Genomic DNA, 57,671 nt, shown 5'->3' with positions numbered 1-57,671 from the left:
CAAAATAGAAATCTTGATGGGTTGATCCAACTCACGCTTCTGGCTTATTTTGGCCTGACCCATTTTATTAGCCCCGCAACCACCTTAGAGTGGCGGCAGATAACAACACACAGAGACCGGCGCATCAGCAACAGACTGCGCACGGCCAACTGGTCTGATAACTTGATGCAAGCTACCGGCCAGGACTTTCTCTTGTAATGGAGCCATGCATGAAGACTATCGCCAACTCATCACTTCCCGCTGAGGTACAACAACCACAGTACGATCGCCGCCTGTTGCGCAGCCGTATAGTGCACCTGGGCTTCGGTGCCTTTCATCGTGCCCATCAGGCGCTGCTGACCGATCGCGTGCTCAACCGTAAAGGTGGTGATTGGGGGATTTGTGAGATCAGCCTGTTCGGCGGCGATAAGCTGTTCCAAACCCTGCGCGCTCAGGATCATCTCTACACCGTGCTGGAAAAAGGGGCGGCGGGTAATCAGGCGATCGTGATCGGTGCCGTTCACGAAAGCGTGCACCGCAAGCTGGAAGATATCAATGCCGTCTTGGAGAAACTGGCCGAGCCGCAGGTGGCGATCGTTTCGATGACCATTACGGAAAAGGGTTATTGCATCGAACCCGGCAGCGGCCAGTTAGACTTGCAGCATGAGGCCATCCGCGCCGATCTGGCTGACCCGACCCAACCCACCACCGTGCCGGGGATCCTGGTTGAAGCACTGCACCGGCGGCGCCAACGTAACCTGCCCGCGTTCAGCGTGCTCTCCTGCGACAATATCCCCGAAAATGGCCATATAGTACGCAATGCAATCACCGGCCTGGCACAGGCCCGCGATGCGGAACTGGCACAATGGATTGCCAGCAACGTCACCTTCCCCAGCACCATGGTCGATCGCATCGTGCCTGCCAGCACGCCGGAAACCTTGGATGAAATCGCCGCTGCGCTGGGCGGAGTACGCGACGAATGCGCCATCGCCTGCGAACCTTTTATTCAGTGGGTAGTAGAAGATAACTTTGTCGCTGGCCGCCCAGAGTGGGAAGCCGCTGGCGTGCAACTGGTGGATGATGTGCTGCCGTTCGAACAGATGAAATTGCGCATGCTGAACGGAAGCCACTCGTTTCTGGCTTATCTCGGCTATCTGGCGGGTTATCCGCACATCAATGACTGCATGGCGGATGAATATTATCGCCGGGCCGCCTATCACTTGATGCTGCATGAACAGGCTCCAACGCTGCGGGTGAGCGGTATCGATCTGGCCGCCTATGCCGATCGGCTGATCGCACGCTACAGCAACCCGGCGCTGCAACATAAGACCTGGCAGATCGCCATGGACGGCACGCAAAAGCTGCCACAACGCATGTTGGACTCTATCCGCTGGCATTTGCAGCATGGCGGCAGCTATGCCGGGCTGGCTCTGGGCGTCGCTGGCTGGATGCGCTATGTGGGCGGTATTGACGATGCCGGGCAGCCGATTGATATCCGCGACCCTATGCTGGCAACCTTGCAGCAGGTAGTTAGCGCTTCGCAAGACGGTGAGCCCCGCGTGGCTGCGTTGCTGGCGATGAAGAGCGTTTTCGGGGAGCAATTACCGGCTGATAAGAAATTTGTTGCGGCGGTAACCCAGGCTTATCTGTCATTGCGCGATCGTGGTGCGCGTCAGACGGTGAAAGAGTGGGTAATAGATCAACTAGCCTGATTTTTGGGAGGTCATGCCGGGCATCAGCCCGGCATGACGCATGCGACTTAACGGTATACTACAGTCATTATCGCAAGCTTCTGTTGCTGGTCCACCCACCTCATTTCAGTGGTACCTAAGTTCAGTGGGAGTTCTTTGCTGCTAGCGTTAAAACTTGCCAGAGCTTGCGTGCCTGTGTAGTTTTGCCCATTACGATAACACTGGGTATTAGCTGATGAGTTGACAACATTGACCAGACAAGGGCCTTCAACAATCGAACCGACAAAGTTGATGACCCCACCAACGGTACCTGGGGTACCCGCATGACCTGCTGCCATCCATGAAAGTAACGCTCCTGCGATCAAAAATAACCGTAAGCTATTCATGGCAACCTCACTTTTTGTTAAGTCACTTTAAATCATAGAATGTTTTCTTCGGAATAATCGCAAGTCCAGGGGGGTTTTTTGGAAGCTATTCGGTGCATTAGCGGTTGAGAAAGCGATTAATACGACACAATTGATTTCTGTAATCACTCGTTTTTAATGGGAATTATCCTAAATCAAGATAACTCTATCGGGTTAAAAAACGCACAAAACCAAATGTAAAATTTGTGACTTCGCCCGGATAAAATGATCAAGCCGCATGTAACATGCATAACCCATGGTTATCAATCAATTATAAACATCATACTTGGGAATGAAAAATGACCAAAACCAATCTGATCACCGGTTTCCTTGGCAGTGGTAAAACCACCACCATTCGTCATCTGCTGGCCAATAAGCCACAAAACGAACGTTGGGCAGTTCTGGTTAACGAGTTTGGTGAAATTGGTATCGATGGGGCTCTGCTGGCAAACAGCGGTGCCGTGCTCAAGGAAATCCCTGGTGGTTGCATGTGCTGCGTCAACGGCCTACCCATGCAGGTTGGGCTGAATATGCTGTTACAGCAGGAAAAACCCGATCGGTTGCTGATTGAACCCACCGGCCTTGGCCACCCAAAACAGATCCTGGAGTTGCTGACACAGGAAACCTACGCCGGTTGGATCGAACTGCTGGCAACGATTTGCCTGCTTGACGCCCGTCAGCTCAGCCAGCCCCAGTATCGTGAAAATGAAAACTTCCGCGACCAGCTGGCGGCCGCCGATATCATCATCGCCAATAAGATCGATACCTGGCAGCCACAGGATGGCCTGGCTCTGGAGGAATGGCATGCGCAAGATGGCCAGCAGCGGCCGGTTCACCGTATCGAGCAAGGGCGCATGGACGTCGCGTTGCTTGACCTGCCGCGTACCAATCACAGCGAATTGCCGGATGCGCAACATCATCATCACGCCCAAGCCAAAACGCGCGGCTTGGCGGCATTGCGCCTGCCAGAAAATGCGCGCTGGCGCCGAGCCCTGAATCAGGGCCAAGGTTATACCAGCTGTGGCTGGATTTTTGACAGCGAAACCCTATTCGACACCGTGGGCATGATGGAATGGATCAGGCTGGCACCGGTTGAACGGGCTAAAGCGGTGGTGCGCATTCCCGAAGGGAGCTTACTGATCAACCGCCAAGGGCAGGATCTGAACATCGAAACACGCCCCGTTGCCCCACTGGACAGCCGCATTGAGCTGATCCACAGCAGCGAAGCCGATTGGAACGCCTTGCAATCCGCCTTATTTAAAATTCGCATGAATTGAGGTGTAAAAGATTCCCGCTGCTTAACCTTTTGGTAAATATGGGGCTTTTGCGAGATCTGAAAAAGTGCGTGGGTTGCAGCAGCATATTTACATGATACCCAGCAGATACGGGATATAGCTGGATAATTTGCGCATGTGTATACTCTGCGGATTCTGAATAACATACTGTACAAAAAATGGCTAAGATTGGATTTTTATCGTTAGGCTGCCCGAAAAACCTGGTTGATTCTGAACGGATCCTGACCGAACTGCGTAATGAAGGCTATGAGGTCGTACCAAGCTATGACGACGCCGAACTGGTGATCGTCAACACCTGTGGCTTTATCGACAGTGCCGTGCAGGAATCACTGGAAGCGATCGGTGAAGCACTTAACGAAAACGGTAAAGTGATTGTGACCGGCTGTTTGGGTGCCAAAGAGAACCAGATCCGCGAAGTGCACCCGAAGGTGTTGGAAATTACCGGGCCGCACAGCTATGAGCAGGTCTTGAACCACGTTCACCACTATGTACCGAAGCCGGAACATAACCCGTTTACCAGCCTGATCCCCGCGCAGGGCGTGAAACTGACGCCGAAGCACTACGCCTATCTGAAGATTTCTGAAGGCTGTAACCACCGCTGTACGTTCTGCATCATCCCATCAATGCGTGGCGATCTCGACAGCCGCCCGATCGGTTCCGTGCTGGATGAAGCCAAGCGCCTGGTGGAATCCGGGGTCAAAGAGCTGCTGGTGATTTCGCAGGATACGTCGGCCTACGGCGTTGATGTCAAACACCGTACCGGCTTCTGGAATGGCCAACCGGTGAAAACCAGCATGGTCAGCCTGTGTGAACAACTCTCAAGCCTAGGTGCCTGGGTACGCTTGCACTACGTTTATCCTTACCCGCATGTGGATGACGTGATCCCGCTGATGGCGGAAGGCAAAATCCTGCCGTATCTGGATATTCCGCTGCAACACGCCAGCCCGAAAATCCTCAAGCTGATGAAGCGCCCTGGCGCGGTAGAACGCACGCTGGAGCGCATTAAACGCTGGCGTGAAATCTGCCCGGATCTGACGCTGCGCTCCACCTTCATCGTTGGTTTCCCTGGTGAAACTGAAGAAGACTTCCAGATGCTGCTCAGCTTCCTGCAAGAAGCCAAGCTGGATCGCGTCGGCTGTTTCAAATACAGCCCGGTAGAAGGCGCTGCCGCCAACGAATTGGCGGATCAGGTGCCAGAAGAGGTGAAAGAAGAGCGCTATCACCGCTTTATGCAGTTGCAGCAACAGATCTCTGCCCAGCGCTTGCAGGAAAAGATTGGCCGCGAACTGCTGGTGCTGATCGACGAAGTGGACGAAGAAGGCGCGATTGGCCGCAGTATGGCAGATGCACCAGAGATCGACGGGGCGGTCTACCTGAACGGTGAAACCGGCGTGAAAGTGGGCGAGATCGTCAAAGTGAAGATCGAAAACGCCGACGAATATGACCTCTGGGGTTCGCTGGTCTAATCAGGCAGGTTACGGGATGGCGTGATGCCTTCCCGTAACCTTTGCACAACCGATTCAAGCCGTTGCCACGGCCCGTTGCTCCGGCGTTAATAAGCTGCCGACGATAAAAGCCAGCGCCCCCACCAGTAAACCGCTGTAGATCGGGCTGTTAGCCTGAATCCCGTGATAAAACATAAAGCCCAACACGCACAGGCTGCCCATCACCATACTGGCTATCGCGCCGGTACTGGTAGCGCGCTTCCAGAAAATCGCCCCCACCAGCGGGATCAACATCCCACCCACCAGCAGATTGTAAGCCAGCGTCAAAGCCGACAGCACATCCCGCACCAGAAAAGCCAACCCCAGCATCACCACTCCCATCACCAACGTGGTTAAACGCCCCGCGGCTAAACCACCCGATGGCCGCTGGCGAATGGCGGGCAGAACATCCTCCAAGGCAATGGTCGAAGAGGCCAACAGGCAGGCGCTGGCGGTTGACATCAGCGCAGCCAGTGCCGCTGCGGCCACCAACCCGCTGATGCCTGCGGGCAGTACCGCCTGAGCGATAGCGGCAAACGCACCATCGCTGTTATCCAGCAACGGCAGCACGATCTTCCCCGCCATTCCGATCATCGCGCCGGTAACGCCATAAAGTACGCAGTAGATACCCGCACCCAAGCCAGCGTAGCGCGCCACCGGCACGCTGCGGGCGGTGAATACCCGCTGCCAGATATCCTGCCCAATCAGGATGCCGAAGAAGTAAATCAGGAAGAACAGAATGATGGTGTCGAAACCAATGGAGGACAGTTGGTAATAGCTCGACGGTAGTTGCTGGGTAAAGATCTCCCATCCGCCCGCTTTGACAATGCTCATCGGCATCAGCACCAGCATCATCCCCACCGTCATGATGATAAACTGGATAATGTCCGTCAGCGTCAGCGACCACATGCCCCCCAGCGTTGAATAGAGCACCACCATCCCACCGCCAATCAGTATTGAGGCGGCAAACGGCAGCGCAAACATCACCTGCATTACGCTGCCGATGGCAATAATCGAAGTCACCGCCACCATCAGATCGTAAGCCAGCATAATGATACCGCTGGTGACCCTAGCCGCCGGATGATAGCGCTGCGCCAGTACCTGGCTAACGGTATAGAGCTTCAGCTTGAGCAAGGGCTTGGCCAAGACGGTACTCAGCACCACAATGCCCATACCCAGCGCGAAACAGAGCCACAGCCCGGAGATGCCGTAGGTATAACCCAACTTTACGCTGCCAATCGTCGAAGCCCCACCGAGCACCACCGCTGACAGCGTGCCTAAATACAAACCCGGCCCCAGATTGCGGCCAGCGACCAGATAATTTTCCTTGGTGGTGGCTTTACGGACGCCAAGCCAGCCCACCGCACCGATAACCAAAAAATAGAGCACCACCACAAACAGATCGAGTTGCATAAAGTATCCCCTATCATGTTGTTATTTATTGGGTTATATGGAACGTTTAGTCGGCAGCACGCACAGCATTTCAAACAGCAGATTGGCCGCCAGCAAGGCGGTATTGCCGGAACTGTCGTATGCCGGGGAAACCTCCACCAGATCCGCCCCCACCAGGTTTAGCCCCTGGCATCCCCTGACGATTTCCAGCCCTTGCCAGACGGATAATCCCCCGACTTCCGGGGTGCCGGTTCCGGGGGCAAAAGCCGGATCCAGCCCATCAATATCAAAACTGAGATAAACCGCGCCCAGCCCCATTTGCTCGCGCACTTCCGCCATTAACGGGGCAAGTGATCGATACCAGCAGGCTTCTGCTGGCACCACGCGGAACCCCTGCTGCCTTGACCAGTCAAAATCCTGCGCAGCATAACCACTGCCGCGCAGGCCAATCTGTACTACTCGCTGCGGAGCCAACAGACCCTCTTCATGCGCCCGGCGAAAGGTAGTGCCGTGCGCCAGTTTTTCGCCGAACATTTCGTCGTTGGTATCGGAATGGGCATCGATATGAATCAGCCCGACCGGGCCATGCTTGCGCGCCACCGCACGCAGAATCGGCAGCGTCAAGGTATGATCGCCACCGAGCGTGAGAGGGATGCAGCCGTGGCGCAGGATCTCGTCGTACGCCAGCTCAATGCGGCTAACGCTGTCTGCCAGGTTATAGGGATTGGTGGCAATATCACCCAAGTCGGCAACCTGTAACCGCTCAAACGGCGCAGCGCCGCTCCCCATGTTGTAAGGGCGGAGCATCACCGACTCCTGGCGGATTTGTCGCGGCCCAAAACGCGTACCGCTGCGATTGGAGGTTCCGATATCCAGAGGAATGCCAACAAAGGCGGCATCCAACCCCTGTGCATTGTCAGCAGCAGGTAAACGCATCATGGTGGGCAGGCCAGCAAAACGCGGCATGTCATTACCGCTTTGAGGTTGATTCAGCATAGGTTTTCCTTATCAGGTAATCATCGATGCGTAACATTTCAGCAACAATCACAGCCTATGCCCTAACCGACCCGCGTTACTATTCCCTGTTTTTAATGTAAGCATTGGGAAAGCCAATGTGTCATAACACCTTGACCTGTTGATTTTTATTTTATTCGCAGACATAAAGAATGGAAAAATCACCGAGCGCTAGCGCGCGCAGCAGGAATGTTGCCGTGGCGTTAAATGGCGAATATTCAAGGAGTGCGAAGATGATCACCAATCTCAGCGATATCGATTTCAAACTGCTGCGGGTATTCGTGGCGGTAGCGGAAGCTCGGGGAGTTAGCGCCGCGCAGGACGCCCTGATGATGAATCAATCCACCATCAGCACTCATCTCAGTACGTTAGAGACGCGCTTGGGATTCAGGCTGTGCCAGCGCGGGCGATCCGGCTTTCAGTTAACGCCGAAAGGAGAAAGAATGCTGAGCGCCTGCCGCACGCTGTTTAATGCAACGCGCGATTTTACGCGCGTCAGCCAATCGCTCAATGGCATGCTAAGCGGCGATCTGATGATCGGCCTGGTAGATAATCTGGTTTCGCTGCCGGGGATCCCTTTTAGCCAAGCCATCAGGCAATTTCGCCGCCGCCGTCAGGACGTGCAGTTTCAATGCCGTATCTGTTCACCCGCGGAGATTGAGCAGGGATTATTGAACCAGCAGTTGGATCTGGGGATTGGTTATTTCGGCCAGCAGTTGAACGAACTGGTTTATCACCCCTGGTGCCAGGAATCGCAGGCGATTTATTGCAGCAGCGAGCACCCGTTGTTTACCCTTGATGCCCCAAACCGCCAGCAAATCGAGAATGCCCGCTGGGTAAAACGCGGTTACCTGCTGGCACAACAGCTTTGCCCGGTAGCACCGCTGGAGTTTGGTGCCATGGCTTACCACATGGAAAGCGTGGCTCATCTGATCCTCAGCGGCGAATACCTGGGCTATCTGCCTACCCATTTTGCCAGCCGTTGGGTCGAACAGGGTTTGATGAAACAGCTAGGAGGACAACCGCTCACTTACCAGGCGCAGTTAAGCCTGGTTACACGCCCCGGTCAGCCAAAAAAATCGTTGGCGGCGCTGTTAGCGGATCTGGCCGACAGCGTGCCACATTGCAACACGCTGCGCTGAAAACTCGATTTAACTGATCGGCATACGCGCCGGATCCGGGTGTTGGTATTCGAACCCCAGTTCCTTGCAGATACGGCTGCCGTCCACCAGCCGCCCTGCCTGTTCCGGCTCTTCGGCAAACTGCGGGGGTTGCAGCTGCAACTGTGCCGCCAGCGCCGGATAAAACTCACGTTTGGTCGGATGGCTTGGCGCACAGAGATTATAAACATGCCCCCCTTTGGGCAATTTCAGTAACAGTTGAATGGCGGCGATCACATCATCCTGATGTACCAGGTTGACCCCCTGCGCCCCGCCCTTGACGTCAATCTTGCCCGCCAGGAAACGGCCCGGATGGCGATTAGCACCGACCAAACCCGCCAAGCGCAAAATATCCACCGAGGTATTCGGCAATTCATGCAGCCAGCGCTCCAGCTCTGCCAACACCCGCCCCGAAGGGGTCACCGGTTGCAGCGGTGAATCTTCACGCACCAGGCCGGTAGTTTCGCCATACACCGAGGTCGAACTGGTAAAAATAATATGCGGCACACCGAACGCCATCGCGCTGTCTACCAGCATGCGCACGGCATTAAAGTAGCCTTCGCTGCCTTCCACGGTGCGCCGGGCTGGCAGCGTGATCACCAGCGCATCAGCGTACAGCAGTTGTTCCAGGTCATGAGCTTCGCAAATCAGTTCAGGCGTCAGTTCGAGCTGATAACATTCAATACCGCTCATCCGCGCGGCTTCGACACCGTCCGGCGTGGTTTTACTGCCAACCACCTCAAACCCGCGGCTCATTAACGATAAAGCCAGCGGCATGCCCAACCAGCCCAGGCCAATAATGGCGATTTTTTTCATTAACTTAATTCTCCTGAAAATGATAACGCCCGGTGATTAAGGCTACGCCACTCGGCATAGGGATACAATCAACCCAGGTAAAGGTTCGTAAAGCCGTAGCTGGCTAATAATTCAGCCTGTTTCAATGAATTAAATTTATGTTGATAAAAAACAGTTGCGCGAGACCATGCTGATAGTTTAGGTTAATCAGCAACTCAGCATTGGCTGATTTATTTTAAAGAGAAAACACATGACTCGCGTTCAGTTCAACCACCATCATCACCATCACCCAGACTAGTCTTTCGGGCGATGTGTGCTGGAAGACGGTTTAAAATCTTCCAGTGGCGCGTAGAACCTAACAAACGCAAGAGAAAGCCCTCGGAAGATATCTTCCGAGGGCTTTTTTTTTGGCTCCGGACAGACAGAAAAATAGTTTTTACAATAAATTCATAAAATTACAGTTTAAACAGAGGTTACCATGTTGGATAAAACACGTTTACGGATAGCAATGCAGAAATCAGGCCGCCTGAGTGAAGACTCTCAGGAACTGCTGGCCCGCTGCGGTATCAAAATCAACTTACAGCAGCAACGCCTGATTGCCTTCGCCGAGAATATGCCGATTGATATCCTGCGCGTGCGTGATGACGACATCCCTGGGCTGGTGATGGATGGCGTAGTCGATCTGGGCATCATCGGTGAGAACGTGCTGGAAGAAGAGCTGCTCAACCGCCGTGCGCAAGGCGAAGATCCGCGTTACTTCACCCTGCGCCGCCTGGATTTCGGCTCCTGCCGCCTGTCGCTGGCTACCGCACTGGACAGCGAATATAGCGGCCCGCAAAGCCTGCAAGACTCCCGCATCGCCACCTCTTACCCGCACCTGCTGAAGCAATACCTCGATAAACAAGGCGTTCGTTTTAAATCCTGCCTGCTGAACGGTTCGGTGGAAGTGGCACCACGTGCTGGCCTGGCGGATGCCATCTGCGATCTGGTTTCCACCGGCGCCACGCTCGAAGCCAACGGCCTGCGCGAAGTGGAAGTGATTTATCGCTCGAAAGCCTGCCTGATCCAGCGCGACGGCGAAATGCCAGCGGCTAAACAGCAGTTAATCGATCGCCTGATGACCCGTATTCAAGGGGTGATTCAAGCACGCGAATCCAAATACATCATGCTGCACGCGCCAAGCGATCGTCTGGATGAGATCATCGCCCTGCTGCCGGGTGCCGAGCGCCCTACCATCCTGCCGTTGGCCGGTGCGCAGAACCGCGTTGCGATGCACATGGTGAGCAGCGAAACCCTGTTCTGGGAAACCATGGAAAAACTGAAAACCCTGGGTGCCAGCTCCATTCTGGTGCTGCCAATTGAGAAGATGATGGAGTAACGCCATGTCGAACTTCAATACCATCGTCAATTGGGCAGAATGCAGCGCACCACAGCGTGCAGAACTGCTGATGCGCCCGGCGATCTCCGCTTCAGGCAGCATCACCCGCACGGTGTGCGAGATCCTCGACAACGTGAAGGCCAACGGTGATAGCGCGCTGCGTGAATACAGCGCCAAGTTTGATAAAACCGAAGTGGGTGCGCTACGCGTTACCGCAGAGCAGATCGAGCAGGCCTGCGCCCGCTTGGGTGACGAGATCAAACAGGCGATGGCCGTCGCCGTCGCCAACGTGGAAACCTTTCACAATGCGCAAAAACTGCCGCCGGTGGATGTGGAAACCCAGCCCGGCGTGCGCTGCCAGCAGGTCACCCGCCCGATCGACTCGGTCGGCCTGTACATCCCTGGCGGCTCAGCACCGCTGTTTTCCACCGTATTGATGCTGGCGACTCCGGCACGCATCGCCGGTTGCCGCCGCGTGGTGCTGTGCTCACCACCGCCGATTGCCGATGAGATCCTCTATGCCGCCAAGCTGTGCGGCGTGCAGGAAGTGTTTCAGGTCGGCGGCGCGCAGGCGATTGCTGCCATGGCGTTCGGCACCGATTCTGTGCCGCAGGTGGCTAAAATCTTCGGGCCGGGCAACGCCTTTGTGACCGAAGCCAAACGCCAAATCAGCCAGCGACTGGACGGCGCGGCAATTGATATGCCTGCTGGCCCTTCCGAAGTGCTGGTGATTGCCGACAGCGGCGCAACCCCGGCGTTTGTCGCTTCCGATCTGCTGTCACAGGCCGAACATGGGCCAGATTCGCAGGTGATCCTGCTGACGCCGGATGCCGCCATGGCGCAGGCGGTGGCGCAAGCGGTTGAACAGCAGTTGGCCGCATTACCGCGCGCAGAAACCGCCCGCCAGGCGCTGGCCAGCAGCCGCTTGATCGTCACGCAGGATTTGGCCGAATGTATCGCCATCAGTAATCAATACGGCCCGGAACATTTGATTATCCAAACCCGCAACGCGCGCGATCTGGTAGATAGCATTACCAGCGCCGGTTCGGTGTTCCTCGGTGACTGGTCGCCGGAATCTGCCGGGGATTACGCTTCGGGCACCAACCACGTGCTGCCGACCTACGGCTATACCGCCACCTGCTCCAGCCTGGGGTTGGCGGACTTCCAGAAGCGCATGACGGTACAGGAACTAACGCCGCAGGGCTTTATGAACTTGGCCGCCACTATAGAAACGCTGGCGGCTGCCGAGCAACTGATCGCCCACAAAAACGCCGTGACCTTACGCGTCGCCGCCTTGAAGGAGCAAGCATGAGCATTGAACAATTAGCACGTAAAAACGTGCGCGAGCTGACCCCCTACCAGTCGGCGCGCCGCTTGGGTGGCAAGGGCGATGTGTGGCTGAATGCCAACGAATATCCGGTCGCACCAGAGTTTCAGCTAACCGCGCAAACCTTCAACCGCTACCCGGAATGCCAACCAGCGCTGGTGATCGAGCGCTATGCCGCTTACGCCGGGGTGAATCAGGAGCAGGTGCTGGTCAGCCGTGGCGCAGATGAAGGCATCGAACTGCTGATCCGCGCCTTCTGTGAGCCGGGTAAAGACGCCATTCTGTTCTGCCCGCCAACTTACGGCATGTACGCCGTCAGTGCTGAAACCTTCGGGGTTGAACGCCGCACCGTGGCGGCCAAAGCCGACTGGCAGCTCGATCTGCCCGCCATTGCCGCCAGCCTGGATAACGTCAAGCTGATCTACGCCTGTAGCCCGAACAACCCGACCGGTAATCTGCTGGATCCAAACGACCTGCGTGAACTGCTGGAAATGGCCAACGGCAAAGCGATCGTCGCGGTTGACGAAGCCTATATCGAATTCTGCCCACAGGCTTCGGTCGCGGGCTGGTTGAGCGATTATCCTAACCTGGTGATTCTGCGCACGCTGTCGAAAGCCTTTGCGCTGGCGGGCCTGCGCTGTGGTTTTACCCTGGCCAATACCGAAGTGATCGCCCTGCTGCTGAAAGTGATCGCCCCTTATCCACTCTCTACCCCGGTGGCGGATATCGCCGCCCAAGCGCTGAGCACCGAAGGGCTAAACCTGATGCGCCAGCGAGTAGCAGAAATCAGCGCTAACCGCAGTTGGCTGCAACAGGCGCTGCAAGACTGTGCCTGCGTCGAACAGGTGTTCACCAGCGACAGCAACTACCTGCTGGTGCGCTGCAACGCTGCCAGCAATGTGTTTAAAACGCTGTGGGATCAGGGCATTATCTTGCGCGATCAACATAAACAGCCCGGTCTTGCCGGCTGCGTGCGCATCACCATTGGCACGCGTGAAGAATGCCAACGCGTCGTTGACGCGCTCAAACCCCTGCTTGGCACAAAGGAGCCTATGTGAGCCAGAAATTCCTCTTTATTGACCGCGACGGCACGCTGATTGCTGAGCCACCTGAAGATTTCCAGGTTGACCGTTTGGATAAACTGGCGCTGGAGCCGGACGTGATCCCTTCCTTGCTGGCGTTGCAGCAGGCGGGTTTTACGCTGGTGATGATCACCAATCAGGACGGCCTCGGCACCGCCAGTTTCCCGCAGGAAACCTTCGATCCGCCGCACAACCTGATGATGCAGATCCTCAGTTCACAGGGCGTGAAATTCGACGATATCCTGATCTGCCCGCACAAGCCGGAAGACAACTGCGACTGCCGCAAGCCGAAAATCGCCATGGTGAAAGGCTATCTGCAACCGGGCGTGATGAACGCCGCCAACAGCTACGTGATTGGCGATCGCCAGACCGATATCCAGTTGGCCGACAATATGGGCATTCAGGGGCTGCTGTACCAGCGTGAAACACTGGGTTGGAAAGCCATTACCCAGCAGTTGACCCAGCGCGATCGCCACGCCCACGTTAACCGCGTGACCAAAGAGACGCAGATTGACGTTAACGTCTGGCTGGATCGCGAAGGCGGCAGCAAGATTAAGACCGGCGTCGGCTTCTTCGACCATATGCTGGATCAGATCGCCACCCACGGCGGCTTCCGCATGGACATTCAGGTGAATGGCGATCTGTACATCGACGATCACCACACGGTGGAAGACACCGCGCTGGCGCTGGGTGAAGCGCTGAACAAAGCGCTGGGCGACAAACGCGGCATCGCACGCTTCGGCTTTGTGCTGCCGATGGATGAATGCCTGGCACGCTGCGCGATGGATCTCTCTGGCCGTCCGCACCTGGAATACCGCGCCGAGTTCAACTATCAGCGCGTGGGCGATCTCAGCACCGAGATGGTCGAGCACTTCTTCCGTTCGCTGTCTTACACCATGGCCTGCACCCTGCACCTGAAAACCAAGGGCAAGAACGACCATCACCGCGTCGAAAGCCTGTTCAAAGTATTTGGCCGCACGCTGCGCCAGGCGATCCGCGTTGAGGGCAATACCCTCCCGAGCTCGAAAGGGGTGCTGTGATGAACGTGGTGATCCTGGACACCGGTTGCGCCAACCTTGCTTCGGTTAACTATGCGGTACAGCGGCTGGGCTATCGGCCAGAAGTCAGCCGTGACCCCGAGATCGTGCTGCGCGCCGATAAGCTATTTCTGCCCGGCGTCGGCACCGCGCAGGCGGCCATGGAGCAGTTAGTACAGCGCGATCTGATCGAGCTGATCAAAGCCTGCACTCAGCCGGTGCTAGGCATCTGCCTCGGTATGCAGTTGCTGGCAGAAAGCAGTGAAGAGAGTGGCGGCATCAAAGCGCTGGGCATTATCGATACCCCGGTGAAGCAGATGAACGACCTCGGCCTGCCACTGCCGCACATGGGCTGGAATCAGGTGACTTCGCAGGCGGGTAACCCTCTGTTTCGTGGCATCGAGGACGGTGCTTACTTCTACTTTGTTCACAGTTATGCGATGCCGATATGCTCAAGCACCATCGCTCAGGCGAACTACGGCGAGCCATTCACCGCCGCCGTACAAAAAGACAACTTCTTTGGCGTGCAGTTTCATCCCGAGCGATCTGGCATGGCCGGAGCACAACTGTTGAAAAACTTTCTGGAGATGTAGGCAGCATGATTATTCCCGCTTTGGATTTGATCGACGGCAATGTGGTGCGCCTGCATCAGGGCGATTACGGCCAGCAGCGCGACTACGGCAACGATCCGTTGCTGCGTTTGCAAGATTACCAGCGCCAGGGCGCACAGGTGTTACATCTGGTAGATTTGACCGGCGCTAAAGATCCGGCCGCGCGCCAGATCCCGCTGCTGCGCAAACTGCTGGCTGGCATCAGCGTACCGGTGCAGGTTGGCGGTGGCATTCGTAATGAGCAGGACGTTGCAGCGCTACTGGAAGCCGGTGCCACCCGCGTGGTGATTGGTTCTACCGCCGTGAAACAGCCGGAGATGGTACAGGGTTGGTTCGAGCGTTACGGGGCCGACGCCATGGTGCTGGCGCTGGACGTGCGCATTGATGCCACAGGCACCAAGCGCGTGGCCATCAGCGGCTGGCAGGAAAACTCGGACGCCACGCTGGAACAGGTAGTGGAACAATACCTGCCATTCGGCCTGAAACACGTGCTGTGCACCGATATTTCGCGCGATGGCACATTGAAAGGTTCCAACGTGGCGCTGTATCAGGAAGTGTGCGAGCGCTATCCGCAGATCGCCTTCCAGGCTTCTGGCGGTATCGGTAACTTGGATGATATCGCCCAGTTACGCGGCAGCGGTGTTGAAGGGGTGATCGTCGGGCGCGCCCTGTTGGATGGTAAATTCAGCGTCGAGGAGGCAATCGCATGCTGGCAAAACGGATAATCCCCTGCCTGGACGTTAAAGATGGGCAAGTGGTGAAAGGCGTACAGTTCCGCAATCACGAGATCATTGGCGATATCGTCCCACTGGCCCAGCGCTATGCGCAGGAAGGGGCTGACGAACTGGTGTTTTATGATATTACCGCTTCCAGCGATGGGCGCGTGGTGGATAAAAGCTGGGTATCGCGAGTGGCGGAAGTGATCGACATTCCATTCTGCGTGGCCGGTGGCATCAAAAGTGCCGAAGACGCCAGCCAGATTTTATCGTTTGGCGCGGATAAGATCTCCATCAACTCACCCGCATTGGCCGACCCAAGCCTGATCAGCCGCTTGGCAGACCGCTTTGGCGTGCAGTGCATCGTGGTCGGTATCGATACCTGGTATGAAGCCGAAACCGGCAAATATCACGTTAATCAATATACCGGCGACGAAAGCCGCACCCGGGTGACCGAGTGGCAAACCCTCGATTGGGTGCAAGAAGTGCAGAAACGCGGCGCTGGGGAGATCGTGCTTAACATGATGAACCAGGACGGCGTGCGTAACGGTTATGATTTGGAACAACTGAGGAAAGTGCGTGACGTATGCAAAGTGCCGCTGATCGCCTCCGGCGGTGCGGGCACCATGGAACACTTTCTGGCAGCCTTCCGCGATGCGGACGTCGACGGTGCATTGGCCGCTTCGGTATTCCATAAGCAAATCATTAATATCGGCGAACTGAAAAGGTTCCTGGCGGAACGTGGCGTGGAGATGCGTTTGTGTTAACAGAACAACAAAGAAATCAGTTGGATTGGGTAAAAACCGACAATCTGCTGCCGGTGATCGTCCAACACGCCGTTTCTGGCGAAGTATTGATGCTCGGCTATATGAATCAGGAAGCGCTGGCGGTGACCGAGCAAAGCGGCAAAGTAACGTTCTTCTCGCGCACCAAGCAACGGCTGTGGACCAAAGGCGAAAGCTCCGGCCACTTCCTCAACGTGGTGAGCATTACGCCAGACTGCGACAACGATACCTTGCTGATCCTGGCGAACCCGATCGGCCCGACCTGCCATTTGGGCAACAACAGTTGCTTCCATCCGGCGAACAGCGACTGGGGCTTTCTGTATCAGCTTGAGCAGTTGTTGGCCTCACGCAAAACCGCCAGCCCGGAAAGCTCGTATACCGCCAAGCTGTACGCCAGCGGCACCAAGCGTATTGCGCAGAAAGTGGGCGAAGAAGGGGTAGAAACCGCTCTGGCCGCCACGGTGAACGATCGCGAAGAACTGACCAATGAGGCGTCCGACCTGATTTATCACCTGCTGGTATTGTTGCAGGACCAGGATCTGGACTTAAGTAAAGTGATTGGCCGCCTGCGGGAGCGGCATCAGAAGTAGTACCGGCTCAGCCACCAAATCCCCCCTCACCCTAACCCTCTCCCACAGGGAGAGGGAACCGATCGAGTTTACTGGGCTATTTTTGGTGACTCACCGCGAGCACTAAAATCGGTGTATTTACATTCCCAATAAAAAAGCCGCCGGGCGTTAACCTCGGCGGCTTTTTTTATCGTTCAACTATCGGGATTACTCCATCCATTCGGTATGGAATACGCCTTCTTTGTCGGTACGTTTATATGTGTGAGCACCAAAGTAGTCACGCTGCGCCTGAATCAGGTTAGCTGGCAACACCGCTGAGCGGTAGCTATCGTAGTAGGCGATCGCCGCAGAGAAGGTTGGCGTTGGGATACCGTTCTGCACCGCATAGGAAACCACATCACGCAGCGCCTGCTGGTATTCGTCGGCAATCTGCTTGAAGTAAGGTGCCAGCAGCAGGTTAGCGATGTCGGCATTTTCCGCGTAGGCATCGGTGATCTTCTGCAGGAACTGGGCGCGGATGATGCAACCGGCACGGAAGATCTTGGCGATTTCACCGTAGTTCAGATCCCAGTTGTTTTCCTTAGAAGCGGCTTTCAACTGAGAGAAGCCCTGCGCATAGGAAACGATTTTGCCCAGATACAGAGCGCGACGCACTTTCTCTACAAACTCGGCTTTATCGCCGCTGAAAGCAGCCACTTTCGGGCCGGTGAGCACTTTAGATGCCGCAACGCGCTGGTCTTTCAGTGAAGACAGGTAACGTGCAAACACCGACTCGGTGATCAACGACAGCGGTTCACCCAGATCCAGCGAGCTCTGGCTGGTCCATTTGCCAGTGCCTTTGTTGGCCGCTTCGTCCAGGATCACATCAACCAGGTATTTACCCTCTTCATCTTTCTTGGTGAAGATGTCTTTGGTGATGTCGATCAGGTAGCTGTTCAGTTCACCTTTGTTCCAATCAGCAAAGGTTTCAGCCAGCTGTTCGTTGCTCAGGTTCAACGCCTGCTTCAGCAAAGAGTAGGCTTCTGCGATCAGCTGCATGTCGCCGTATTCGATACCGTTGTGCACCATTTTCACGTAGTGACCGGCACCATCGGCACCAATGTAAGCCACACAAGGCTCGCCTTCGGCTACGGCAGCGATTTTCTTCAGGATAGGTGCTACCAGTTCGTAAGCTTCTTTCTGGCCCCCCGGCATGATAGAAGGCCCTTTCAGCGCCCCCTCTTCACCGCCGGAAACGCCGGTACCAATGAAGTTGAAGCCCTGAGCAGACAGTTCACGGTTGCGACGGATAGTGTCCTGATAGTAGGTGTTACCGCCATCGATCAGGATGTCGCCTTTTTCCAGGTGTGGAGTCAGAGAGGCAATGGTTTTGTCCGTCGCTTCGCCCGCTTTCACCATCAGCAAAATGCGGCGCGGCTTTTCCAGCGATGCGACAAACTCTTCGACGGTGTAATAAGGGGCCAGGTTTTTACCCGGATTCTCAGCAATAACTTCGTCAGTTTTGTCGCCTGAACGGTTAAAGATAGAAACGGTGTAACCACGGCTTTCGATGTTCAATGCCAGATTGCGGCCCATCACCGCCATGCCGACAACGCCGATTTGTTGTTTGGACATTAAGAACTCCTGTCTGAAGATAGCACCTGTATCACGGCTCGTGGCCAACAGGTTTTTTGATGTGGCGCACATGTTAACTCAGGATTGAGGCCGGGGGGTAGTGATTGGTGCGATAGGTCAATATCTTATCGATTGGAGTAAAAGAGGTCTGGATATGCTCCTTGGCAGACAGACTCCCCAGCCGTGACGCAGGTTTAGTGTCAGTGTATGCCTTGCATTTTGGATGTATTAATGGAGAAGGTTGATGTCGTCGGTCTCCATTAGAAACCAGTAGCGTTATCCTGAACGACCACTCGACACAAGTTCTCTGACATCTAAAAAACGTTGCCGCTACAACGTCGACTCCGAAACGGCAGTTGTTATCTACTGTGAAATAGCTATTTAGACTGGAATTTACAGCACTGAAATAACAAAATTTTACGTGCGCAAAGAACGATAAAGCTCATCAAACTGACTCGTCATTTTCTCTGCCGTGAAAATCGTGTAAAAACGCTGTTGTGCAGCCTGTCCGTACCTCATTGCCAAGTCTGGGTTATCCCATAACTCACGCATTGCAGTACGCAATGCATAGGGATCAGAGGGCGGAATAACTAATCCTGTTTTCTGGTGCTGATTAATATAGGTAGTACCGGTACCAATTTCGCAGGTTATTAATGGTTTTGCAGATAATGCTCCCTCAAGCAAGGTTATACCAAAAGCTTCAGTACGCAAGTTCGAAGGAAAAACGATCCCATAGCATAGCTTTAGCAAAGCATATTTATCTTCATTCGCCAATGAACCAAGAAAATGGATATGTTTGATGCCAGATTGTTCTGCCTTTTGTTTTAAATGGATTCCATTTGGCCCAGAGCCCATGATGACAACTGACATGTCATCTGAACGCATAGCATCCAGAAGTACATCTAAACCTTTATAATAACGTAATGCGCCGATAAAAAGATAAAAGCGCACAGGAAGTTTTTTTTGCCAATATGCTATTCGTTGCTCATCAATAGAGAGATAAGGTTCAGGATCGATGCCTATTGGAATAACGGATACCTTTTCCTTAAATGCCTGTAATACTGAGCTACTTGCAAAGTAATTGGGTGATGTCGCTATAATACGAGTCACAGATGAAAGAAATCTTTTCATTAACGGCTGATAAAGCTTCAACCAATACCTTTGCTTTAGGATATCAGAATGATAGCTGACGACAGTTGGCTTATCGATATTTGCTAGAAAATGAACCATATCCATGAAAGGGTAAGGGAAATGGTAATGAATGACATCTGCCTCGGCAGCCATAGAACGGAATGTTGAGATAGCATCCAGAGAAAATGGCGTAGAAGCAATGTTGATTAACTCTTTAACCTTAACCGACTTAGAATACTCGAGGGTAACAGTGCTTTTTTCTGGAGCACGACTCAGCGAAAGCACAGACGTCTGAATATCTGCTGCTTTATTGCCTTCAGTAAGCTGATAAATAACTTGTTCAACTCCACCGTATGAATCGGGATAATAAGTCTTATAAAAATGAAGAATACGCATAAAAAACAATCACCCTTTACTTAATTGTTTTGCTGGTATCCCTACATAAACACCTGGTTGTAAAACATCTTTTATAAAACACCCGCCAGCACCGAGCGCAATATTATCACCGACTTTAACACCATTTATAGCTGTAGCACCTGCACCGATAAAGCAAAAATCACCTATATCACATCCACCTGCTATCGTGCTATTAACAGAAACATGAGTATAGTTGCCGATAATGCAATCGTGTTCAATAACAGCGCCCGTATTCACGATACATGCACTGCCTATTTTTACGTTTGGGCCAATATGTGCGTGATGTCCAACAAAACATCCGTTTTCAATTTGGGAGAGTATACCGATTGTCGCGGTGGACGAAATAATATTTCCTGTCGCCCATCCTCGCCGTTTAATCTCTTCTAGTTGTGCCAACCGTTTTGCTCCCTGCCCCGAGGCTGGAAACGCGATCCAGCCCTGGGGCAAATGCTGCGGAAACTCACTCACAACAGGAAACTCGGCGAAGGTTTCACCTTGACGGGCATTATCATCAACAAAAAGAAGCGCTTCAATACCATTGGCTAAAGCAACGTCAGCAATACTACGAGCGTGCCCACCGAAACCGTAAAACAGCACTCCCTTAATGTTTTTGTTCAATTAAGTTGCTCCTATTCGCATAAAACTTTTCTGCAATTTCATCCATCGCTGTTATATGCTCACTAACAACATCTTCCCATGTTCGTTTCATCAACAGCTCATAGGTTTTGAGCTGAACTGCACGTAGCGAGTCTAGATTATCCAAGGCCCATTCAATCTTATCGGCCATATTCTGCCAATCGTAAGGATCAAAGAAAGTCATTTCCTGTAGTTGAGGATCAGTCAAAACCTCTTCTGTTACACCTATGCGCCCCATAACCACTGGAGTGCCCACGGAAAGCGCCTCTGTAAAGGTGAAAGGACAGCCACCTTCACTGAGGGTGGGGTTAACAGCGAGATTCGCGAGCTTGTAACAGGCTGCGAGCTCTTGGACTGAAAGATTATGCATAAATAGTACATCACGTTCTAAATTATTCTCTTTAACATAATTTTTTAAATGCCCCGGAGCACAGGTTAATATTAATTTATGCTGAATAAATTTCTTATCGAGTAGATATTTATACGCTTTCACAAGGCTAGTTATATTTTTATTCGGCCTAAACTGGCTTGCATAAAAAATGAATTTAAAACCAGCATTCATCCCTTTAATATAAGGATTGGCATTTTTTAATAGTGCTGTTGCAAACAGTCTCTCGGCATAACACCTTGAACTAGCTTGAATATCCTGAAAGCCGCTAATATTTAACCAATTATCGAGCCGATTTGGAGCATGCTTAACTACATATATATTGTCGGCATCAACATTAAAATGCTCAACCAATGTATGCTCTTTAACATCCTGACTGTATGTAACAAAATGCTCACTTTGACTAATCGTTCGCTGAATGGTTTTAAATGTCTGGAGAACACGATCTCCACCTATTTGTGAAAAACCACTAGGAAAGCGTGTCAATACAACATCAGGAACGCAAAGCAAACGCGGAGCATCAATATGCGAAAATGTTTCCCAAAAAGCGGTAGGGCAATACCATGCAGAAACTGAGTCGATGCTATTAATTATTTTTAGCATCCTATTCGCTTCTTCAGAAACCATTGACTGATATAAATTTAAAACAAAGCCATCGTCTTTAGGGTTATTGAAAAGCTTAACCATTTTCCTCTTGGCAAATGCCACATAATGACTTAACTTGCTCGTCTTGATTTTTTTTATAAGATAATAAACAGCACCGACAACCGTAATGAAAGGTAATGCAAATAAAAAAATCAAAAGAACCATTAGAATATCAATTATCGCTGGGAATAGAGCCCAAAAACTATATGAGCTCACAGCTCTTCTCTCAATTCTCCCTAAGAAAAAAAATGGAGAATGGCGTAACTTATCCAAATATCGGCCAAAAAAACTTGATTTAGCTCTCTTACTTCTATTTTTTAATTCAGAAAGAAGCGTATAAATTTTGAGAATAACAGGTTGGTTTTCTGGAGCATGAATAGTTACTGAGTCAAGGGAAACACCTTCACTTTCGAAAAGTTCGATAAGGTCATGTTTAGACCAACTAGGGCAAACAATGCTAAACCGTACATCATCTTTATCTTTCGCACCTTTAATAAACGCTGCAAGATAACGACCTAACCCTTCTTGCTTTAAAGTTACTGTCGGCTGATAACAAACATAAATTCCGTAAGTCTTCATAATAATCCTTTCAACTCATCCCAATAGTTCACAGCATAGTTTTCATAAGTATATTCTTTTAAACTGTCAACACTGGGTAATTGTAGTTTTAACTCCTTGCTCTTTAACTCCATATTTTTAATTTTTCTAGCAGAATCATATTTATCGAAAACATTAAAATACGACAAGTTTAAATTGTAGTTTTCATTCATTTCATCTATCGCAGGATAAAAATTAGACAGTGATGGCACACCATAAAATGCTGCTTCCACTACTGAAAACGTACCATTATCACCATTAGCAGAATGCAATAAAAACTCAGATGATTTCAATATGGCTTTATACTCATCATCAGGAAGATTACCCTTAAATATAACATTCTTTTTCATTAGCTTTGAAAGAGAATAAATTCTTTTGGCTTTCACGAGATGCTCACCGGTTGATTGAAGAATATTTTCCGTATCAACTCCAGTTATCATACACTTCAATGTACCATTATAAACTTCATAGTAAATTTTGAAGGCTTCAAATATTTTATCGATATTTTTGTGAGGGTTTGTGTTAGTTGTCCATACAAAGTATGGTTCTTCTAGTTCCTCCGAACTGCTGCCTGTTGAAAATTCATATTCACTTTCACATTCAGGCCCTAAAGAGAAATCAGGAATAAGCATGGGTACTTTGCTCAACTTCTCCTTTTTAACACCAGCATATTGCAATGTATCCTGATAGGTAAACTCAGAAGTTACCAAGACTTTATCAGCGCGACGGACTGCATCAATGAAGATCCCATTAATCCCCTGTTCAAGGAAATTGTTACGTCTTTGCAAGTAGTCATAAACCATAAAGGTCACAGGCCTAACGGGTAATAAAGGTGCTTCAACTCGATCTGATACAATTAGCCAAAGAGCACAATCAAACCCATAATTAATACCATCGTCAGGAATGATGTAATAATCATTATCGGGTCGCCAACCTTCATACCCTGCGTACTCCATGGCTCTTACAGCCTCTTCAGCAGCAATCTTTTTCCATTTAAATGGTCTGATTGATACAGAGCTTTCGAGATCTGTGAATATAAGGTTATTATAAATATCACTCTCTGGGTGATAAAAAACAACCTGACAAGCCTCGCCATTTAGTTCTGAACCGCGCTTAATCGCGCTAGCTAACATCTGCGCACCTCGTAGGCTTCCACCAAGATAACCAACGGGAAGAATGACAGCTATTTTTTTATTTTTATAAATGCTTTTTGAAAGTTGAACACGTTCTTTTTTTAACTTTAACAGTTGCGAAACACCGCCACTCCAGAAAGGTTTTAGTTTTTCAAAATTCATCTTTTCAAGAAGAACATACTGTGTGCCAATAATTTTTTTAATTAATTTACTATCACAATTAAGTATGGCCTCTATTTTTTCTCTGGCCTCTTTTATATTTCTACATCTACCAGGAAGATCCCCCCCCCCGAGCTTATCAAGTAGACCTTCGGCCATAAAAATCAATGGAATACCATTTTTTACTGCTTCGAAAGGATGAAAATGGACATGATAAGGCTCCTGAGAATGATAAAACATCACACTGGAATGGCACATATTCTGGCTATGCTGTTCGTTAGTCACATAACCTAGAACTCCTTTATCCATCACCTCGATAGGTTGAGCACCAGCAATGATATAATCAAACCCACTGAAATTTTTTATAAAATCTTTATAAACTTTATTATAATAGGCGTTAATAGCAATGTCGGGGCAAACAAATAATATATTTTTATTTTCCCCTGTCCACGTGCTAGCGATTATTTTAGTATCCACCATTCCTAAAGGTAAGTAAACTGCTCTATCTTTTAAAAGTGGCGATTCGAGTTCTGCAAGATGGTCATATGCAATGCCAAATATAAATCGCCTTCCTATTTTTCTAATATACTCTGCACCTTTACCGGCAGAAACAGATGATAACCATGCGGTATAATTAAATGGCTGAAGTAATCCATATGCTCTTAAAACACAGACACCATTAAAATATGCAGCCATATTTTTAATGTTATCTTTATCCGAAGGTATGAAAAAAACAGCATGAAACCATTTACTTGCTATTTCCCACGCTTGTTTTGTACCACCTGAATACCAATCAGTGGAGTTTAAAACCTCTAGCTCATCTAAAGGAATAGTTAAATGCTCATCTTCAGACCAATCAATTGATGCGCTGCGAAAACTGGGGTCAGCAGGAAAAGACTTAGGCAAAAAAACTTCATCAAAACCACACTCTTTAAGCATCGGAACTTCAAATTTTCGAGCAGTTGTGTGATTAAGAAGCCACATAACTCTTTTTTTATTGCTCATAGGATTCCGTTTACTTCCTTATATTTTAACACAGCATTGTCAATTGGACCGTCAAATACAATTTGCCCTTTGTGAAAAACAAGCCCACGTTGACAAATCTCTTTAAGAGTACCAAAGTCATGAGATGCGAGTACTAATATCTCAGCCTGTTCGATTAGGGCAGTAATGCGTTTTTTGGCTTTAATCATAAAGTTCGCATCTCCTGCTCCAATGACTTCATCCAGCAGAAGGATATTCCCGCCTACTGCAGTTGAAATCGCGAAAGCCAAACGAACCTGCATACCCGCTGAATATGTTTTAATGGGATAGTCGATAAACTCGCCTAAGTCAGCAAATTCTACAATCTCATCCTGAATACGACGCATATATTTTGGCAATAGCCCAAGTAGTAATCCACGATATAGAATATTCTCACGACCGGATGCGTCAGGCTCAAATCCCAGACTAAGATCAAACAAAGAGCGGACTTTACCCTGGACTTGCAACCTGCCGCTGGAGGTAGGATATAAGCCAGCGACTGTCTTTAGAAATGTACTTTTACCTGCACCGTTGTGACCTAACAAGCCAATACGTTCGCCTTCATTAATTTCTAAGTTAATATTTTTAAGTGCGTGCACATCACCAACAGCTTGCTTACGATCCCCTCCCCTCGCCAGCTTAGCTAACCAGGATTTTAGTGAACGCTCTTGATATGCAACTGAAGAGTAGTGAAGGTTAACTCCTTCCAATTTGATAAAATTTCTCATAAGTAGAATATAACCTTGCGTTCTGATTTGCGGCCTACCAGTACAGCGATAATAGTGAAAACGATCGCTGTACCCAAAGCGTACTGATAATTTACTACTGTTGGCCATTTGCCTTCTAATAATGGTGCACGAACAATCTGCAACAGGTGATAGATCGGATTATAATCAATCAAAACATGTAGACCGCCTGAACGAAAAATTCTGGCTTCAAAATAGACGGGAGAAATAAACCACAAGCCTTGCATCACTAGCCCCAACGCATGTGGCACATCGCGAAAGCGTACTCCCACGTAAGCCAGCGTTGTAGATAATGGCCAAGCAATCAGTGCAAGAATAGGGAAGATAGTCAAGGCAGCCAACCAGCACCAACCGAAGTTTTCCGGCAATACGACTAGAGTCCAACCAATCAATGAGACACTGGCAATAGCCAGAATAAAACTCGCAGTCAAAACCGTGCGTAAAGTGTAGATGGCTAATGGATGATTACATTGCTTAATGTAAGCATCAGCCTGAACAAAAGATAGAGATCCCCCAGTGACGCATGTCATTAAGTAATCCCAAATCAGGATCCCTGAGAGAATATAAGGCGCATAAGTCGTAATCGGTGTGTTAAACATCTTTCCAAATACGATAGAAATGAGAATGGTAATACCAAGCGGTTGGATAATAGACCACAGCACACCAAAAAAAGAACGTCTCCAGCGAGAGCGTAAATCTGATAACGAGAGATGCACCCAAAAATAGCGTGCATCCCAAACGCCTTGAAAATAGCTAATCATATTACCCTTTCAATAGTAAAGTGCTCACAAAAGTGAGCACTATTTTAGTTACTTATTAAAATAAGTCTTTATCGCATTACAGATGAACGTAATTTGTTCTGCTGTTAATGCTGGATAACTGGGTAAGTTAATCCCACGTCCGCTTAACGATTCGGCCACAGGGAAACTTTCGCTGCTGAACACATGCGGCATAGTATGTGCTGGCGGGAACAGTGGTCGTGTTTCAATGCCTTTTTCTTTCAGATAATTACGTAAACCAACGCGCTCATCAGCCTCATCCAGCAAAATTGAACACATCCAGTAAGTATGGAAGTAACCTTCAGGTTCAGGCTGTAAATGCAGTGGAAGCCCAGCAAGCTCTCTGGTGTACTGTGCAGCAATTTCACGCTTACGTGCGATAATCTGGTCCGCCTGTTCCAGTTGCGCCAGACCAATAGCGGCACAAATGTTAGTCATGCGGTAGTTGTAGGCCAGCACATCGTGCCAGTATTCACGAGTTTTCGATACGCCTTGGCTTTTGAGATGACACGCGCGTTCATGAACTTCGCGATCACGGCACAGCACCATACCACCTTCACCTGTGGTGATAGTTTTGTTCCCAAAGAAGCTAAAAGTTGCGACATCGCCAAACGTGCCAACGTGTTTACCATTAAAGCGTGAACCAAATGCTTCAGCGCAGTCCTCGATCAGGAAAAGGTTGTGCTCTTTACACAGAGCCACAACAGCATCCATTTTGCATGACAGACCATATAGGTGAACGACCATGACTGCCTTAGTACGAGGTGTAATGCGCTTACGTAAATCCTCAACATCAACGTTCCATGTATCGGCCTCTGATTCACAATAGACGACCGATGCACCAGTTTGCACTATGGTGTTGACAGATGCGATGTAAGTCAGAGTAGGAACAATAACTTCATCCCCTGCACCAATCCCTAAGGCTTCCAATGCCAAGTGCAATGCAACTGTGCCGTTGGCTACGGTAGTTGCATATTCGCATCCCGCATAAGCGGCAAAAGCACGCTCAAATTCCGAAATGAACTCGCCACGTGATGAAATCCAAGTTGTATCTATGCATTTCATCACATATTCTTTTTCACGGCCGTTCAGGCTCGGTTGATATACCGGAATCATGCTCATAACGAGTCTCTTTATTCTACGCTGACGTTTACAGTGTATCCGTGGGATTTTAACAAGGCATGTTGCTGAGCATTTTTCAGATCATGATCAACCATTTCTTTGATCATTTCGTCCAGCGTTGTTTCTGGTGTCCAGCCAAGACGGGTCTTGGCATAAGTCGGGTCACCTAACAGGGTTTCAACCTCTGCCGGACGGAAATAGCCAGGGTCAACTTTGACGATAACATCCCCTACTTTCAGCGCAGGCGCTTTGTCACCAGTAATGGCAGAAATAACGCCCACTTCATCTACGCCGTGCCCTTTAAACTCGAGTTCAATACCGAGTTTAATAGCAGACATACGAATGAAGTCACGTACGCTGTGCTGTACGCCAGTTGCGATAACAAAGTCCTCTGGCTGCTCCTGCTGCAACATCATCCACTGCATTTTAACGTAGTCACGCGCATGACCCCAGTCACGCAGGGAATCCATGTTCCCCATGAACAGGGTGCTTTCCAAGCCTTGGGCTATATTAGCTAAGCCCCGGGTAATTTTACGTGTTACGAAAGTTTCGCCGCGACGCGGTGATTCGTGGTTGAACAGGATCCCGTTACAAGCATACATGCCGTAAGCTTCACGGTAATTCACGACGATCCAGTAAGCGTACATTTTAGCGACAGCGTAAGGACTACGCGGATAGAAAGGTGTAGTTTCTTTCTGCGGGATTTCCTGAACTAAACCATAGAGTTCAGATGTAGACGCCTGATAGAAACGTGTCTTTTTAGTCAGACCAAGGAATCGAATGGCTTCAAGCAGACGCAAGGTACCAATCGCATCAACATCTGCCGTGTATTCTGGTGTTTCAAAACTGACAGCTACATGTGACTGTGCACCCAGATTATACACTTCGTCAGGCTGAACCTCAGAAATAATACGCGTCAAGTTAGAAGTATCAGTCAGATCACCGTAATGCAGCTTGAAATTAACATTCGACTCGTGCGGATCTTGATAGATATGGTCTACACGCTGGGTGTTAAACTGTGATGCACGGCGTTTGATCCCATGCACTTCATAACCTTTTTCCAGCAAAAACTCTGCGAGATAGGATCCATCCTGACCAGTCACACCAGTAATCAGGGCTACTTTCTTTTTCACTATCAAATCTCCGTATGAAAAGACTTTTAAAACTTAATCAATGAATCAAGAGTGCGAAGTTCACGCTGCAGCAACTCGCTATCGCCTCGGGTTTCCACATTCAGTCGAAGTAATGGTTCGGTATTCGATGTTCTGACGTTGAATCTGAAATCAGCAAATTCAAAGCTCAAGCCATCCGTAGTATCGAACTGCTCACACTTATCAAAGTAATATTCTTTTATGCGTTGTAATACTCCTTTTGCATCGTGCCCCTTATGGTTAATTTCTCCACTACAAGGATATTGACTCATGCAGTCAGATACTTTTTGAGAGAGCGTTTGTGAGGATAGGGACAATAACTCGATAATTTTTAACCACGGAATCATGCCGCTGTCACAGTAAGCGAAATCACGAAAATAATGATGCGCGCTCATCTCACCGCCGTAAATCGCATTTTCCTTACGCATACGTTCTTTAATAAACGCGTGCCCAGTCTTTGACATCACAGGAATGCCACCAGCCTTGGTCACCACGTCAATTGTGTTCCAAGTTAAACGTGGGTCGTGGATGATTTTCGCTCCTTGCTCTTTTTCCAGGAACGCTTCTGCCAATAAACCAACGATGTAATAACCTTCGATAAACTCGGCATTTTCATCAAACAGGAAACAACGGTCGAAGTCACCATCAAAGGCAATCCCTATGTCAGCCTTATGCTCGCGAACAGCGTCAGACGTGTCTTTGCGGCACTCTGGCAACAAAGGGTTAGGAATACCGTTGGGAAAGTTGCCATCAGCTTGATGATGAACTTTGATGAAAATGACAGGTACGTTGGCCTTTTGGAAGCGCTTCTCAATCTCGTCAATTACATGACCAGCAGCGCCGTTACCAGAGTTGATCACCAACTTCATTGGTTGCTTAAAATGTGCAAAGTCAATGTAGCCCATCAGATGATCGACATAAGCATCTAGCACCGAAATTTGCTTATAGGCACCGCGTTTCTCTTCATCCACGGCAGAAAATTGATTAGCTTCAGCTAATCGTTGTATGTCAAGCAGGCCTGTATCACCGCTGATTGGACGAGCATCTTCACGTACAATCTTCATACCATTATAATTCATTGGGTTATGGCTGGCTGTAACCTCAACTCCACCGTCCATTTGCAGATGGAACGTAGCAAAATACACTTCTTCGGTGCCGCTTAAACCAATATCAAAAACGTCGGCACCTGAATCACGCAGCCCATCAGCCAAAGCCAACTTCAGCGCTTCACTAGTCAAACGTACATCTCCACCCACGATAATACGCTTCGGCTTTAAATATTCACCATAAGCACGCCCAATACGGTATGCAATATCTTCGTTTAGTTCTTCACCCAGTTGGCCGCGAATATCATAAGCTTTAAAGCAAGTTAAACTCTTCATTGAAACCTCAAAAATTAGCAACGTCCGTAGTGATCTTTTATACGAATAATATCATCGTCCCCCAAATAGGAACCAGATTGAATTTCAATCAGTTCTAGCGGGATATTGCCTGGATTCTCTAATCTGTGGATAACACCAATAGGGATGAATGTTGACTGATTCTCGGTGATCAAGAATGTTTTATCACCTGTGGTCACTCTTGCCGTTCCTGCAAGCACAACCCAATGTTCAGCACGATGGTGGTGCATTTGTAATGAAAATGCTTCCCCTGGATTCACAGTAATACGGTTCACATTGAAGCGCTTTTCTGCAACCAGAATGTCACAGCGCCCCCAAGGACGATACACTTCCCGGTGACGACGGTACTCAGAACGTTTGTTTTTCTTCAAGTGTTCTACGATCTTTTTGACATCTTGAACTTTAGACTTATCAGCAACCAAGACGGCATCTTTGGTGTTCACTATCACCAGATTCTCTACGCCAACCGCAGCGACTAACTTATCATCAGTATTGATGTAACAATCGCGGGAATCATGGAGGAAGGTATCACCAGTTAATGCATTACCGGCAGCGTCTTTCTTGCTGACTTCCCACAATGCCGACCAGGAGCCAACATCACTCCATCCGGCATCAAGAGGAATAACCACCGCATCATGCGTTTTTTCCATCACAGCATAATCAACCGAATCATCAGGACAAGCCGAGAACGCTTCACGATCAACATTGATAAAGTTCCTATCACATTCGATGTTATCGAGAGATTTACGGCAAGCCTCGAGAATATCCGGACGAAATTTTTCCAACTCTTCCAGATAACGTTGCGCTCGGAACATAAACATACCACTGTTCCAATAATACTCTCCGGTTTCGATATAATTTTGCGCAGTTTCACTATCAGGTTTTTCTACAAACCGCTTAACCGTCGAAGCGTTACCTTGTACACGCTCTCCACGCTGGATATAACCATAACCAGTCTCTGGCCCGGTAGGGACAATGCCAAAAGTCACCAAGCTTTTATTCGCCGCAAAAGGAAGTGCTAAATCAATTGCGCTGTGAAACGCATCAATATCATTAATGATATGGTCCGCAGCCAATACCAACATAATCGGATCATTACCCTGAGCAATCGCATTTAATGCAGCCAACGCGATCGCCGGAGCAGTATTGCGCCCCATTGGCTCTAAAATGATGTTGCGTGATAGCATGTCAATTTGTCGGAGTTGCTCGGCAACCATAAAGCGGTGGTCTTCGTTACAGATTACGACAGGTTCACTGACATCAACACCATCAAGCCGCCTCAATGTTTCCTGCAGCATCGAATGGATGCTATGCAAACGAAGAAACTGCTTTGGATGGAGCTCACGCGACATTGGCCATAGCCGGCTGCCAGTGCCTCCTGCCATAATTACGGGTAGTAACATTTTTTATCCTTCATTACACTAAGCTAAATAGCTTCTAGTAATACAATCACTTAATCAAAACATGTCAGTTTCAGCTTTTGCTTTCAGCCTCAAATCGTTGATTGTTTTTTATCCCATTTGCTTTTTAATAAGTCATGCATGGTTTTAGTTTTTGCAAGCGATTGAGGCCTACTTAATCACACGACTGATATACAATTTATTCAAAGTCCAAAAACCATCTTGAGAATCTTCATGGCTAAAAAAGCACGCTACCGCCCTTGGCTCGACAGCTACCAAAGGACTGAAGTGAATTATAAATTTCAAAGCTTTTCCCAATATTTTCAGCAAGTTGTGACTTTTAAACCTCGCCGTATCAGAGTTCACTCAATTGTCATCCAAACCATTTATATGTATCAATGGGACAACATTTTTGTGGCACATGCTATCACCTTAACTATCAAAACACCTGTACATTATCGGTTTTTTCAGCGTTGCCCCCCAATCTCATGCTCGCTTTCCGAGCGATAAATTTTGAGCAGTCATAAAAATCCATGAATATTAATCAGTTGATTACTTTTAATGTCTAAGCGCTAGATGAGTCAATTTCATAGTTTCTCCGCTGCAAACTTCCCCAACGAATGGCCATTTTAAGGGTTGTGTGTGGCAAAAGATCACTCCAAACGCTGTTAAGCACTCCTCTAACTTATAGGCACCAATCGGGTTAGGGTATCGCAAGGGCATGGTAAAGAAACATTTTCATTGACAAAAGAAAAAATTATGAAAGCCACAAGATACGTTCCGACTTCAACTACAACACCCGTCTTTAATAATCCAAAAGTCAGCACACACAGCTGGATGGTAATTCTGTTCATCAGAGAGTCAGCACAAAAATAAACCTAATAATCAATGCACTAAGCCCCCCTGCCCCCAATGAAGCGAGATGGCATTGTACAAGGATCTGTTACTATCTGCTATCGGAATACAGGCAATAATGGGTAAACAGACGGATAGAAGCATAAACTATGTGGTAGCCTCATGGGTCTGGCTTATGCCAATCCCAGATACCGTACAGAGTTCCACGCGTTGCAGTGATTCCTCGGTCATGCTTGACAAAGCCTACGTTTTTAGCAGGATGATTACGTAAGAGTTTACTCACTTAGATATCGTATCCACTATTACCAAGTAAGATCAGGCACAAATAAACACTATGGGCATAGTAGTCCCCTACTATGCCCATAGTAATTTCTATAATTCACTGTCTTATAGACCACCCTCAGAGCATCACGCTCTTTGCCCAAGCACTACATAGTCTTTATAAAATTGTTGCCATATTCACTGAAAACCCAACAGTGAGAATAATCAGGACATCAGATTAGATTTAGCTGATGGCAATTTCACCATCCAAGTTGGTTTACTATACACTCAGCGGATAGGCTGCTGCCTTCTCAAGATATGGCGTGTTTGCCACACCATCAAATACTTTGTTTTCTCTGAAAGAATCACTCTTTCTGATGCAACATATTTTTGTTAACAGTAACCTTTCGGATTCTTCCTCTGCCAGTTCCAAGTGTCGCGCATCATGGCATCAATGCCACGCTTCACTTCCCAACCAAGTTCCTGCTTGGCCAGCTTGGCGTCAGCCCAGAAAGCCGGGAGATCGCCATCACGGCGTGGCAAAATCTGATAAGGAATAGTCACTCCAGAGGCCTTCTCAAAAGCATGCACCATATCCAGCACAGAATACCCAACACCTGCACCAAGGTTATAGGCTTTAAAACCAGAAATTTTTTGCAGGTGATCCATCGCCACCAGGTGGCCTTCTGCCAGATCCATGACATGGATATAATCGCGCACACCGGTACCGTCTTTGGTTGCATAATCACCGCCAAAAACCCCTAGTTTTTCTAGTTTGCCGATCGCCACCTGAGCAATGTATGGCAAAAGGTTATTCGGGATGCCATTAGGATCTTCACCAATCAACCCTGACTCATGAGCCCCAACCGGGTTGAAGTAGCGCAAGGCAATAATAGAAAACTGTGGATCTGCCTTGGCGAAATCTTGCAAGATCTGCTCAACCATCAGTTTAGAAGTGCCATATGGGCTGGTTGTGCCGCCGATCGGCGTGGTTTCGACATAAGGCACCGGTGAGTTGGCACCATATACCGTAGCGGAAGAGCTGAAGATAAACTGGTGCACACCGGCACGACGCATTTCATCCAGCAAAACTAGCGTGCCGGTAACGTTGTTCTGGTAATACTCTAAAGGCTTACTAGTCGATTCCCCTACCGCTTTCAGCCCTGCGAAGTGGATCACCGCAGAAATCTTGTGACCATCAAAAATGCGGTTCAAACATTCGGCATCCTGAACATCGCCCTGGTAAAATATCGCCGCTTTGCCCGCTAGTTGTTCAACACGCTGCAGTGACTCTTCAGACGCGTTCGACAGATTGTCTAACACCACCACGTCCTCGCCCCGCTCCAGCAATGCCAGAACGGTGTGGGAACCAATATAGCCGGCACCGCCGGTGACTAAAATTGCCATGTGAACTCCTTGCTCGCGATCTTGGCACTAAAAATGGGAAATTCTTCGTCTATTCTAGCCACCGAGTTAACAATAGTACTTAACTAAACTCAAAATTTCTGGTGTGGTAGAAAATTTTGGCCAACAGAAAACGGCAGTGTGAATGCTTGAGTGTATGTTCGCGAACACTCAAACCAGACTCACACTGCCGTTATCAAGAGCAAAATAACATCACCCTATAATAAACTCTAGCCGAGAGTAAATATCAAAAAATGTCCATACTTAGATAACTCAATCAATGTTCACTGAAAAAGAGCTCAAAAGAATTTATAGTGTTAGTTCACTAACAACAAATATACATAACCAAAATAAATCAGAACTTATTATTTAAAATATTGAATAATAGGTTTTAGAGATGCATTAAGAAATTACTTAGTAAACTCTTGTTGCACTGTATTTTGAATGCCCTTTTCCAAAGTAACAGGTGCTATAAAATTTGTTTCCGATATGTGAATTGATTTAAACTGAGTACGAGCGCAGAATTTTTTCACTCGAATGTAGCTGATAGGAAATTCTTTTCCTGTTATTTTTGACAAGAAGTCCAGAAAACGACCACCTATAAGGCCAAGAGCAAGAGGTATTCTTATATTGCTCTTATTTCTCCCTAGTGCATTGCAAATAACATTAGTTAACTCATTCATAGTAAAATCAGGCTTATCAACATAGTTAAAAACATGACGCCCTGTTGATAACAGCATAGAATGTTTTAAAAAAGCTGCCACATTATCTACATACGCCATAGATTTCTCATTATTTCCCGGACCTATCATTAAAAAACGTCCCGTAGCTATCTGTCTAAACAGATTATAAACATTGCCACGATTATTCTCACCAAAAACGACAGTAGGTCGAACAATAACTAATTTATGTTCCAAACTTTTTCTTTGCCAAAGATCGTAGACCTTTTCAGCATCTAGCTTTGATTTCCCATAGTCATTAAACGGATTATAATCACCATTTTCAGTAGTCTCTTCCTCAACAAACCCATATACAGCGACTGAAGAGGTAAAAATAATCGTTTTTATATTAAGTCGTTCTGCAGCTGTACAAACATTCTCAGCACCTTTAACATTAACATCATAATATAAACTAACTGGACTGACATTATCCTTATGTTCAGCAGCTAAATTTATGATTACAGATGAACCGGAAAGAGCGCCGTCAAGTGATTCAGGCTTTGTAACATCTGCATAACGCCACTTATCCGAAAAATCGACACTTTTGCTCTTATCAAGGATTTGAAAATCAATATTACTTTCACTAAAAATCCTAGCAAGTCGCGTACCAATAAAGCCTGAACCACCGATTATACTAACCAATCCCATAATAATTACCCTCTCTTTTTAAGAGCATTTTTCATATACTGTAAAAAATAATAAGCTGATTTATTAACTGAAAAGCTCAGTTCTTCTCTATATATATTCCATTGCCAGCGTGCAGCCTTAATTTTATTTCCTGACATTGAGGCTGGTGACAATCTATAGCTTGCAAGACTCTCCTGTATGCAGTATGCTCGTTGCACTTTATTTAATATATCCAGCCACATAACATAATCTTCGTGACCGATCTTTTTTTGATATATCTTTCCTATCTTCTGCGCATTGTATGCGCCTGTCAGATTACCGATAAAATTACTTTTCAGCATATCTTCAAAGGTTATAATCTCTGGTGACTTTCGTTTATTAACCTGCTTTTTGTCTGGACCACTGAAAGTAATGTAATGGGAACATACAACATCCCACCCTTGAGCAAAAAATTTTTCTTGTTTCTCTAGTTTTTCACAATCCCAAAGATCATCACTATCCAAGAAAGCCACATATTTTCCAGATGCTGCTTCTAAGGCTCTATTACGTGAAGATGCTACCCCAAGATTAGAGTCATTCTTCATGTATACTATTCTATCATCAGAGAATGAGCGAATTATACTTTCTGTTGAATCTTGTGAATTATCATTAACTATATATAGCTTAAAATCGGTTAATGTTTGAGTTAATATAGAATTAATGCTGTCAGAGATAGTCTTAGCCGCGTTATAAGCAGGCATTATTATTGAAAACCTTTCTCTGCCTAGTGCATTTTCATTAGCTAAATGTAACATATATTCTCTCCATGCTATTCGAACTATCTCCTACATAATTACTGAAGTCATGAATAAACTTCTCTCGCTCACCATTAGCAATTAGCTGAAGTTTTTCCTCAAGTGAACGTGCATCGAGAGTCAAATTATTAGCACCTATTAGTTTATTAAAATCTATAGATATACCTCTTGAGGATAAGTATTCCTCTATATCAGGCGTATAGAAAATGATAGGTTTCTGTAGTGGGTAAAACTCAAAACAACAACTGGAGTAATCCGTTATCAAGCAATCATACGAATTCATAAAGCAGATCATGTCACCGACATCATCCTTAAGTATATTTATATTTTCCAGCGTATCAGTTTCGACCTTACCCATATCAAAAGGATGCAATTTAACATCTATCGATATTTTTTCTATTTTATTTACCACAGCATTCAAGTCGCTTAAAGTCTGAGTAATTAATGACTTATCATGTCGCCATGTAGGCAAATACAACACTTTGCACTTTTGATCTTTAACTTCTCTATTCTTATTACTTAACATTTCTCTATAGGCTGCATCCAGTGAAGGAGTACCTAAATATTTAACTTTCCGACCCTCTTGGAACCCAAAAGAATGAACTAATGTAGTGCCTAGAAACGAGTCAGAGGTAACAAGATAATTGTAGGATATTGCTATGCGCATCTTATAGTAATTAAAATATATAAGATTTAAAAAATTTGATTTAAATGGCTTCGAGTCCTCTTTACAATTTAACAAAATATTCTTTAACGGATATCCATGCCATAATTGAATACGCGTAGAAAAAAAACATGTAAGTGGTAAACCACCTAAACCATGAGTTAAAAACAAATAACGGCATCTTGCCAAATGTACTGAGAGTTTTACATAAGACCAAAGGCTTATATCCTTTAAGTGAATAAAACTCACATGGGGATTCTTCTTAATATTAAGATAGTAATCATATAAATATTTTACATTCCCTTTCTCTCCCTGAGGTGAAAAAAAGGAAATTTTTTCTTTTTTAAAAAACCGTAAAGGAATACATAAAAGAAGGAAAAACATATCGATAGATAATTTAGTAAAAAAGCGGAATAGTTTAGCCATTTACGCTGCAATCCTAAAAGGAGTAATATATTAACAAACCATCACTTCCTTATGAATTTATATAAGGATGAAAGGAGTCCGAATGGCATGAAGCGTAGTATAATATAGTGAAGCTTATACTTAGCAAGTGAATGAGAAAATGAAAAATGTTCACTCTTTTTATGTAAATTGAAACTAACATTATCATTCATTTCAATACAATTGTAAAGAAGATGTATAATGTTTTTTGTTGCAAACGACTTTAAATATGGGGTATTGCTGTCAGCATTAATTAGAGAGTCAAGCAGCGTTATTATATATCTAGACTTAGTCGGCCTTAAATCTCTTGAGTTATTTTCAGTACCTAAATGATACTCGTGTACACATTTTTTTGAAAAAACCGTCACACAGTACATTGCAAGTAATGAGCAAAAACTTACGTCTTCAGTATGAGTGACACCAGCTGGATATCTAATTTCAGGATGCTTCTTAAGGTAGTCATTTCGAATACAAAAAGAAGATACATGACATGGGAATGAGCCTGGATGATATGATGCAATATAGAAGAAGTTATTAATAATTCCATCTTGAAATGAGTTAGATAAAATTGAATTAACCTTTATTGCCTCAGACTTTTTACCGTTACCAGTTACTCTATAATAGTTACAGCAATAAAAATGTGCTTGAGGATACTTTGAAATTAAATAGTCAAAGTGTTCTAATGCATCAGATAGATATATGTCATCAGCATCCAGAAATAAAAGGTGCTCTCCTTTAGCATATTCAATACCTATATTTCTTGCAACAGAGACACCTGCATTTTCTTGGTGATAGAGTCGTATTCTATCATCACTGATAGAATTAACTATTTCCGGACCTGAATCTTTAGAACCATCATCAATTACAATTATTTCAAAGTCACTATATGTTTGTTCTAGTAGCGAATAGATAGTATCTTTAATATGTTTTTCTTTATTATATAATGGTATTATAATTGAAAATCTCACATTTTACCTCGTAATGATATATGTACTTAATACTATAGATGGGGCCGTAACTAAAAAGACAAAAATCCTACCTATAAAAATAGATAAGAATGCTGAAATGAAATCATTTTTCTTTTCAATTGCTATTGAAAGCGCAGGGTCAATTTTGAATGTAAGTAATATCGTAGCAAAAGCATTAATAACCCCGGACATTTGAGTGATCATTACTTTATGTGATGGTGATATAAGTGCAAAATAGAAAGTCAAAAAAACACCACACGCATGGATACTATAAACAAAACAAGATATCATGAAATATTTTTTGTGAAAGACAAATTGACCTAGTTCAATCTTATCCAACTTATCATCGTCTTTGTCTTTTAAAACGTGAAAGATGCTTTTGAATAGCTTTCCCTTATTAATATAAACAGTGATAAATTTTATATAGAATATACTGATAGATAATTTATAAATATATACAATCCATCCAAGTAAAGCAACAAAAAAGTAAGATATCAATATACATATTATATATTTCTCTGGAGAAAAGTCAGCATCAATCATTAAACCGACTAATGGCATCAATAATACTGAAAATAACCTTGTTAAGGTAAAGGTAGCATTTTGTATTGAATAGCCAATAGCATTCTTATTTAAGAAATAGCCTGCTACACGGCTAAATTGAGAGACAAACTCAATTAGCAACATCATTCCATATAAAAATGGGATTACAAAAAAGCTCCAATAATCGTAGATAAAACCCATATTCCTTCCTGTAGCCCTTAACATATTTAATGACTATCGCATGGTATCAAAATTTATTCTTACATATTATGTTTGAGAATTAATTTTAAATATAAAATATCTTTTTTAAAAAAATATTAAAGATTATAACTTAGAGAGTTTTTTATCTTCTTTCATTAATTTTAACATCTTAAGCCCATACAAGCCTAATGCTAACGACATCCATGGTGATGTAACAGTAGTTGTACTAAAGAAAAGAATCTGTATGACAGATGTAATTAATATCGAACTATATATGCAGCTTTCGCTATTTTCTATAGAAACTTTTTTTAAGCAAAACAAAAGCAATGCAATAGCAAAAAACCAACCAATAAAGCCAGACTCTAAAACTATCTGGGCCATATAGGCATTCGGTTTTAAAGAGTCTACATCCTGTGAGGCTAAAAAAGTTATAGAATTTAGATCAAATCCTAACCAGTCCATAATTTCAAAGATCCTACTCCCCCCCTCACCTATACCGACTCCAAATGGGTATAATACACCTCCAGTGTAACCGGCAAGAACTGAAATCAACCTAATGCTACCAAAATACTGAATGTCATCTATGGTAAAATGATCCTTTACCTCCATATAAGAATCAAACATATAAAGTAATCTTTCCGAGATAAAATACCCTAGGCTATCTGATACAGATATTAGTATAACTAAGAAAAAGGAACCAATAACCACTATTAATAGTATTTTTTTTGCTTTTATTTTTATATTATAAATAAAAAAATAAACAAATAAATTTATTAATATTAAGAAAAATAATGTGCCACTCTTATTTAAGAAAGATACAATAATAAGAGCAAACACAATAAATACCTTACCTGAAAATGAAATTTTATTATTGACATTAAAAAGATATGGCGTAGATAGCATACAAATAAATAAGCACAAAAGTAAATAAATATATTTTGCGGAGTGTGCAGGTTCAGAATACAATGCACTTACCCCTCTAACATCACCATAGAAACCTAACTGCCAGCGCTTGATAATAATACCCAAAATAGGGTTAAGCGCAGAAGATATTGATGCTGGTGATAGTGCTTGAATAACTGAAATAGTAAGAAAAACCGAACAAAATAAATATAAATGATTGCACTTGAGATTGTTAAAATTAATATAGAAATAATAAAATATTGCAGGACCTAGCATATAGAAAAAGTAAACGAGTATATTACTTGGCTTATTACTCATACCAACCATTAATGATGGCAATAACAATAAGAAAAAAGTAATCATATAGGCCAGGACTTTGTCAACAGTTGCTTTTCTAAGAATCCACAAAGAACCTAGGAGAATAATAAAAACACCAATTACAGGTTGAATTTCGGCACTTATGAACGGAAGAAAATTAAAGGAACAAAAAATAGAGAAAAACAAACACACACTAAAAAGCCGATTTCCACTTTGCGTATACATTAACTCAATCCTAAGTATAGGGCACGCTAATTATTACCTTCTGCATTAACTAAAACTACATATACCTAAATATTCATGACTATTTGTTACATTTCATCCACATCAGCCTTTTTAACACTAAAAGTCCCATATACCCAGTTATGATACTCACTCGGAATCAGGATTAATTATTATTTCGTTTTTCCTATAAAAAATCACATCGCCAAAATTATAACGTCCATATAATGAGTCTATTATCGGCTTGCACCCTTCTTCTAAACTCATAATATTTGGATTAATAACTTTAGTACTATTCCGTATTTTAGTTTCAATTGCCCCCGGGCACAGAGTTATCACTCTGTATCCATCATTAAACAGACCCGATGATAACTTTAACACCCCAGATTTTGCTGCACAGTATGATGTCCAGTTACTATATGAATTAAATGCTGCCGTTGATGAAATATTTATAAGAATACAATTACCATTTCTTATAAGAGCTTCTCGTGCAACTAAGTATGCTCCAATTAAATTTACTGATATGTCATTAATCCATTTTTCAGGCTCTGAGCTAACAACACTAGATTCATAGAGAGTCCCTGCACAATTTAATACCACATCGAATTTTTTATTATTAAAATACTCATGCACAGATGCAATTGATGTTACATCTAACTTCTCTCTTGTAGCTAACTCAATGTCAAAATCTTGGCTTACTTTACTATTGATATATTGAGCCAGATCACTACCCGCACCAGTAATTAACAATTTCATCATTGCCTCTCCCCTCTTCTGCTACATTATACTTTTTATTAACTATGAGTACTAGGATTCGGAATTGGATGCGCATCGACATCTACAAGTATTTTTTTATACTGCTCATATACTCTTTTCTTCAATTCAGTTGAACTAACCCCTGAACCATATGGAAAATAAAAAACCTTCACACCAAGATCTTTTAAATAATCATACTTAGGATACCAATCATCTCCTATAACAAATATATCAATATTAAGTTTTATTACTGTTTCCTTGTGATCTAACGTGTGCTGAGGGATCACCAAGTCCGGATTTTTTAAACCTGAAATTATCGCAATTCTTTCTTCAAATGGAATAATTGGCGGTTTTTTATAAGAAGATACAAGCTCATCAGTACTGACACCAACAATAAGTGTCTCGCCTAGACCTCGGCCATAATTAATCATTCGTAAATGATTATTGTGAAACATGTCAAATGTACCAGAAACATAAACAACAGTTTTCATAAAGCCGCCTGTATTATTCTCAATCAAATGAGAGGTAATCTTAATATTACCTCGTCTAGTAAAAAATTATAGTACCGAACTTCATTCTATAATAATTTCAACCCACCACCAGCTTTAAATCCTATCTATTTTTCTTCAGACTTATACTCATAATTATAATAGTCATAGCCATAATTATAATAATTAGATGCTTTTCTTACAACTGCGTTAAGAATTACACCCTTAATCTCAATACCATTCTGTTCAAACCGCCTAAAGCTAACCTCAACCTCTTTTGGACTATTTACTTCAAACCTAGCCACCATTAAAGAAGTCCCTGCTAGCTTACCAATAATAGCTGCATCCGTAACAGCTAGAATTGGTGGTGTATCTACCAGCACTAGATCATACTCTTCAGATACGAACTCCAATAGTTCAGAAAACCGCTCATGCATCAATAGTTCAGAGGGATTAGGCGGAATCTGCCCACGGGCGATAAAGTCAAGATTCTCATATTGAGTTTTTTGAATAGCTTCATTTGCCCCTAATTTACCAGCTAAAATTGTAGATAAACCACACTTAGTGCTCGAACCAACTAACTCATGAGCATAACCTTTACGCATATCACTATCGATGAATAAGACTCTTTGACCACTTTGTGCAATCACTGCAGCTAGGTTAGCACTAATGAAAGTTTTACCAATACCAGGACTCGCACCAGAAATCATCAATATATTGTTCTTAGACTCCATCATGGCAAAATGTAGGCTAGTACGCAGACTTCTTATCGCCTCAACAGCTAAGTCTGTAGGGTTACCAAATGCAAGTAGTAAATTTAAACTCGCATTTGATTTCTTATTCCTCTTCCCATTCGTAAAGGCTATATCTTGCTTACGTTGCCATTCCGATAGAGGTACACTGGCATAGACATTTATCCCTAACTCTTCTAACTGCTCAGGCGTTTCAATTCCATTATAGAGAAATGAGCGCACTAATACATACCCAACTGAAGATAGTCCACCAAGTATAAAGCTTAGCGCTATAATCATAAACTTTTGAGGTTTAATCGGGTTACTCTGCGTTACCGCATGATCAATAATACGCACATTCCCTACGGTACTAGCTTTGGATATACTAAGCTCTTGCTCCTTAGCCAAGAGTTGCATATATATTTCTTGCCCAGATTGAACATCACGGTTTAGCCTTAAAATCTCTTGCTGAGTTTTTGGCATACTACTGACCCGCTTGTTCAATTTATCTCGCTCGTCTACCAAGACTTTCTTTTTCTCTAAAAGAGCACGATATGACGGATGTTCCACAGTATACAACTTAGATATCTCTGCTTCTTTAAACGTCAGTTCATTCAGTTGTGCATCAACAGAAACAATAGAATCCAATACTGACTTGGCCTCTAAGGAAAGGTCAACAGAATCATTCTGTTGACGATACTTATTCAATAAATTTTCTGAAGTGTCGAGTGCACTACGTACTTTAGGTAACTGGTCCCTTAAAAAATCTAAGCTTCTGGCATCTTCTTCAGACTTTCTTTCAACATTCTGTGCAAGATAGTTATTTGTTATGCTATTCAATATTTTCTGATTTAATATTGGGTCACTACCGCTATAGCTGAGCCCTAGCACTCCAGTATTTTTACCTTTATCCTGAACATTAAATACATCCAAGATAGAATTGACAACCTCTAACTCTGGAACTTTAGTAACAGAGAAGGATGTATCGGGTTTAGCATTAACATCACTAACGAGTATTGAAAAGTCACCTTTCTTTAATACAACCCCAACAGTACCTTCTGCAAATAACTCTCCATCTCTATTAACACTAAAATGCTTATCATCTTTTACTACGATTTCTACAGTAGGGTCAATTTCCCATTCAGCTGGGAGCATTAATCTAGATACAGCAATCTCAGCTTTGTTTTTTTTGGTTAAGCGTGCAACTCCTTTGCCGAAAATAGGGAAATAGTTCTGCTCGACTATTGTATCTAAATTTAAATCACTAACCGTTTTACTCAAAATCATTCTAGATTTAAGCAATTCAATCTCTGGGGCAGATTCTGGCTGCCCGCTTGGTAACATCTGATTAATATTCTTTAATAACGAATTACCTGCATTCTGTTCCACCTGTACTAAAGCATCAGCACGGTAAACAGGTGTTGCCAATAAGCTATACAAGATCCCGAATGTCAAAAAGACTGAAGTGACAGCCATTATTAGCCAACGGTTGTCAAGAATCTCGCCGAATAGGCGCTTTAAATCAATCTCATCATTTTTTTCGTTTCTGCTGATGTTTATTCTGTTTTTCTCTGACATTATAAATCCCGGCTACTAGCGGCTCAAAGCATCTGCCCATTTTTGGGCAGATGCATCAAGAAGATTATATACAAACTCAAATGCCTCACGGCTTTGGCGATAAGGGTCGTTAATATCCCGTTTGGCCAGCCAATGACCAAACAGCATAATCTTGCCTCTGGCTTCTGGCACCAACTGGCAAACAGCTTCAATATGCCCTTTTTCCATCACCAAAATCAGGTCGTATTCCCGGCACATTTCGGCAGTAAGCTGCCGCCCCTGGTGCCCCACTAGTGAAACGCCATTTTGGCTGGCAATTTCGCTGGCGGTAGCATCGGCAGGTTTACCCACCAATGCACCTAACCCGGCAGAATCAATCCGTTTACTGGGCAACCGGGCTTTTAACAGCCGCTCCCCAGTTGGGGAGCGGCAGATATTGCCAACGCATACCACAAGAATCGAATTAAACATATTAGTTAGGCCATGTCCTTATCCAACGCACAGACTCAGTCATATTATTAATGCCTGTAATTGTTGGCACTAATTGGCTGACAACGCGGTTCCAGCGGACTATTGGTGCTGTGGTGACATAAACAATATCATAAGGCTGAAGCTGGAATTCGGTACCCATCACTAACGCACTGGCATCTGCTGCGTTCAACTGGTAGATGTTCGCCAGCTTTTTGCCTTCGCTACCGCGTAATGAGCGGATCACAAACACCCCAGTCGCATCTGCCATTGCCTGGTCCATACCTTCTGCATTACCCAACGCCTCCGTCAGGGTCATACCGCTGCGGTCCATCTTCAACGTGGTTTGCTTTTTAACTTCGCCCATCACAAACACTTTCAAGTCATCATTACGGGGGATGTAAAGAATATCGCCGGGGTAAAGCAGGTGGTTTTCGGTCAGGTCGCCTTTTTGCAGCAAGGCTTGAAGGGAGATTCGTTTCTCTTTGCCATCGTGAGTTAACACCACGTTGCGCCAATCTGCATTTTCGGTCAGGCCACCAGCGGCATTAATCGCATCCATCACGGTTAGCGGCACGTTAGTAATAGGCTGCTGGCCAGATTTCGCCACCTCGCCCGTCACATACGTCTTTTGCGAACGGAAAGCCGCAATGCTCACATCCACCTGCGGGCTTTCAATATATTGCGCCAAACGGCTGGCGATCTCGGTACGGATTTCGGCGATCGTCTTGTCTGCGACTTTTAGCTTACCAATGTAAGGGTAGAAAATGGTACCGTCTGAATTAACCCAGTTACCGGTGTCGCTAGCACTACGGTATTGCCCGGCTGGCGTTGTTAGCTCTGGGTGATCCCAAACTGTCACCATCAAAACATCGCCAACCCCAATACGATATTCGTAATTTTTAAGTTCAGTTTCTAAATCTTTGTTCGGCTGGGCCACAACCGCTTTCGGCCGCATTGTCTCGATCAACTGCGGCGTCATCGAGTAGACATTGACCAGCTTGTCGATATTAAAATCTGCATCGGATTGCTTTACAACAGTCTTGCCTGATGTCGAAAGATGTGACCCTGGCACTATGGTACATCCACTGATAAAACTTGCAGATATCAGTACTGATATCAGTTTAAACGTAACTTTTGTCATCCAATTATTCACTATTATAAGGAAAGCAATCCAATCTAACGTTCGAGTTCTATAAACGGAAGGCTGCTCAAAAAGAGCAAAGCACCTGACAAGTGGCTAATCACTTGTTTGAAGGCGAATTTCCGATCTCACTCATCCCTTGCTTGCGGCCTGCCTTTCGGATCCAGGTCAAAATTTTCCAAACCCGGATAATAGACCAAAAATAAGCTGCAAAAACAACCAAAAATCCCACCAGCATCAGCAATTCAGGCACCCCGGCATTATCACCAATAATGCCAATTGCCGCCAACAACGCTGAAAAACCAACAATCGCCAACAGCGTTTGGCGTGGGCCTAACCCGGCTCTTATCAGGATGTGGTGAAGATGCTCACGGTCAGGTTTAAATGGACTATCCCCTCTGCGGATCCGGCGTACCATGATTGTTGCCATATCCATTAATGGTACCGCAATGACCCACAGTGCCGATACCGGTCGCATCACAGCTTTATCACCTTGGGTAGCTAACACCAACAGCCAAATAACGGTGAAGCCGATCAGTGTACTACCCGCATCCCCCATAAATACTTTGAATCTTTTCCCCATTGGGATACCAAGATTCAACATAATGTACGGCAAAGATGCCACTAATAGGCACACGCACCATTTAGCGAGTTCTGAGTTGCCACCGAGTTGGAACATTACGGCTAAGGCAGCAAACGTAACGCATGATAATGCCCCCAGCAGGCCATCAATGCCATCAACCATATTGAAAGCATTGATGGCGGCCCATACCGCAAGCAAAGTCACCGAATAACCAAACACTCCCAATACCAACTCGATATCAGCAGAAACATGCCCGAGGCTTGTCAAAACCAACCCAGACCACATCATGGCACCAGCTACTAAAGCCTGAACCCCAACCCTTGGCAGCACGGGTAAATCAAACCGGTCATCCAACACACCAACAACCAGTAAAATTGTTGCACAAATCATATAAAGCTTAAATTGAGGTATCCAGTCTGGGTGCAATATATAAAGTACCCATAATGCTAAATAAATGGAGACGCCCCCAACTAACGGGATATGGCCATCATGCTTTTTACGAGCGCTAGGTTTATCCACTAAGCCAATATAAAACGCGACCTTTCTTGCCCCCAGCAACATCAGAAGCGCACCGAAGAAAACCACCATTGATTCTTGCATTTTCTCACCATAATCAAACAGTTATAACTCCCAATCCAGATGATACAGACACGCTATCGCTCTTAGCTACAATGTACTGCTAGCGAAAATTTCTTGAGCGTAAATGCCTGGCAGCCTCATGCTTTTTTATGGAAATCAAAAAGATATAAATATCTAATCCGTCATAGCATCACGAATACAAAGTCTATTCATCACCGGACAAAATCCGAACTAATTTCAAACTGTGACGATAAGATTCTTATACTATTAACTTATTGAAACAAGCCTTAGATAAGCCGTATAACCCTTTTCAGAATAAGACCACTATTGGCGTGTCGGCACACAGTTTCTTACGTAGAAAATAATTTTTAATTATTTGATTTTAATAAAAGTAATTGAAATTTTGCAGATTGCGAAGATAAGGCCAAATAGCGATTTCGATTTTATAAAACCTCTGCAGCAAACGCATTAATGCTAGGGGGGAAAATTGTTGCTGATTATATATAGGCTTGCAGACAACACGCATCTCGTTGCAAGCCCAATTGTGGCTAATGCCCCTCCCCCCAACCCTCTCCCGCTGGGAGAGGGGGCGCTCATTTATACTTGATGGTACTACTTGATGATGTATTTCTTTGCTTAAGTGAACAGCAATCAGCTATGAATTCTTACAACTCCAACTTCTCTGCCCACTCGCGGAATGCCTTACCTTGCGTCGGGTGACGCAAGCCATAGGTCACAAACGCTCGCAGGTAATCCAGCTTCTCACCACAGTTAAATGACTCCCCGACCAGCTTCATGGCTTCTACCGGTTTTTGCTTCAGCAGCTCTGCAATCGCATCGCTTAACTGAATACGCCCCCAGGCTCCAGGCTTGGTTTGTTCCAGAATCGGCCAGATATCGGCAGAAAGCACATAGCGGCCAACGGCAGAATAATTAGATTTCAGTTGAATTTCACGGCTCGGCTTTTCAATGATCGACGTCATAAACGAACTTTCACCTGGCTGCAAGGTGTTAACTTCACATTCAACCACTGAGTAGTTATACAGCACATTTTCATCTACGGCTTGCACCAACACCTGGCTCAAACCGGTTTCTTTAAAGCGGGCGATCATATGCGCCAGGTTGTCTTTTTCCAGATCGGCTTTCGCATCATCCAACAAAACATCCGGCAGCAGCACCACAAAAGGTGAATCACCTACCAAAGGCTTGGCGCAAAGCACCGCATGCCCTAACCCTTTAGGTTGACCCTGGCGAATGTGCATCAAGGTTACGCCCGGCGGGGTAATGGATTTCACTTCTTCCAGCAGTTGGCGCTTCACGCGCGCTTCCAGCATGGCCTCAAGTTCGTAAGAGGTATCAAAATGATTTTCGATCGCATTCTTGGAAGAATGCGTCACCAGAATAATTTCTTTAATGCCTGCGGCAACGCACTCATTCACGATGTATTGGATCACCGGCTTGTCGACAATCGGCAACATCTCTTTTGGAATCGCCTTGGTTGCTGGCAGCATGCGCATACCCAAACCAGCAACAGGAATGACGGCTTTCAACATCTTAGTCATGATAATCCTCTTTGAGTCTTCTGATCATGCCAGCAGTTTTAGCTGTCACTTGCTGTTTAGCGTCTGTTTCAACCACTGGGTGAAACCTTCACCTTCAGACGGATGGCGCAGGCCATATTGCACAAAAGCCTTCATATAGCCCAGTTTGTCACCGCAGTCGTGCGATTTGCCGGTCATATGGAAAGCCTCAACGGTTTCCTGTTCCATCAGCATGGCAATTGCATCGGTCAACTGGATCTCATCACCCGCACCCGGCGGGGTTTTTTCCAGCAGTGGCCAGATATCGGCCGAAAGCACATAGCGGCCTACCACAGCAAGATTTGAAGGGGCATCTTCCCGCGCGGGTTTTTCTACCACTGCGGTCATCGGGGTGCTTTCACCAGCGGCTAACGTTGCGCCACCGCAGTCTACAACCCCGTATTTAGACACATCCTGCTCAGGCACAGGTTCAACCATAATCTGGCTGAAACCGGTTTGCGCAAAACGTTGAATCATTTTGGCCAGGTTTTCTTTACGCAAATCGGCAGTGGCATCATCCAGCAGCACATCCGGCAGCAGCACCACAAAAGGTTCATCACCCACCATCGGTTTAGCACACAACACTGCGTGACCGAGGCCTTTAGCTTGCCCCTGGCGCACCTGCATAACCGTAACGTCCGGCGGGCAGATCCCTTGTACATCGGCAAGCAGTTGGCGCTTTACACGTGCCTCAAGCACAGCTTCCAGTTCAAAAGAGGTATCAAAGTGGTTTTCAATCGCGTTTTTAGATGAATGCGTGACCAATACAATGTCTTTAATTCCTGCCGCCACACATTCGCTAACGATGTACTGAATCAGTGGTTTATCAACCACCGGCAGCATTTCTTTCGGGATAGCCTTGGTCGCAGGCAACATACGAGTACCCAGACCCGCTACGGGAATCACGGCCTTTAATCTTTTTTGCATAATTTCTTTCCACCAAAAAATAACAAGAAGTATATCAAAACCAGAAAGAGCAGCGATGTTAGCGACTTATTGATTTTTATTTTAAATCATTATGTTATAAAAAATCATAGCCCTATTATGCTAATTTTTGACACGCTACCGCCCTTGGCTTTCAGCTACCAATGCACTGTAGACAATGTTTGAATCAAAAAAGCGTGACTCTCGCCACACATTTATGGTGAGCCCAGGGTTTTGCACTAAATGTGATGAGGAACAGGTCGCAGTAAAACGAACAGGCAGCGTCTTGCTGACCAGGTAAACGGCACTTATCACCATCCATATGAGCGCTAAGATTCTTATACTATTGACCCATTGAAACAAGCCTTAGATAAACATGTATAAGCCTTTTCAGAATAAGACTACTATTGTGGTTTTAACGTGCACATTATTGCATTTTGCAACAGAAATAATTCATTGATTTAAATGGATATTATTTGACTACTGGGATTCAGCCTAGAAAGCTGACCGATTTTTTTGCATCACCTGTCAGCCAGTCAAAAAGCCATTGTAATGCTTAATTACTCACCTTTTCTATTGCCTTACTTCCTATATGTTGATTTAAAGTTGAATTCCCCTTTCTCAGCGTCCATCATTCCCAGTGCGGCATGAGCCGTCGAACATAAAGGTGAAATTGGGCGTATGGAATGGATCGCAGATCCAACAATTTGGGCCGGCTTGGCCACCCTGGTTGTACTGGAAATTGTACTGGGGATAGATAACCTCATATTTATCGCCATTCTGGCGGAAAAATTACCTAAAAAACAAAGAGATAAAGCTCGCATTGTTGGCCTTTTGCTGGCACTGCTGATGCGTTTGGCTCTGCTTGCCTCAATCTCATGGCTGGCAACCCTCACCAAGCCCCTGTTTACCGCCGCGGGTCACCCGTTCAGTGGCCGGGATCTGATCATGCTGATCGGCGGTATCTTCCTGCTGTTTAAAGCCACGATGGAGCTGAACGAACGGTTGGAAGGCAAAGACGAAGAGCAGCACGGGCAGCGTAAAGGGGCACGTTTCTGGCCGGTTGTGGCGCAGATTGTCGTGCTTGATGCGGTATTCTCGCTGGACTCGGTGATCACGGCTGTCGGGATGGTCGATCACCTCGCGGTAATGATGATCGCCGTCTGCATCGCTATTGGCCTGATGCTGCTTGCCAGCAAGCCGCTTACGCGCTTTGTTAATGCGCACCCCACCATCGTTATTCTGTGCCTCAGCTTCTTGCTGATGATCGGTTTCAGCCTGGTTGCGGAAGGGTTCGGCTATCATATCCCGAAAGGCTATCTCTACGCTGCGATTGGCTTCTCAGTAATGATCGAAGCGTTGAACCAACTGGCGCAATTCAACCGGCGTCGCTTTCTGTCCAAGGTTCGCCCCCTGCGTGAACGTACCGCTGAAGCGGTATTACGTATGTTGAGCGGCAAACATGAAGAGGCAGAAGTAGACAGCCACTCTGCCAGCCTGCTGGCCGATAGCACCAGTGAAAGCGGTGAGATTTTCAACCAGCAGGAACGCCACATGATCGAGCGCGTGCTGGGCATGGCGCAGCGTACGGTCAGCAGTATCATGACCTCACGGCATGATGTGGAATATCTGGCGCTTAACGATCCGCAAGAAAAGCTGACGCTGTTGCTGGAGAAGAACCAGCATACGCGCATTGTGGTAACCGAAGACAACGCCAGCGATGAACCCTTGGGGGTGATCCACACCATCGATGTGTTGAAACAACAGTTGCAGCAGGATTCACTGGATCTGCGGGCGTTGGTGCGCCAACCGCTGATCTTCCCTGAGCAATTGACGCTACTCTCCGCACTGGAGCAATTCCGCCAGGCAAAAACGCATTTTGCCTTTGTCGTCGATGAGTTTGGTTCGATCGAAGGTGTCGTCACCTTGACCGACGTTATGGAAACCATCGCCGGTAACCTGCCAGAGGCGGATGAGGAGATCGACGCTCGCCACGACATCCAACAAACTGCCGATGGCTGCTGGCTCGCCAATGGCCACATGCCGCTGGAAGACCTGGCGCTGTACGTGCCGCTGCCGATAGAAGAAAAGCGTGAATACCATACGCTGGCCGGTTTATTGATGGAGCACTGCCAGCGCATTCCGCAAGAGGGCGAACAACTGCATATTGGTGACTATCTGTTTGAACCGCTGGAGATCAGCAGCCACCGCATCATGAAAGTAAAAATCACCCCATTGATCGCGCCGGAAGAAAACTACGAAGTTTGAATCCTACCGGGCATCCCACTGGATGCCCGGTATTGCCAATCAGCGCAATGGAACCAGCAGTTCAGTCGCTACTACCACCACAATCAGCCCTACGATCACTGGCACAGAAGTGCGCTTTACTACTTCGAACGGCGATATTTTTGCCATCCCAGCCACCGCCACAACCACCCCGGAAACCGGCGACAGCGTTCGGCCAAGGTTTGATGCCTGCAACATCGGGATCACCAGATAAGCCGGGTTAATGCCCATCTGGGCGGCCAGTTTCGGGATCAGTTCGACAAACGCATAGAACGGGGCATTACCGGAGCCAGTGGTCATTGCCGCCAGCATGGTAATCACCACCAGAACCAGCATCATAATAATGCCACCGGTGCCAAACGACTGCGCCAGGCCGATCAAGCCACTGATAAACCCAACGGTGCTCAGCCCCTGCGCAAAGACCCCCGCAGCAACCAGCAGCATCACCACGCTGGCAAACGCATCCGCCATACCACGGTAAGCCACTTCCAGGCTAGTAAATACGGTTTTGGCATTGAAGCTGCGGATAAACTCAATTACTGCCGTCAGGAACATGCAGATCACCAGAATGGTAATGATATGCAGTTCTGGGCCCCATTTACCGTCAAATACCAGCACACCCAAGATCGGCGTAAACGGCAAAATGGCGTAAAAAGCCGGCGCATGAGTGGTGATTTCACTCACATCGACAATATGATGCTGTTCGTTGTTTTTCTTATCGAGATAACGCTGCCAGAAGAAATGAGCGATTGCCATGCAGACAATAGCGGCAATCGAAATAGGCAGCGTAGTTTTAAAGGCAAAATCAACCAGCGGCATTTCAGCAGCCTTGGCCGCCAGCACCACATCACCGGAGGTTGGTGACAGGATAATCGCCGCCGGGGAGGCACAGATAGCCGCCGCCGCACCGCGGCTAATCCCCACATTCACCATCAGCGGGAACAGCGTTGCCATCAGCAACACGCCCAAGCCGGTGGCAGAAGACACTGCCAACGACATCAGGCAGGCAACGAAATAGGCGGCGATCATCAGTAAATAAGGGGAGTTGATCATCTGCAACGGGCGCGAGGCCAGTTTCACGACCACATCGTTGGCACCAATGTGCGTCATGTAAGCGGCAAAACCGCATAGCATCATGATCATCATGCCAAGATCGCCACCGCGGCTCATCAGCAGGATTTTCACATATTCGACAATATCGGTCGCACGCCAGCCGGTTGAGGTTGCGCTGGCGGGCAACACGTTTTTGCCCATCAACACGCTGATCGTCAACAGCATCAGCCCGCCGACCATCAAGACCCCAGTGGCCGAATAACCTTTGATAATGTAACGACCAACACCTACCGCTACCACCACGCCAATCAGAAGTTCTATCATAATTCCTCTACTTGATTATTTTGTTTCAGCTCAACACGCAATGGCCGAAGAATACCGCCACACTCTGCAGAAAATCGGCACAGGATATTATGACATTCATCAAAGTTGCGAGAGGAAACTATCAGGAAATAATGAAACTTCAGGCGGAATTGTGGTGGTCTTGATAAGCGAAATAGCGTGTAGAATCCCCTCACCCAAAGACGAGGGGGCTAAAAAATAGTAGTCAGAACGCTCAATGAGCACTGGTGACAAATCCCTTGAGGAAGACAACTTGAACCTTCTCACTCAAGCAAAACGCATTGGGCATCAGTCAGAGCAAAGTTACAGTTTATCCAGCAGTTTCTTCAGATCCTGCCCTTCACGCGAACTCTTATTCTTCTCTGCCCACTGATTCAAGGCATCTTTGGCACGATCCTGCAACGCATTACGCAGAATCTGATCGACCTGTAGCTGATAATTAAGCTCTTCCCATGGCCCATAAACCCGCAGTGGGATCGGCGTTTTCCTCAGTTGTGCAATCAAGGCATTGTCACCCTGCCAGCCACCGGTCACCAGCACGTTCAGCGTCATATCAGACTGTTTACCCGGCATGTCCAGCGTGCCGCCGCCGGTCAGGCTGAACAGTTCAGAGTCTGCCGCTAGATCGCTGAGGCTGATAGTTCCGTTACGCAGGCTGCCTTTGGCACTCACCTGCTTCACCTCGGTATAGCGCTGATAGCTATCCTGCCCGCGCACGCTGCTGTCATTGCGTGCCACAGCCTGCTGAATCAGTTGCTGAATGTTCAATCCGTGCAACTGGACGTTTTGCATGGCCATTTCAGCCGTACCCTGCCAGCGATGCTCAAAAGAAGAGGCAGTCAAGCGATCGCCCGTCAAATCGCCCTGCATACTGAAAGTTCCGGTTAGCACCAACGGCATACCGAACGCTTTAAGCACGTCCCGCAGTTCAACCTTGCGCAAGACGGGTTGCAGCTTGATGATCGGTTTGCTGCCACGAGCATCCAGCGAACCCGGTAAGGCAAAATCCCCGCCAGCCACGTTGCCAGACAAGGCTTTTACCGCCAGTAATCCCTGTTGATTATCAGCTCGCGCCACCAGTTGGCTGATGCTCAACCCACGGTAGATCACCTGTTCAGCTTTCAGATTCAACTGGGCGTTAAAATCACGCAGCACCTGCAAATTCTGTTGTGGATCGTCTACCTGATTGGCAATAACGGGTGCAGACGTCATCGCCGCCGTCTGTTGTGCTTCATCAGAGGTTTTTTTCTGCCAGCCAGAAAGCGCATCAAAGTTAAGATGGCTTGAACTGAGATTCAGGGTATAGCTAGGGATCGATCCTAACTGCGCGCTGGCATCACCGGCCAGTTGGCTGTCATTGGCGCTGAACATCAGTTGGCTGAAAGCGATCTGCTGTGGCGACTGTTGATACACCGCCTGTACGCTACCTTCACCCTTGATGCCTGTGGCAGGAATATCTGCGCCTTCAAGCTGATAGCTGAACTGCGTGACTTTGGCGCCAATCTGGCGAGGATATTGCTGTAGATCGAGATCGGCGGCCATCATAAACGTCAGGTCGCGCTGATCGCGGTTCACCCGGCTGGAAAGTTCCATCTGCGCCTGGCGCAAACCGTTTTGTTGCAGGGTCAAATTGATATCGCGAACGTTAATCTGTTCGTTATTGGCACGCTGCCAAATCAGCAGGCTATCCACCACGCGCAGATTATCGATATCAAATTTCCACGTGGATTCGGTGGTATCATCTGCCTGGTTACCGCCAGGAGCGATCGGTGCATCCGGCTGCGTTTGTTCTTCGCTATCGGGGGTCAAGCGGATGACGGCATTTTTCAGCATCACCTGTTTGACATACAGTTGGTGGGAAATCAGCGGCAACAGTTTAACGTCAAGCCGCATATTATCGGCGCTGACCACCGGCGCTTTGGCCCCCGGCGCGGTCAACGTCATGCGCCCGGCCAGAATGCTGAGCTGCGGCCAGACATGCCAGCGCAGGTCACCTTCCAGCGTCAGGTGATAACCGCTGCGCTGCTCAACTTTCTTGACCATATAGGCACGGAAATCATTCGGATTGACCAGCAGCACCAACGCGGTCATACCTGCCACCAGCACTACCAGCAAAATCACCACAGCTGTCAGTAATCTTCTCATGCCATCCTCATTATCAGCGCAACACCGGCAAACGCCCAGCGCGATCAGTCCTTATCGATGCGGCTGGCAACTGCCCCTTGCTGATCTTTGTATTTCGCATCCTGACGGCTGTTGTAAGGGCGTGCAGCTGGCCCGGTAAGCAGTTCAAAACTCAGGGCACCGATCAACATGCCAGGACGTAACGCCAACGGCAGCTTACCTGAATTATAGAACTCCAGCACAATTCGGCCGCGCCAGCCTGGATCGATACGGTGTGCAGTGACGTGCACCATCAAACCCAAGCGCGCCAGAGAAGAACGGCCATCAAGCCAACCCACCAGATCGTTTGGCAGCGTCACCGACTCCAGCGTTACCGCCAGCGCCAGTTCACCGGGGTGCAGGAAGAAAGCCTCCCCTTCCGGTAACACAATTTCATCGCTCATCACGCGATCAAGCGCTGCGCCCACTTCATCTTTGGGCCCACTCAGATCGATAAATGCGGCGGTGTGGCCACGGAACACGCGGAATTGATTGCCCAAGCGGACATCCACTGTGGCCCCGTTAATACGCTCAATCGGTGGACGAGGCGAAATGACCAGTTTTTCGCTATCCAGCCAGGCTTCTATATCGCGGTCGCACAGTCTCATTTAGTTCTCTCCATTCCATCAAAGCGCATAAATTCATACAAAAATTGCCACATAACAGACCGAAGGTCTATGTCAGAGCGCAAACTAGCTCGCCAAAGGCTGGAAAAACACGCGTTTTCAGCCCTTAAAGGATGTTATTCAAAGAATTGGCTGATTTTGGCTTTCAGAATATCAATCGCAATGCGGTTTTTGCCACCACGCGGAACAATGATATCGGCATACTGTTTGGAAGGTTCAATAAATTGCAGGAACATTGGGCGCACGGTTTTCTGGTACTGTGCCATCACGGAGTCCATCGAACGGCCACGCTCATTCACGTCGCGCTTCATGCGGCGCATCAGGCAAATATCCAACGGCGTGTCGACAAAGATCGAGAAATTCATCGCCTGACGCAGGCGGATATCCGTCAGCAACAAAATACCTTCCAGAATAATGACTTTCTTCGGCTTCAGCAGGACCGTCTCTTTTTTGCGCGTATGCTCGGTGTAGCTGTACAGCGGTAATTCAATGGCCTGACCGGCCTTCAACATTTGCAAATGCTGAAACAGCAGATCGTGATCCATGGAGCTCGGGTGGTCGTAGTTGGTTTTGACCCGTTCTTCCATGGTCAAATGGGCCTGGTCTTTATAGTAACTGTCTTCCGGGATCACACCGATATGTTCATCACCCACCTGGTCGCGGAGTTCACGATACAGAGTGCTGGCGATGAGGCTTTTTCCGGAGGCAGATGCGCCAGCGATACCAATAATGACGCACTGATGCGGCTTGTCAGTCATAAAATTGAAGACCTGATTTATAGTGAGGAAAGAGGGAACTGGAACGGGCTGATTATAGGGAGTTACCCCATATGACGCCAGTGTTTATCCCCAGAGAGAGTGAACGGCGTTTTCAGAACATTTACGCTACTGCCAACCCGGTTCTCAGCGTACAATCGTTCTACTATTATCCTGCTCACCTTCAACGAGTCTTCAAGCCTGTGAAACAACGCTATTTATCTTCCGCCGTGGAGTGCCGCCGCAGATGAACTGGCATTTCCTGACCTTCTTCGGTGACAGCATGCTGTTGCTGCCCTGCGCAGCCATTATCTTTATTATTTTGATGTTCTCACCCGCCAGCAGAAAACCCACTTGGGAATGGACACTGCTGTTCGGCGGCGTCGGAGCCGTGGTGTGCGTATCAAAATTGGCGTTTATGGGCTGGGGCATCGGCAGCCGCGAGTTTGATTTCACCGGATTCAGCGGCCACTCGGCGCTGTCTGCCAGCATCTGGCCTGTGATGTTGTGGTTACTCAGCGGGCGTTTTTCACCAATAGTGCGGCGCGTGGCGGTGATTGTGGGGTATGTGCTAGCGATCGCGGTAGGTTATTCGCGCCTGGCGATTCATGTCCATTCCACCTCTGAAGTGATCACCGGCCTGCTATTAGGCCTGATCGTCAGCAGCACCTTCCTGCTGCTTCAGCGCGGCACTCCGCCGCCTCGGCTTTCTTACCGCAAGATCGCCGCCACGCTGGTTCTGCCACTGCTCCTGATCAACACCGGCACCGCCGCCCCAACTCAGGGGTTACTGGAGCGGATTGCCGTGACCATCGCCCCCGTACACAAACCTTTTGTGCGCGCAGATCTGCACAGCAAAACCACCTCACCTGCGGCCACAAAGCACCATTAAAAAACCCGGCATGATGCCTAATGCCGGTCAGTTAAGCGCAAAGCTGCATAATTATGCAGCAGGTGCTAAAGGTGTGGCCTCCCTCTCCCTGTGGGCTGTCTCTTATACACAACTCCCCGACATACTCGTCGGGGGTTTTTGAACTTTTTTCCTATCTGTTGATCTGTCTTGATATTCTCCCTTCCTTCGGTTTTTAGTATGGTGCTTTCTGATTGTGATTCATGGGCTCAAGACACTTTCGGTCTTGCTCAACTCGGCGACAAACGCAGGACTCATCGCCTGGTGAAACTCACTGCTTCACTGGCTCAACACACAGGACTTTCTATTGTGAAATCATCACATTCCCCTGCCGAAGTCGAAGGCGCATACCGCCTCATGCGTAACCCCAATGTCTCGCCGGAAGCCGTCGCTGATGCGGGTTTCATCGCAACGGCAAGCGCCGCCAAAGAGCACCCACTTCTCCTTGCATTAGAGGACACGACTTCCATCAACTTCAGTCATCCCACGGCTTTTGACGAACTCGGCAATACAACGACCAGCCCTAAAATACGGGGGCTACTGGCGCATTCTGTCTTGCTTTACTCACCCAAAACGGCACAAGTGGTGGGCCTTATCGACCAGCAGCGCTGGAGTCGTGACATCGCTGAATACGGTAAGAAACACCAGCGAAAACAACACGCTTACGAAGAAAAAGAAAGTTACAAATGGCAGCAGGCGTCTGAACTCATGGCGCAGCGGCTCGGCGATACGCAACAGCAAGT

The 57,671-nt window shown here is 47.0% G+C and carries 50 protein-coding genes and 1 other annotated feature (1 of these 51 cut by a window edge); of the genes, 16 read left to right on the top strand and 34 right to left on the bottom strand.

The features are described from left to right. The first annotated feature begins 209 nt into the window (after positions 1 to 209). Complete coding sequence (locus tag ACX9GT_RS08930; RefSeq protein ID WP_473190745.1) at positions 210 to 1,691, top strand: mannitol dehydrogenase family protein; 1,482 nt, start codon at positions 210 to 212, stop codon at positions 1,689 to 1,691. A gap of 47 nt (positions 1,692 to 1,738) precedes the next feature. Here the strand turns inward: ACX9GT_RS08930 and ACX9GT_RS08925 are convergent, their stop codons facing one another. After that, complete coding sequence (locus ACX9GT_RS08925) at positions 1,739 to 2,056, bottom strand: type 1 fimbrial protein (protein ID WP_459399128.1); 318 nt, start codon at positions 2,054 to 2,056, stop codon at positions 1,739 to 1,741. 317 nt (positions 2,057 to 2,373) lie between these two features. Between ACX9GT_RS08925 and ACX9GT_RS08920 the strand changes: the two genes are divergently transcribed. Continuing rightward, positions 2,374 to 3,351, top strand: coding sequence for a CobW family GTP-binding protein (locus tag ACX9GT_RS08920; protein WP_473190744.1), 978 nt, complete (start codon positions 2,374 to 2,376; stop codon positions 3,349 to 3,351). A 176-nt stretch (positions 3,352 to 3,527) separates the two neighbouring features. Beyond that, the gene (gene rimO, locus ACX9GT_RS08915) at positions 3,528 to 4,835 is read left to right on the top strand and encodes a 30S ribosomal protein S12 methylthiotransferase RimO (RefSeq protein ID WP_459399130.1); all 1,308 of its coding nucleotides are present in this window, start codon (positions 3,528 to 3,530) and stop codon (positions 4,833 to 4,835) included. Between the two features lie 54 nt (positions 4,836 to 4,889). Here rimO and ACX9GT_RS08910 read toward each other — a convergent pair whose 3' ends face one another. Both ACX9GT_RS08910 and speB read right to left on the bottom strand, forming a co-directional pair. Then, positions 4,890 to 6,266, bottom strand: coding sequence for a sodium:solute symporter family protein (locus ACX9GT_RS08910; RefSeq protein WP_473190743.1), 1,377 nt, complete (start codon positions 6,264 to 6,266; stop codon positions 4,890 to 4,892). 33 nt (positions 6,267 to 6,299) lie between these two features. Next, positions 6,300 to 7,241 carry an agmatinase gene (gene speB / locus ACX9GT_RS08905; protein ID WP_473190742.1) on the bottom strand — a complete coding sequence of 314 codons (942 nt, stop codon included), beginning with the start codon at positions 7,239 to 7,241 and terminating at the stop codon, positions 6,300 to 6,302. Positions 7,242 to 7,492: 251 nt separating this feature from the next. On the opposite strand from speB, the gene ACX9GT_RS08900 reads away from it, so the two are divergent. After that, positions 7,493 to 8,401 (top strand): LysR family transcriptional regulator, encoded by a 909-nt coding sequence (locus ACX9GT_RS08900; protein WP_473190741.1) that lies wholly within the window; start codon positions 7,493 to 7,495, stop codon positions 8,399 to 8,401. Positions 8,402 to 8,410: 9 nt separating this feature from the next. On the opposite strand, the gene ACX9GT_RS08895 is transcribed toward ACX9GT_RS08900, so the two are convergent. After that, a complete protein-coding gene (locus ACX9GT_RS08895) occupies positions 8,411 to 9,235 on the bottom strand; it encodes an SDR family oxidoreductase (protein ID WP_473190740.1) in 825 nt (274 codons plus the stop codon). 229 nt (positions 9,236 to 9,464) lie between these two features. On the opposite strand from ACX9GT_RS08895, the gene hisL reads away from it, so the two are divergent. The 9 genes from hisL (at position 9,465) to hisIE (ending at position 16,740) form a co-directional block, all read left to right on the top strand. Continuing rightward, positions 9,465 to 9,512 carry a his operon leader peptide gene (hisL, locus tag ACX9GT_RS08890; protein WP_100396937.1) on the top strand — a complete coding sequence of 16 codons (48 nt, stop codon included), beginning with the start codon at positions 9,465 to 9,467 and terminating at the stop codon, positions 9,510 to 9,512. After that, positions 9,488 to 9,622 (top strand) — a sequence feature (His leader region). Its footprint overlaps the gene before it by 25 nt. Positions 9,623 to 9,692: 70 nt before the next feature. Then, complete coding sequence (hisG, locus tag ACX9GT_RS08885) at positions 9,693 to 10,592, top strand: ATP phosphoribosyltransferase (protein ID WP_459399135.1); 900 nt, start codon at positions 9,693 to 9,695, stop codon at positions 10,590 to 10,592. A 4-nt stretch (positions 10,593 to 10,596) separates the two neighbouring features. Next, on the top strand, positions 10,597 to 11,904 hold the full coding sequence (gene hisD / locus ACX9GT_RS08880) for a histidinol dehydrogenase (protein WP_473190739.1): 1,308 nt from the start codon (positions 10,597 to 10,599) through the stop codon (positions 11,902 to 11,904). Next, positions 11,901 to 12,977 carry a histidinol-phosphate transaminase gene (gene hisC / locus ACX9GT_RS08875; RefSeq protein WP_473190738.1) on the top strand — a complete coding sequence of 359 codons (1,077 nt, stop codon included), beginning with the start codon at positions 11,901 to 11,903 and terminating at the stop codon, positions 12,975 to 12,977. The genes hisD and hisC overlap by 4 nt, the downstream gene beginning before the upstream one ends. Then, complete coding sequence (gene hisB, locus ACX9GT_RS08870; RefSeq protein ID WP_473190737.1) at positions 12,974 to 14,041, top strand: bifunctional histidinol-phosphatase/imidazoleglycerol-phosphate dehydratase HisB; 1,068 nt, start codon at positions 12,974 to 12,976, stop codon at positions 14,039 to 14,041. The genes hisC and hisB overlap by 4 nt, the downstream gene beginning before the upstream one ends. Next, positions 14,041 to 14,631: an imidazole glycerol phosphate synthase subunit HisH gene (hisH, locus tag ACX9GT_RS08865; protein WP_473190736.1), complete on the top strand. Its 591-nt coding sequence runs from the start codon at positions 14,041 to 14,043 to the stop codon at positions 14,629 to 14,631. Before hisB ends, hisH begins: the two co-directional genes overlap by 1 nt. A gap of 5 nt (positions 14,632 to 14,636) precedes the next feature. Continuing rightward, positions 14,637 to 15,374 carry a 1-(5-phosphoribosyl)-5-[(5-phosphoribosylamino)methylideneamino]imidazole-4-carboxamide isomerase gene (gene hisA / locus ACX9GT_RS08860; RefSeq protein ID WP_473190735.1) on the top strand — a complete coding sequence of 246 codons (738 nt, stop codon included), beginning with the start codon at positions 14,637 to 14,639 and terminating at the stop codon, positions 15,372 to 15,374. Next, positions 15,356 to 16,132 carry an imidazole glycerol phosphate synthase subunit HisF gene (hisF, locus tag ACX9GT_RS08855; protein ID WP_473190734.1) on the top strand — a complete coding sequence of 259 codons (777 nt, stop codon included), beginning with the start codon at positions 15,356 to 15,358 and terminating at the stop codon, positions 16,130 to 16,132. Before hisA ends, hisF begins: the two co-directional genes overlap by 19 nt. After that, on the top strand, positions 16,126 to 16,740 hold the full coding sequence (gene hisIE, locus ACX9GT_RS08850; protein ID WP_473190733.1) for a bifunctional phosphoribosyl-AMP cyclohydrolase/phosphoribosyl-ATP diphosphatase HisIE: 615 nt from the start codon (positions 16,126 to 16,128) through the stop codon (positions 16,738 to 16,740). Before hisF ends, hisIE begins: the two co-directional genes overlap by 7 nt. 186 nt (positions 16,741 to 16,926) lie before the next feature. On the opposite strand, the gene gndA is transcribed toward hisIE, so the two are convergent. From gndA to galU (ACX9GT_RS08720), 26 genes are all read right to left on the bottom strand, one after another. Continuing rightward, positions 16,927 to 18,333 (bottom strand): NADP-dependent phosphogluconate dehydrogenase, encoded by a 1,407-nt coding sequence (gndA, locus tag ACX9GT_RS08845; RefSeq protein ID WP_037394100.1) that lies wholly within the window; start codon positions 18,331 to 18,333, stop codon positions 16,927 to 16,929. Positions 18,334 to 18,750: 417 nt separating this feature from the next. After that, the gene (locus ACX9GT_RS08840; RefSeq protein WP_473190732.1) at positions 18,751 to 19,860 is read right to left on the bottom strand and encodes a glycosyltransferase family 4 protein; all 1,110 of its coding nucleotides are present in this window, start codon (positions 19,858 to 19,860) and stop codon (positions 18,751 to 18,753) included. Between the two features lie 9 nt (positions 19,861 to 19,869). Further along, the gene (locus ACX9GT_RS08835; protein ID WP_473190731.1) at positions 19,870 to 20,499 is read right to left on the bottom strand and encodes a NeuD/PglB/VioB family sugar acetyltransferase; all 630 of its coding nucleotides are present in this window, start codon (positions 20,497 to 20,499) and stop codon (positions 19,870 to 19,872) included. After that, positions 20,483 to 22,129: a glycosyltransferase gene (locus ACX9GT_RS08830; protein ID WP_473190730.1), complete on the bottom strand. Its 1,647-nt coding sequence runs from the start codon at positions 22,127 to 22,129 to the stop codon at positions 20,483 to 20,485. Before ACX9GT_RS08830 ends, ACX9GT_RS08835 begins: the two co-directional genes overlap by 17 nt. Then, positions 22,126 to 24,444, bottom strand: coding sequence for a glycosyltransferase (locus tag ACX9GT_RS08825; protein WP_473190729.1), 2,319 nt, complete (start codon positions 24,442 to 24,444; stop codon positions 22,126 to 22,128). The genes ACX9GT_RS08830 and ACX9GT_RS08825 overlap by 4 nt, the downstream gene beginning before the upstream one ends. Beyond that, positions 24,441 to 25,190, bottom strand: coding sequence for an ABC transporter ATP-binding protein (locus ACX9GT_RS08820; RefSeq protein ID WP_473190728.1), 750 nt, complete (start codon positions 25,188 to 25,190; stop codon positions 24,441 to 24,443). Before ACX9GT_RS08820 ends, ACX9GT_RS08825 begins: the two co-directional genes overlap by 4 nt. Beyond that, a complete protein-coding gene (locus tag ACX9GT_RS08815) occupies positions 25,187 to 25,969 on the bottom strand; it encodes an ABC transporter permease (RefSeq protein WP_473190727.1) in 783 nt (260 codons plus the stop codon). The genes ACX9GT_RS08820 and ACX9GT_RS08815 overlap by 4 nt, the downstream gene beginning before the upstream one ends. A gap of 48 nt (positions 25,970 to 26,017) precedes the next feature. Next, complete coding sequence (locus ACX9GT_RS08810) at positions 26,018 to 27,109, bottom strand: DegT/DnrJ/EryC1/StrS family aminotransferase (protein ID WP_473190726.1); 1,092 nt, start codon at positions 27,107 to 27,109, stop codon at positions 26,018 to 26,020. Between the two features lie 11 nt (positions 27,110 to 27,120). Next, on the bottom strand, positions 27,121 to 28,245 hold the full coding sequence (gmd, locus tag ACX9GT_RS08805) for a GDP-mannose 4,6-dehydratase (RefSeq protein ID WP_473191541.1): 1,125 nt from the start codon (positions 28,243 to 28,245) through the stop codon (positions 27,121 to 27,123). A 23-nt stretch (positions 28,246 to 28,268) separates the two neighbouring features. Next, positions 28,269 to 29,642, bottom strand: coding sequence for a phosphomannomutase CpsG (cpsG, locus tag ACX9GT_RS08800; protein WP_473190725.1), 1,374 nt, complete (start codon positions 29,640 to 29,642; stop codon positions 28,269 to 28,271). Positions 29,643 to 29,656: 14 nt separating this feature from the next. Beyond that, complete coding sequence (locus ACX9GT_RS08795) at positions 29,657 to 31,063, bottom strand: mannose-1-phosphate guanylyltransferase/mannose-6-phosphate isomerase (protein WP_473190724.1); 1,407 nt, start codon at positions 31,061 to 31,063, stop codon at positions 29,657 to 29,659. A gap of 1,506 nt (positions 31,064 to 32,569) precedes the next feature. Further along, a complete protein-coding gene (galE, locus tag ACX9GT_RS08790; protein WP_473190723.1) occupies positions 32,570 to 33,583 on the bottom strand; it encodes a UDP-glucose 4-epimerase GalE in 1,014 nt (337 codons plus the stop codon). A 407-nt stretch (positions 33,584 to 33,990) separates the two neighbouring features. Further along, complete coding sequence (locus tag ACX9GT_RS08785) at positions 33,991 to 34,947, bottom strand: NAD-dependent epimerase/dehydratase family protein (protein ID WP_473190722.1); 957 nt, start codon at positions 34,945 to 34,947, stop codon at positions 33,991 to 33,993. Positions 34,948 to 34,952: 5 nt separating this feature from the next. Next, positions 34,953 to 35,720, bottom strand: coding sequence for a glycosyltransferase (locus tag ACX9GT_RS08780; RefSeq protein WP_473190721.1), 768 nt, complete (start codon positions 35,718 to 35,720; stop codon positions 34,953 to 34,955). Continuing rightward, positions 35,704 to 36,810: a CDP-glycerol glycerophosphotransferase family protein gene (locus ACX9GT_RS08775; RefSeq protein WP_473190720.1), complete on the bottom strand. Its 1,107-nt coding sequence runs from the start codon at positions 36,808 to 36,810 to the stop codon at positions 35,704 to 35,706. Before ACX9GT_RS08775 ends, ACX9GT_RS08780 begins: the two co-directional genes overlap by 17 nt. A 41-nt stretch (positions 36,811 to 36,851) precedes the next feature. After that, complete coding sequence (locus tag ACX9GT_RS08770; protein WP_473190719.1) at positions 36,852 to 37,796, bottom strand: glycosyltransferase family 2 protein; 945 nt, start codon at positions 37,794 to 37,796, stop codon at positions 36,852 to 36,854. A 3-nt stretch (positions 37,797 to 37,799) separates the two neighbouring features. Next, positions 37,800 to 38,540, bottom strand: a complete 741-nt coding sequence (locus ACX9GT_RS08765) for a lipid II flippase family protein (protein ID WP_473190718.1) — start codon at positions 38,538 to 38,540, stop codon at positions 37,800 to 37,802. A 123-nt stretch (positions 38,541 to 38,663) separates the two neighbouring features. Continuing rightward, a complete protein-coding gene (locus ACX9GT_RS08760; protein WP_473190717.1) occupies positions 38,664 to 39,986 on the bottom strand; it encodes a hypothetical protein in 1,323 nt (440 codons plus the stop codon). Between the two features lie 147 nt (positions 39,987 to 40,133). After that, a complete protein-coding gene (locus ACX9GT_RS08755) occupies positions 40,134 to 40,742 on the bottom strand; it encodes an SDR family oxidoreductase (RefSeq protein WP_473190716.1) in 609 nt (202 codons plus the stop codon). 35 nt (positions 40,743 to 40,777) lie between these two features. Beyond that, a complete protein-coding gene (locus ACX9GT_RS08750) occupies positions 40,778 to 41,230 on the bottom strand; it encodes an FAD synthase family protein (RefSeq protein WP_473190715.1) in 453 nt (150 codons plus the stop codon). 125 nt (positions 41,231 to 41,355) lie between these two features. After that, positions 41,356 to 43,536, bottom strand: a complete 2,181-nt coding sequence (gene wzc, locus ACX9GT_RS08745; protein ID WP_473190714.1) for a tyrosine-protein kinase Wzc — start codon at positions 43,534 to 43,536, stop codon at positions 41,356 to 41,358. Positions 43,537 to 43,551: 15 nt separating this feature from the next. Further along, positions 43,552 to 43,986 (bottom strand): arsenate reductase/protein-tyrosine-phosphatase family protein, encoded by a 435-nt coding sequence (locus ACX9GT_RS08740; protein WP_473190713.1) that lies wholly within the window; start codon positions 43,984 to 43,986, stop codon positions 43,552 to 43,554. Between the two features lies 1 nt (position 43,987). Further along, complete coding sequence (locus ACX9GT_RS08735; RefSeq protein ID WP_473190712.1) at positions 43,988 to 45,127, bottom strand: polysaccharide export protein; 1,140 nt, start codon at positions 45,125 to 45,127, stop codon at positions 43,988 to 43,990. 100 nt (positions 45,128 to 45,227) lie between these two features. After that, a complete protein-coding gene (wecA, locus tag ACX9GT_RS08730; protein ID WP_473190711.1) occupies positions 45,228 to 46,310 on the bottom strand; it encodes a UDP-N-acetylglucosamine--undecaprenyl-phosphate N-acetylglucosaminephosphotransferase in 1,083 nt (360 codons plus the stop codon). A gap of 644 nt (positions 46,311 to 46,954) precedes the next feature. After that, positions 46,955 to 47,851, bottom strand: a complete 897-nt coding sequence (gene galU, locus ACX9GT_RS08725; protein ID WP_473190710.1) for a UTP--glucose-1-phosphate uridylyltransferase GalU — start codon at positions 47,849 to 47,851, stop codon at positions 46,955 to 46,957. 45 nt (positions 47,852 to 47,896) lie between these two features. Beyond that, complete coding sequence (gene galU / locus ACX9GT_RS08720; RefSeq protein WP_473190709.1) at positions 47,897 to 48,796, bottom strand: UTP--glucose-1-phosphate uridylyltransferase GalU; 900 nt, start codon at positions 48,794 to 48,796, stop codon at positions 47,897 to 47,899. Positions 48,797 to 49,474: 678 nt separating this feature from the next. On the opposite strand from galU (ACX9GT_RS08720), the gene ACX9GT_RS08715 reads away from it, so the two are divergent. Continuing rightward, positions 49,475 to 51,061 carry a TerC family protein gene (locus tag ACX9GT_RS08715; RefSeq protein ID WP_473190708.1) on the top strand — a complete coding sequence of 529 codons (1,587 nt, stop codon included), beginning with the start codon at positions 49,475 to 49,477 and terminating at the stop codon, positions 51,059 to 51,061. A 39-nt stretch (positions 51,062 to 51,100) separates the two neighbouring features. On the opposite strand, the gene dcuC is transcribed toward ACX9GT_RS08715, so the two are convergent. The 4 genes from dcuC to udk form a co-directional block, all read right to left on the bottom strand. Beyond that, the gene (gene dcuC, locus ACX9GT_RS08710; RefSeq protein ID WP_473190707.1) at positions 51,101 to 52,456 is read right to left on the bottom strand and encodes an anaerobic C4-dicarboxylate transporter DcuC; all 1,356 of its coding nucleotides are present in this window, start codon (positions 52,454 to 52,456) and stop codon (positions 51,101 to 51,103) included. A 321-nt stretch (positions 52,457 to 52,777) separates the two neighbouring features. Beyond that, positions 52,778 to 54,619, bottom strand: a complete 1,842-nt coding sequence (gene asmA, locus ACX9GT_RS08705; protein WP_473190706.1) for an outer membrane assembly protein AsmA — start codon at positions 54,617 to 54,619, stop codon at positions 52,778 to 52,780. 44 nt (positions 54,620 to 54,663) lie between these two features. Further along, positions 54,664 to 55,245: a dCTP deaminase gene (dcd, locus tag ACX9GT_RS08700; RefSeq protein WP_459399172.1), complete on the bottom strand. Its 582-nt coding sequence runs from the start codon at positions 55,243 to 55,245 to the stop codon at positions 54,664 to 54,666. 134 nt (positions 55,246 to 55,379) lie between these two features. Then, positions 55,380 to 56,021, bottom strand: a complete 642-nt coding sequence (gene udk / locus ACX9GT_RS08695; RefSeq protein WP_473190705.1) for a uridine kinase — start codon at positions 56,019 to 56,021, stop codon at positions 55,380 to 55,382. Positions 56,022 to 56,265: 244 nt separating this feature from the next. Here udk and ACX9GT_RS08690 point away from each other — a divergent pair, with 244 nt between their 5' ends. Then, a complete protein-coding gene (locus tag ACX9GT_RS08690; protein WP_473190704.1) occupies positions 56,266 to 56,910 on the top strand; it encodes a phosphatase PAP2 family protein in 645 nt (214 codons plus the stop codon). Between the two features lie 198 nt (positions 56,911 to 57,108). After that, on the top strand, positions 57,109 to 57,671 hold the 5' portion of the coding sequence (locus ACX9GT_RS08685; RefSeq protein ID WP_473189182.1) for an IS4 family transposase. The gene runs 811 nt beyond the window's last position; the window shows 563 of its 1,374 coding nt (coding positions 1-563); the start codon lies at positions 57,109 to 57,111; its stop codon lies off the right edge, out of view.

The organism is Serratia sp. YWN4 (genome assembly GCF_055790845.1).
This window is presented reverse-complemented; position numbering and strand designations above follow the sequence as displayed.

Bases quoted from the DNA above. Each gene is read 5' to 3' on its own strand.
- rimO (WP_459399130.1), top strand. From the start codon at position 3,528: ATGGCTAAGATTGGATTTTTATCGTTAGGCTGCCCGAAAAACCTGGTT.
- ACX9GT_RS08840 (WP_473190732.1), bottom strand. From the start codon at position 19,860: ATGCGTATTCTTCATTTTTATAAGACTTATTATCCCGATTCATACGGT.
- galU (WP_473190710.1), bottom strand. From the start codon at position 47,851: ATGACTAAGATGTTGAAAGCCGTCATTCCTGTTGCTGGTTTGGGTATG.
- dcuC (WP_473190707.1), bottom strand. From the start codon at position 52,456: ATGATAGAACTTCTGATTGGCGTGGTGGTAGCGGTAGGTGTTGGTCGT.
- ACX9GT_RS08825 (WP_473190729.1), bottom strand. From the start codon at position 24,444: ATGAGCAATAAAAAAAGAGTTATGTGGCTTCTTAATCACACAACTGCT.
- ACX9GT_RS08900 (WP_473190741.1), top strand. From the start codon at position 7,493: ATGATCACCAATCTCAGCGATATCGATTTCAAACTGCTGCGGGTATTC.
- ACX9GT_RS08795 (WP_473190724.1), bottom strand. From the start codon at position 31,063: ATGTTACTACCCGTAATTATGGCAGGAGGCACTGGCAGCCGGCTATGG.
- ACX9GT_RS08820 (WP_473190728.1), bottom strand. From the start codon at position 25,190: ATGAGAAATTTTATCAAATTGGAAGGAGTTAACCTTCACTACTCTTCA.
- ACX9GT_RS08810 (WP_473190726.1), bottom strand. From the start codon at position 27,109: ATGAGCATGATTCCGGTATATCAACCGAGCCTGAACGGCCGTGAAAAA.
- galU (WP_473190709.1), bottom strand. From the start codon at position 48,796: ATGCAAAAAAGATTAAAGGCCGTGATTCCCGTAGCGGGTCTGGGTACT.
- hisG (WP_459399135.1), top strand. From the start codon at position 9,693: ATGTTGGATAAAACACGTTTACGGATAGCAATGCAGAAATCAGGCCGC.
- galE (WP_473190723.1), bottom strand. From the start codon at position 33,583: ATGGCAATTTTAGTCACCGGCGGTGCCGGCTATATTGGTTCCCACACC.
- gndA (WP_037394100.1), bottom strand. From the start codon at position 18,333: ATGTCCAAACAACAAATCGGCGTTGTCGGCATGGCGGTGATGGGCCGC.
- ACX9GT_RS08920 (WP_473190744.1), top strand. From the start codon at position 2,374: ATGACCAAAACCAATCTGATCACCGGTTTCCTTGGCAGTGGTAAAACC.
- ACX9GT_RS08755 (WP_473190716.1), bottom strand. From the start codon at position 40,742: ATGATGAAATTGTTAATTACTGGTGCGGGTAGTGATCTGGCTCAATAT.
- ACX9GT_RS08775 (WP_473190720.1), bottom strand. From the start codon at position 36,810: ATGGCTAAACTATTCCGCTTTTTTACTAAATTATCTATCGATATGTTT.
- cpsG (WP_473190725.1), bottom strand. From the start codon at position 29,642: ATGAAGAGTTTAACTTGCTTTAAAGCTTATGATATTCGCGGCCAACTG.
- ACX9GT_RS08740 (WP_473190713.1), bottom strand. From the start codon at position 43,986: ATGTTTAATTCGATTCTTGTGGTATGCGTTGGCAATATCTGCCGCTCC.
- hisC (WP_473190738.1), top strand. From the start codon at position 11,901: ATGAGCATTGAACAATTAGCACGTAAAAACGTGCGCGAGCTGACCCCC.
- dcd (WP_459399172.1), bottom strand. From the start codon at position 55,245: ATGAGACTGTGCGACCGCGATATAGAAGCCTGGCTGGATAGCGAAAAA.
- ACX9GT_RS08830 (WP_473190730.1), bottom strand. From the start codon at position 22,129: ATGAAGACTTACGGAATTTATGTTTGTTATCAGCCGACAGTAACTTTA.
- hisH (WP_473190736.1), top strand. From the start codon at position 14,041: ATGAACGTGGTGATCCTGGACACCGGTTGCGCCAACCTTGCTTCGGTT.
- ACX9GT_RS08760 (WP_473190717.1), bottom strand. From the start codon at position 39,986: ATGTATACGCAAAGTGGAAATCGGCTTTTTAGTGTGTGTTTGTTTTTC.
- speB (WP_473190742.1), bottom strand. From the start codon at position 7,241: ATGCTGAATCAACCTCAAAGCGGTAATGACATGCCGCGTTTTGCTGGC.
- ACX9GT_RS08690 (WP_473190704.1), top strand. From the start codon at position 56,266: ATGAACTGGCATTTCCTGACCTTCTTCGGTGACAGCATGCTGTTGCTG.
- ACX9GT_RS08785 (WP_473190722.1), bottom strand. From the start codon at position 34,947: ATGGGATTGGTTAGTATAATCGGTGGTTCAGGCTTTATTGGTACGCGA.
- ACX9GT_RS08895 (WP_473190740.1), bottom strand. From the start codon at position 9,235: ATGAAAAAAATCGCCATTATTGGCCTGGGCTGGTTGGGCATGCCGCTG.
- ACX9GT_RS08735 (WP_473190712.1), bottom strand. From the start codon at position 45,127: ATGACAAAAGTTACGTTTAAACTGATATCAGTACTGATATCTGCAAGT.
- ACX9GT_RS08715 (WP_473190708.1), top strand. From the start codon at position 49,475: ATGGAATGGATCGCAGATCCAACAATTTGGGCCGGCTTGGCCACCCTG.
- ACX9GT_RS08815 (WP_473190727.1), bottom strand. From the start codon at position 25,969: ATGATTAGCTATTTTCAAGGCGTTTGGGATGCACGCTATTTTTGGGTG.
- wecA (WP_473190711.1), bottom strand. From the start codon at position 46,310: ATGCAAGAATCAATGGTGGTTTTCTTCGGTGCGCTTCTGATGTTGCTG.
- ACX9GT_RS08765 (WP_473190718.1), bottom strand. From the start codon at position 38,540: ATGGGTTTTATCTACGATTATTGGAGCTTTTTTGTAATCCCATTTTTA.
- hisD (WP_473190739.1), top strand. From the start codon at position 10,597: ATGTCGAACTTCAATACCATCGTCAATTGGGCAGAATGCAGCGCACCA.
- hisF (WP_473190734.1), top strand. From the start codon at position 15,356: ATGCTGGCAAAACGGATAATCCCCTGCCTGGACGTTAAAGATGGGCAA.
- udk (WP_473190705.1), bottom strand. From the start codon at position 56,021: ATGACTGACAAGCCGCATCAGTGCGTCATTATTGGTATCGCTGGCGCA.
- asmA (WP_473190706.1), bottom strand. From the start codon at position 54,619: ATGAGAAGATTACTGACAGCTGTGGTGATTTTGCTGGTAGTGCTGGTG.
- ACX9GT_RS08925 (WP_459399128.1), bottom strand. From the start codon at position 2,056: ATGAATAGCTTACGGTTATTTTTGATCGCAGGAGCGTTACTTTCATGG.
- ACX9GT_RS08750 (WP_473190715.1), bottom strand. From the start codon at position 41,230: ATGAAAACTGTTGTTTATGTTTCTGGTACATTTGACATGTTTCACAAT.
- ACX9GT_RS08910 (WP_473190743.1), bottom strand. From the start codon at position 6,266: ATGCAACTCGATCTGTTTGTGGTGGTGCTCTATTTTTTGGTTATCGGT.
- ACX9GT_RS08930 (WP_473190745.1), top strand. From the start codon at position 210: ATGAAGACTATCGCCAACTCATCACTTCCCGCTGAGGTACAACAACCA.
- wzc (WP_473190714.1), bottom strand. From the start codon at position 43,536: ATGTCAGAGAAAAACAGAATAAACATCAGCAGAAACGAAAAAAATGAT.
- ACX9GT_RS08780 (WP_473190721.1), bottom strand. From the start codon at position 35,720: ATGTTACATTTAGCTAATGAAAATGCACTAGGCAGAGAAAGGTTTTCA.
- hisA (WP_473190735.1), top strand. From the start codon at position 14,637: ATGATTATTCCCGCTTTGGATTTGATCGACGGCAATGTGGTGCGCCTG.